The organism is Streptomyces sp. NRRL S-31 (assembly GCF_000718775.1).
GTDB lineage: Bacteria > Actinomycetota > Actinomycetes > Streptomycetales > Streptomycetaceae > Streptomyces.
The window spans coordinates 1-51,964 of record NZ_JOCB01000051.1 but is presented as its reverse complement, the minus strand read 5'-3'; the positions used below and the strand labels follow the sequence as shown (position 1 = coordinate 51,964).

Genomic DNA, 51,964 nt, shown 5'->3' with positions numbered 1-51,964 from the left:
CCCCCGGAGCCAGCCCCGCCCCCGGAGCCAGCCCCGCACGCGGAGCCGAACCCACTCCAGTACCCCTGCCCGGACCTGACGGCGGCGGGCAGCTTGGTGTCGGTCAGGGGCCCGGTGGTGGGCTGCGGGAGCGTTGGCGACTCGTGTTGCGGGCGTTGTCGCTGCGGGACACCGCGCCCGGTGTCATCCGTGGACGGGCCGTGCGGCTCCTGCTGGACGACGGCGCGCTGCGGCCCGAGGAGGCGGCCCGCCTGATGGGGCTGGCGCTCTCGCCGGGTACGCCGCCCGCCGCTGCCGCCGCCTGGGTCGAGGGGTTCGCGGGCGGCGGGGGCGGGCTGCTGCTGGTCCACGACGAGCGGCTGCTCGGCCTGCTCGACACCTGGCTGACCGGGGTGCCGGCGGACGCCTTCACGGACGTCCTGCCGCTGCTGCGGCGCACCTTCGCGGCGTACGAGCCGGGGGTCCGCAGAACCCTCGGCGAACTGGTCCGGCGCGGTCCCGGCGACCGTCCGGGCGCACCGTCCGCCCGCACCGCCGCCGTCCCCGGCTTCGCCGCCGAACCGGACACCGGGCGTGCGGACGCCGTGCTCCCGGTGCTACGGCTGCTGCTCGGCGCGGACCCGGTCGAGGGCGCCGCCGGTGGGAACGGGACGCACGGCATGGCACACGGCACGGCGCACGGAACGACGGAGGGTGCGGTGGAGCACGGGAGTCTCGCGGAGGCGGGCGTATGACGTACGGGGCGGTCGACGCGGTGGCGGGGCCGGGGGCGGAGAGCGACCCGGCGCGGGAGCGGTTGCGGCGGTGGCGGCTGGTGCTCGGCGGGGACCAGGCCGACGGCACCGGGTACGCGCTGTCCGGGCGGGACGCGGCGATGGACGGCACGCTCGCGGCGCTCTACGGCAGGAGCGACAAGGCGCCGTCGGGCCAGGGCCGGTCGGCGGGGCTCGGCGCCTCGGCGCCGTCCGTGGCGCGCTGGCTCGGGGACATCCGCCGCTACTTCCCGTCCTCGGTCGTCCAGGTCATGCAGCGCGACGCCATCGACCGGCTGGGTCTCGCCGCTCTGCTGCTGGAGCCGGAGATGCTGGCGGCGGTGGAGGCCGACGTGCACCTGGTCGGCACGCTGCTCTCGCTGCACAAGGCGATGCCGGAGACGACGAAGGAGACGGCCCGCGCGGTGGTGCGCAAGGTGGTCGAGGACCTGGAGAAGCGGCTCGCCACCCGCACCCGGGCCACCCTCACCGGTGCCCTGGACCGCAGCGCGCGCGTCCGGCGCCCGCGCCACCACGACATCGACTGGAACCGCACCATCGCGGCCAACCTCAAGCACTACCTGCCCGAGCACCGCACGGTCGTACCGGAACGGCTCGTCGGCTACGGGCGGGCCGCTCGGTCGGTGAGGAAGGAGGTCGTGCTCTGTGTCGACCAGTCCGGGTCGATGGCCGCGTCCGTGGTGTACGCGTCGGTGTTCGGGGCGGTCCTCGCCTCGATGCGGTCGATCAGCACCCGGCTGGTGGTCTTCGACACGGCCGTCGTCGACCTCACCGACCAGCTGGACGACCCCGTCGACGTGCTCTTCGGCACCCAGCTCGGCGGCGGCACGGACATCAACCGGGCGCTCGCCTACTGCCAGGCGCGGATCACCCGGCCGGCCGAGACCGTCGTGGTGCTCATCAGCGACCTCTACGAGGGAGGCATCCGCGACGAGATGCTCAAACGGGTCGCCGCGATGAAGGCGTCCGGGGTGCAGTTCGTGACGCTGCTCGCGCTGTCGGACGAGGGGGCGCCCGCGTACGACCGCGACCACGCGGCGGCGCTCGCCGCGCTCGGGGCGCCCGCCTTCGCGTGCACGCCCGACCTGTTCCCCGAGGTGATGGCGGCGGCGCTGGAGAAACGGCCACTGCCGATACCCGACCCGGCGTGAGGACGGCCGCGGCGGGAACCCGGCAGCGGGAGTGAGTGGTGAGGACGGTCCCGCGGACCGGTCGCACCCGGTGGCCGAAGCCGTCGGCCGGTCGGGGCGCCACGCGGGACCGTCCAGGGGCTCACCGGACCCGCCCCGGCCCGGTGAGACCTCGTACACCCCCGTCGAACACCCGGCACACCCCCGTCGGACACCCGACGCACCCCCGTCGAACACGCGACGGCACCCCCACGACGGCACCCCGTGCCAGAGAATCCGGCATCATGTGACAGGTATCACCGCTCGTGTGTGACCCTCGATTTAGGGAGCCCCCGTCAGCGGCGATAACCTGCGAGACGGACATGCCGCGCGCTCGGACACCGTGTGCGCCTCCCTTGTGACAAGCGGACGTCACGTTGCCCTTCGCGGCACGCCCACGCATCCAACGAACCGCGAGATCACTGATAGGGACGGAAGCGCGTGGACCTGTTCGAGTACCAGGCGAGGGACCTCTTCGCCAAGCACGATGTACCGGTGCTGGCCGGTGAAGTCATCGACACGCCTGAGGCGGCGCGCGAGATCACCGAGCGGCTCGGCGGCAAGTCCGTCGTCAAGGCGCAGGTGAAGGTCGGTGGTCGCGGCAAGGCCGGTGGCGTCAAGCTGGCCGCCTCCGCGGACGAGGCCGTCGCCCGTGCGACGGACATCCTCGGCATGGACATCAAGGGCCACACGGTCCACAAGGTCATGATCGCCGAGACCGCCCCGGAGATCGTCGAGGAGTACTACGTCTCCTTCCTCCTCGACCGTGCCAACCGCACCTTCCTCTCCATCGCCTCCGTCGAGGGCGGCATGGAGATCGAGGAGGTGGCGGCCACCCGTCCGGACGCCGTCGCCAAGACGCCGATCGACCCGATCGACGGTGTGGACGAGGCCAAGGCCCGGGAGATCGTCGCGGCCGCCAAGTTCCCGGCCGAGGTCGCGGACAAGGTCGCGAACGTCCTGGTCAGGCTCTGGGACACCTTCATCAAGTCGGACGCCCTCCTGGTCGAGGTCAACCCGCTCGCGAAGGTCGCCTCCGGTGAGGTCATCGCCCTCGACGGCAAGGTGTCGCTGGACGACAACGCCGAGTTCCGTCACGACTGGGACGAGCTCCACGACAAGGCCGCGGCCAACCCGCTCGAGGCCGCTGCCAAGGAGAAGGGCCTCAACTACGTCAAGCTCGACGGCGAGGTCGGCATCATCGGCAACGGCGCCGGTCTCGTGATGAGCACCCTGGACGTCGTCGCGTACGCCGGTGAGAAGCACGGCGACGTGAAGCCCGCGAACTTCCTGGACATCGGCGGTGGCGCCTCCGCCCAGGTCATGGCGAACGGCCTGGAGATCATCCTGGGCGACCCGGACGTCAAGTCCGTCTTCGTCAACGTCTTCGGCGGCATCACCGCCTGCGACGAGGTCGCCAACGGCATCGTGCAGGCCCTGAAGCTCCTGGAGGACCGCGGCGAGAAGGTCGAGAAGCCGCTCGTCGTCCGCCTCGACGGCAACAACGCCGAGCTGGGCCGGAAGATCCTCACGGACGCCAACCACCCGCTGGTGCAGCGCGTCGACACCATGGACGGCGCGGCCGACAAGGCCGCCGAGCTGGCCCACGCCGCCAAGTAAGCACTCAGGACGAGGACACCAACACACCATGGCTATCTGGCTCAACAAGGACAGCAAGGTCATCGTCCAGGGCATGACGGGCGCCACCGGCATGAAGCACACCAAGCTCATGCTGGGTGACGGCACCAACGTCGTGGGCGGCGTGAACCCGCGCAAGGCGGGTCAGACCGTGGACTTCGACGGCACCGAGGTACCCGTCTTCGGCACCGTCAAGGAGGCCATCGAGGCCACCGGCGCCAACGTCTCCGTCATCTTCGTACCGGAGAAGTTCACCAAGGACGCGGTCGTCGAGGCCATCGACGCCGAGATCCCGCTGGCCGTCGTGATCACCGAGGGCATCGCCGTGCACGACACGGCGTCCTTCTGGGCGTACGCCGGCAAGAAGGGCAACAAGACCCGGATCATCGGCCCGAACTGCCCCGGCATCATCACCCCGGGCCAGTCGAACGTCGGCATCATCCCGGGCGACATCACCAAGCCGGGCCGCATCGGCCTGGTGTCGAAGTCCGGCACGCTGACGTACCAGATGATGTACGAGCTGCGGGACATCGGCTTCTCCACCGCCGTCGGCATCGGTGGCGACCCGATCATCGGCACCACGCACATCGACGCCCTCGCCGCGTTCCAGGCCGACCCCGACACCGATCTGATCGTGATGATCGGTGAGATCGGTGGCGACGCCGAGGAGCGCGCGGCCGCGTTCATCAAGGAGAACGTGACCAAGCCGGTCGTCGGTTACGTCGCGGGCTTCACCGCGCCCGAGGGCAAGACCATGGGTCACGCCGGCGCCATCGTCTCCGGCTCCTCCGGCACCGCACAGGCCAAGAAGGAGGCCCTGGAGGCCGCGGGCGTCAAGGTCGGCAAGACCCCGACCGAGACGGCCAAGCTCGCGCGCGAGATCCTGAGCGCCTGAGCCTCCCGGCTCCCTTTCGGCAGGCCCGTTCCCCGGGGCGGGGGCGGGCCTGCCGGCGTTCGCAAGGGCCCGCCCCCCAGGTCACGGCCCGCATCCTGACGCGGAATCCCACGCCCCTCGCGGCCGCGCCCCTCACGGCGATCTCCGCGCCCCTCCCGGCCGGACCTCTCACGGCGATCTCCGCGCCCCTCACAGCGTTCGCCCCTCACCCCTCACAACGTCCCCCCACCCCTCACCGGAATACCGGTGCGAGTCTCTCCGGGCCGCTCGTCCCGGACCGGTGCAGCTTCGCCCGCAGCGCCCGCTCCTCCCGCGACAGCGGACCCATCGCCCCGGCCGGCGGCACGCCGCGCACCGCCTGCGCCGGAGCCACCGGTGCCTCGTACCGCGTCGGCGCCGTGCGCAGGGTGAGTGTCGTGGCGCCGACGATCGTCACCGTGAAGGCGATGGCCGCCCGGGTCCAGAAGACGTTCCGGCGTTCCCCGCAGGTCCGCACGGTCGTCGGCTTGACCGCGTGCAGCCGCTCGGCCGAGGCCAGCTCGAGCAGCCGGCGGTGCAGCGCGGCGGGATCGGCCAGCTCCGGCAGGAGCGCGGCCACCGCCTCGCGAGCGTGGGTCAGCCGGTGGGCGGCGGCCGGTGTGCTGGCCTCCGTCTCCGCCGCCGTCTCCGGCAGGTCGAGACCCACACCGTCGTACAGGACGAGCGTGCGCCGGTACGAGGGCGGCAGTCTGAGCAGGGCGTGCAGCAGTTCCCGGTCGGCGGGGTCGGCGGGCGGGGGCTCCGGGGACCGGTGGCGGGGGCGGAAGCGGTGCCAGGGGGAGAGGGCGCAGTCGTAGGCCACCGCCCGCACCCATCCCGCCGGGTCCCGGTCCCGGGCCACCTCCGGCCAGCGCTGCCAGGCCAGCTGGAAGGCCCGCTCCACGGCTTCGCGGGCCAGCTCCCGGCGCCCGGTGAGCAGGTAGGTCTGGCGTACGAGGGCCGGGGCGCAGAAGGCGTAGAGCGCGTCGAAGGCCTGATCGGGTGTCAGGGGCCGGGGGCGGTCGCCGGTGCCGGGCGCGGCGGCCCGTTGCTCCGGGTCGTCGGTCCCGGTGTCCGGACCCACCCGACGGGACTTGCGCTGAGCCGCCGTCAGCGGCCGGAACCGGCCCGGACGTCGGCGTTCGCCCGGTGGTGGCGGCTGGCCGGCAGGATTCTGCTTCGTCGTCACCATGCGCCCTTTCGTGCGAAAAAGAACATAAACATATATTGGGCGACACAGCGGGAGTTCGCCTGTTACGCCGGGAAAGCGCGTGTCGTTGGGAGCATGGCGTGCGTGATCCAGATGACCGCTCGCCGCTCGTCTCCGTCGCCCCTGCGGTCCCGGCTGCGCGACCGGCCGCCCGGACTCGCCGCGAGCCTGCTGGGCGGAGCCGTCGCCGCCGGGCTGGGCCTCGGCTCGCTGGCCGTGCTCGTCATGGTGCTGTGGGTCAGCTCGCCGTACCCGGACAGCGGACCGGACGGGGCGCTGCACATCGCCGCGGCCCTGTGGCTGCTGGGGCACGGCGTCGAACTCGTCCGCACCGGCACGCTCTCCGGGGCGCCCATGCCCGTCGGCGTCAGCCCGCTGCTGCTGCTCGTCCTGCCGGTGTGGCTGCTGTACCGGGCGGCCCGGGACGCCACCGACGCCTCCGTCGAGCCGGACGGACCTCCGCCGGTGCCGGCGCGCACCGCCTGGACGGGTGTGGTCCTCGGCTATCTGGGGGTCGGTGTCGCCGCCGGGCTGTACTGCTCGGGCGGCGAACTGCGCCCGCACTGGGGCTGGATGACGGTGTGTCTGCCGGCCATGGCGGCGAGCGTGGCCGGCGCCGGGGTGTGGTCGGCGTACGGCCATCCGCCCCAGCCCGTGCTGAGGGTGCTGGCGGTGCTGCCGGGGCCGGTGCGCCGGCTGGTGTCCGGCCCGGACGAGCCGGCCCGGCTGGGCGCGGCGGTACGCGCCGCCGGAGCCGCGACGGCCGTGCTCCTCGGCGGCGGGGCGCTCCTGGTCGGGGTGTCCCTGGTGGGACACGGCGAGTCGGCGCGGGCGTCCTTCCTCCAGCTGACGGAGGGCTGGACGGGACGGTTCGCCGTGCTGCTGCTCGGTGCCGCGCTGATCCCCAACGCGGCGGTGTGGGCCGCGTCCTACGCCCTCGGACCCGGCTTCGTCCTCGGCCCCGGCCATCTGGTCAGCCCGCTCGGCTCCGCTCCCGCCCCGCCGCTGCCGCCGTTCCCGCTGCTGGCGGCGGTGCCGGATCCGGGCGCCGGTACGCCGCAGCACTGGATGGTGGGGCTGGTGCCGGCGGTGGCCGGGATGACGGCGGGGTGGTTCGTGGCGCGGGCGGCCGTACGGCGGCCGGAGCCCGGGGAGCCGGTGCGGGCCCGCTGGTCGGCCCTTCAGACCGTACGGGTGGTGTTGCTGACGGCGATGGTCTGCGCGGTGGCCGTCGCCCTGCTCGCGGTGCTGGCGGGCGGCTCCCTCGGGGTGGCGGCGCTGTCCCGCCTCGGCCCGCCGTGGTGGCGGACCGGGGGAGCGGCCGGGGTCTGGACACCGGTGTTCGCACTGCCGGTGGCGTTGATCGCGCGAGCGTGGCGGCTGTACCGTCACCGGCCGCGGGGCGGCATCCCGGCGCAGGGCGCCGGGGCGGGAGCGGGGAGTACGGCCGTGCCGGGGGCGAAAGGCGGCGAGGCGGCCCTCGCGCCGACCGCCGGGGCGAAGCCGGGGACGCCCGGGGCGGCCGGACCCGGTGCGAACACCGGGGGAGCGGCGGTGACGGCGGAGCCGGGCAAGGGCGCGGCGCCCCCGGACCCGGCCGGTGCGGGGCGCGCACCCCTGGACCCGGCCGGTGCCGGGCGCACGGCGGGCGGCGACGGGGCACCGGCGCCGGGCGGCGGCAGGAGTGCCCAGGCCGCCGCCGATGCCGACGGCGCGTCCGGGAGCAAGGGGTGGGGGAGGGGCAAGGGGCGGACCGGAACCGGGGGTGCGGGCAGGCGCGGGACGCCGTCCGGCGACACCGACACCGACGCCGAGGCGGACCTGTACGACTTCGTTCCCGCGGCGGACCCGTTCCCGACGCCGTTCACCGAGCCCCTCGCCCCGGACCGGCACGCCGACGAAGCCCGCGCCTCCCGCCGGGCGGCCTTGAGGGAGGCCGGGATCCTGGACGTGCCCGGCCCGGCCGCCCGGCCGCGCAGCGGCCGGCCGCCCGTGGAGCCCCAGCCGGAGCCCCGCCCCGACCACCGGCCGGCCGCCCATCCGGACCCCGGTCCCGGCTCCCGGCCGGACCCCCGCCCGGGCGCCTGACCGGACCTCTTCGGGCGGGTGCGCGCCGGATCAGTCGTTCTGCGTGCCCAGCACGCCCCGGAGTTCGCGCGGGAGCATGGTGTCGCAGGACTGCTTCGCCTCGTGGGTGAGGGCGTCGCTGACACAGGTGTAGTAGTCGCGGTAGACCAGCTGGACGGTGAACGTCGACGCCACCAGGACCAGCGCCAGCGCCGCCGTGACCAGGCCGCCCACGGCCGCCGTCGTCTGGGGACGGCCGGGGGACGCCGCCGGGGCCGGAGGTGCCGCCTGGGTGCCGGTGGTGCCGGTGGTGCCGGTGGTGCCGGTGGTGTCAGGGGAGTCCGGGGCCGGGCGGCGCGGCTTGGCGCGCAGGGCGCTGATGCCCCAGTACAGAGAGAGGGCGCCCAGCAGCAGCGCCACGTACGGCCAGCTGAACAGGGCGAAGAAGACCGCCCACATACCGGAGAGCAGGGCGTACCGCGCGCGGCGCTGGGCCGGGTCCGTCGGGTCCCAGCGCATGCCGGGCCCGGCCGGTCCGCCGGGTCCCTGCGGTCTGCCGCCCGGCCGCTCGCCGAAGCCGCCGGGGGAGCGGCCGGGCTGCCGGTCGCTCCACTGGCCGCCCCAGCGCGGGCCGCCCCCGGTCCCGGAGTCCTGCCCCTGACCGTGGTCCTGTCCCGGACCGTGTCCGGCGCCGCCCGGTCCCTCGGAGTGCCGGGGCCGCCACGGCCGGTCCGGAGTCCCCTCCGGCGGCGGCGCGAACGGATTGTCGTCCTGCCGTGCCCCGCCCTGCCCGGAGCCGTCCCGCCCCGGACCGCCGGTCCCGGAACCGCCCTGCCCCGGGCCGCCGTTCCCCGCACCACCTTGGCCGGAACCGCCCTCACCGGAACCGCCCTGACCGGACCCGCCGCTCCCGGTGCCGCCCTGTCCCGCGCCGTCGGGGCCGCCGGGGGTGCGGGCCGGGGGCCAGGTCGGGCGCTCCCGCAGCAGCGCGGCGCCACGCTCGCCCCCCTGGGCCGGGCGCGGCGAGAACGTGAGGAGTCGCAGGCTGCGATCGGGCATCAAAAGAGCGTCTTCCCCTAGGTGACTACGGCAGTCCGACGTGAGCTTCCACCCCGTGAACGGTCCGCACGGCGACCGCGTTCCCGGGGTTGCTCTTTCGTGATTCCTTGCGAACGCTACCTGCCGCCCGGCCACCCGTCCCGAGGGGCCCGTCCGGAGTGCCGGTATCGTTGCTGACGGCCGGCCGCTTCGTAGACTTCCCCGTATACGGGGGCGTGAAGCATTCGTACGACTGTACAAACCGGCCGTACCCGGATCGCAAACCCGAGAAAGGGCCCCATGGTGGCCGCCACCTCCGCCGGCCCGGCAGTCAGGCGCCTCGTCGTGCTGGTCTCCGGCTCCGGCACCAACCTCCAGGCGCTGCTGGACGAGATCGAGCGCACCGGAGCCGAGTCGTACGGCGCGCGGATCGTCGCCGTGGGTGCGGACCGCGCCGGTATCGAGGGGCTCGCCCGGGCCGAGCGGGCCGGGCTGCCGACGTTCGTGTGCAGGGTGAAGGACCACGCCTCCCGCGAGGAGTGGGACGCGGCCCTCGCCGAGGCCGTCGCCGCGTACGAGCCCGACCTCGTCGTCTCCGCCGGCTTCATGAAGATCGTGGGCAAGCGGTTCCTGGCCCGCTTCGGCGGACGCCTCGTCAACACCCACCCCGCCCTGCTGCCGAGTTTTCCCGGCGCCCACGGTGTCCGGGACGCGCTCGCGTACGGCGCCAAGGTCACCGGCTGCACCGTCCACTTCGTCGACGACGGCGTCGACACCGGCCCGATCATCGCCCAGGGCGTGGTCGAGGTCCGGGACGAGGACGACGAGAGCGCGCTGCACGAGCGCATCAAGGAAGTCGAGCGAAGGCTGCTCGTCGAGGTCGTGGGGCGGCTCGCCCGCAACGGCTATCGCATCGAGGGACGAAAGGTAGTTATCCAGTGACCGCCGAGAACAAGCGGGCCATCCGTCGCGCGCTCGTCAGCGTCTATGACAAGACCGGGCTGGAGGAGCTGGCCCGCGGACTGCACGAGGCCGGTGTGGAGCTGGTCTCCACCGGGTCCACGGCCGGCCGGATCGCCGCCGCGGGAGTTCCCGTCACCAAGGTCGAGGAGCTGACCGGATTCCCCGAGTGCCTGGACGGCCGGGTGAAGACCCTGCACCCCCGGGTGCACGCGGGCATCCTCGCCGACCTGCGCCTGGACAGCCACCGCGAGCAGCTCGCCGAGCTGGAGGTGGAGCCGTTCGACCTGGTCGTCGTCAACCTCTACCCGTTCCGGGAGACCGTCGCCTCCGGCGCCTCGCCCGACGAGTGCGTGGAGCAGATCGACATCGGCGGCCCCTCGATGGTCCGCGCCGCCGCCAAGAACCACCCGTCCGTGGCCGTGGTCACCAGCCCCGAGCGGTACGCCGACGTCCTCGCCGCGGTCAAGGACGGCGGCTTCGACCTCACCGCCCGCAAGCGGCTGGCCGCGGAGGCCTTCCGGCACACGGCGGAGTACGACATCGCCGTCTCCTCCTGGTTCGCCTCCTCCTACGCGCCCGTCGACGAGTCCCGCTTCCCGGACCTCACGGCCGCCGCCTACGCCCGCAAGAACACCCTGCGCTACGGCGAGAACCCGCACCAGGACGCCGCCCTCTACGTCGACGGCACCGGCGGCCTCGCCGAGGCGGAGCAGCTGCACGGCAAGGAGATGTCGTACAACAACTACACGGACACGGACGCCGCCCGCCGTGCCGCGTACGACCACGCCGAGCCCTGCGTCGCGATCATCAAGCACGCCAACCCCTGCGGCATCGCGATCGGCGCGGACGTCGCCGAGGCGCACCGCAAGGCGCACGCCAGCGACCCGGTCTCCGCGTACGGCGGTGTGATCGCCGTGAACCGGCCGGTCAGCAAGGAGATGGCGGAGCAGGTCGCCGAGATCTTCACCGAGGTCATCGTGGCCCCGGACTACGAGGAGGGCGCGCTGGAGATCCTCACCAAGAAGAAGAACATCCGGGTGCTGCGCTGCCCCGAGGGCCCGGCGAACACGATCGAGGTCAAGCCGATCGACGGCGGCGCGCTGCTCCAGGTCGCCGACCGGCTCCAGGCCGAGGGCGACGACCCGGCCGACTGGACGCTGGCCAGCGGCGAGGCGCTGTCCGCCGAGGAGCTGGCGGAGCTGGCCTTCGCCTGGAAGGCGTGCCGGGCCGTGAAGTCCAACGCGATCCTGCTCGCCAAGGACGGCGCGTCGGTCGGCGTCGGCATGGGCCAGGTCAACCGCGTCGACTCCTGCAAGCTGGCCGTCGAGCGGGCCGGCGAGGAGCGGGCCCGCGGCTCCTACGCGGCCTCCGACGCCTTCTTCCCCTTCCCCGACGGCCCCGAGATCCTGATCGACGCCGGTGTCCGGGCGATCGTCCAGCCGGGCGGCTCGATCCGTGACGAGCAGGTCGTGGAGGCCGCCCGGAAGGCGGGCGTGACCATGTACTTCACGGGCACGCGCCACTTCTTCCACTGAGCGGCCCCCGACGCCCGTGCGGCCCCGCCCGTCCCGCGACGGGCGGGGCCGCACGCGTTCCGGGCGGCCGGAGTCCGTGCCCGCCGGACCGGGGAGGCGGGTTTCCGGAGAGGGGAGTTTTTCCCACCGACACCGCCACCTCCGCACCACCACAATGAGGTCGTACGACACAGCGGGGTACGGGGCCGGGTCCTGTCGTTCGACGACCGGACCCGAGGGGGGGGAGGAACGGGATGGACGAGCGCGCGGCGCGGTCCGGCGGGGTGCGTCCGCCGGAACCGGTGACGGGATTCTCGGTGACCGCGGGGCTGACGGGCCTGCGGCGGGCGATGACGCTGTACCGGATGTCGGTGGCGGCCTTGGGTCGTGCGCTCGCCGTGTCCGGCGCGCTCGGGCTGGCCGGTCCGGGCCTCGGCCTGGTGCCGCGGGCCATGCGGGGGGTGCGCGGGCTGGCCGGGCGGCAGCGGGAACTCGCCCGGCGCTGGGCGGGCGTGGAGATCCCGGGCCCGCCCGGACCGCTGCCGCCCGTACCCGCGGGTGCCTCCGGGGTGATCGCCCGCTACCGCTGGATCACCGGCGACCCGCAGACCCGGCGGGAGTACGTCTGGGCGCTCACGGACCCGATCGCGGGCGGCTTCCTGGCCTCGGTCCCGTCCGTGCTGGTCCTGAGCGGGCTCTGGGGCGTCTTCCTCGCCTTCTTCGGGGTGCGGCTGTCCGGCGCCTGGGACGGCCTGTGGTACTGGTTCGTCCCGGTCGGGGGCCCGTCCACGGCGGCGCTCGCCGGTGTCCTGGGCCTGCTCCAGCTGCCGCTGGCCCTGTGGGCGGCCCCGCGCCTGGTGCGCCGGCACGCCCTGTACACCAGGGCGATGCTGGCGCCCGGCGAGAGCGAGCTGATGGCCGGCCGGATCCGGCACCTGGCCGCCACCCGCTCCGCCGCGGTGGACACGCAGATGGCCGAGATCCGCCGGATCGAACGCGACCTGCACGACGGCGCCCAGGCCCGGCTGGTCGCGATGGGCATGACCCTGAACACGGCGGAGACCCTGCTGGAGACCGACCCCGAGGCCGTGCGCGCCCTGCTGGTCGAGGCCCGGCAGTCCTCCTCGGCGGCGCTGACGGAACTGCGCGACCTGGTCCGCGGCATCCACCCGCCGGTCCTCGCCGACCGCGGTCTGGCCGACGCCGTACGGTCGCTGGCCCTGACCTGCCCGGTGCGTACCGAGGTCCGGGCCGACCTGCCGGGCCGCCCCGCGGCGCCCGTGGAGTCCGCCGCCTACTTCGCCGTCTCCGAGATCCTCACCAACGTGGTCAAGCACGCGGGCGCCGAGCGGGCGCGGATCGGGCTCGGTCACGCTCACGGGGTGCTGCGCGTCACCGTGGCCGACGACGGGCACGGGGGCGCCGACGCCGCCCGCGGCACCGGCCTGCGGGGCGTCGAACGCCGGCTCGCCACCTTCGACGGGGTGCTGGCCGTGAGCAGCCCGGTGGGCGGGCCGACGATGGTGACGATGGAGATCCCGTGCGCGTTGTCCTCGCCGAAGACCACTTCCTGCTGAGGGACGGGCTGATCCGCCTGCTCGGGGCCCACGGCCTTGACGTGGTGGCCGCCGTGGACAACGGCGCCGAACTGCTGCGGGCGCTCGGCCGGGAGCGGCCGGACGTGGCGGTCGTCGACGTCCGGCTTCCGCCGGACTTCACCGACGAGGGCCTGCGCGCCGTCCTGGCCGCCCGCGAGGAGAACCCGGACCTGCCGGTGCTGCTGCTCTCCCAGTACGTCGAACCCCTCTACGCCCGCGAACTGCTCGCCGGCGGCGGCCGGAGCGTCGGCTACCTGCTCAAGGACCGTGTCACCGACGGCGTCCGGTTCCTGGACTCCATCCGGCGGGTGGCGGCCGGCGGCACCGCCATGGACCCCGAGGTCGTCTCCCGGCTGCTGGCCCGCAAGGAGCGCGACGCGTCCGTGGGCAGTCTGACCGGACGGGAGCGCGAGGTCCTCGAACTGCTCGCCCAGGGCCGCTCCAACGCGGGCATCGCCCAGGCCCTGTTCATCACCGAGAAGGCCGTCGCCAAGCACATCGGCAACATCTTCACCAAGCTCGGTCTCCTCCCGGCGGACGCCGACAACCGCCGGGTGCTGGCCGTGCTCGCCTACCTGGGCCGGTGAGGGGCGGGCGGGCCACGAGAAAAGCCGTGCGCCCGCCCGGGCGCACGGCTCTCGTCGGGTACGGCGAGGTCAGTTCTGGATGACCATGGTGCTCGCCGCCTTGTCGTGCCAGCCCTGCTGACGGCCGGACTTGTCCCAGAACGGGGACAGGTAGACGATCAGCTGGCCTATCCCGCAGGCGAAGCTGCCCACGATGGGGATGATCCAGCGGATGAACGACTTGCCGAGACCGGGCTTCCGGCCGTCCTCGACCTTCACCACCCGGATGCCGACGGCCAGCTTGCCGAGGGTCGCGCCGATCAGACCGGTCATCAGCCACTCGTAGACCAGGCCGATCACCGCCATGACGCCGATGGCCGCGAAGATCCCCGCACTGATGTTGTTGCCCGCGTTGTTGATGCAGGTCTCGTAGTCGGCCCCCGACGGGTCGCACTTCTTGGCCTCGCCGACGACACCGGCGACACCGGCGACGGCGAGGATCGCGTAGATCACGCCGAAGACGACGCCGTCGATCAGGCGGGCGCCGAAGCGGCGGCCCATCGAGGCCAGGCGCGGGCCCGTGCCGCCCGGGACACCGGGCGCCTGCGGGTAGCCGTAGCCGCCCTGCGGGGGGACGCCGGGCGCCTGCGGGTACCCGTAGCCGGGCTGCCCCTGCTGCGGGTAGCCGTAGGGCTGCTGGGGGTCGTGGGGCTGACCGTGGCCAGGATTGGGCGAGCCGTAACTCATGGCGGATTTCCTCCGTCGGCACTTCTGGGGACGGCGCGGAAGGCACGGAGGAACGTCAGCATCTGAGCGGTTTGCCCCCCAACCGGACCGCGGTACTGCGCCGATCATCGTCATGGCAACGGCTGAAATTTGTCCAGCCGGAACGGTCAGGCGTTGTGCAAGCGCAACATCACCGATCAAGCTGTGACACCCGGATTGGAACCGGGACCGCATCATCCGCGAGGATGGGGACATGACCGCCCAGATTCTCGATGGCAAGGCCACCGCAGCCGCGATCAAGTCCGATCTGACCGCCCGCGTGGCGGCGCTGAAGGAGAAGGGCGTCACGCCCGGCCTCGGCACGATCCTGGTCGGGGACGACCCCGGCAGCCAGAAGTACGTCGCGGGCAAGCACCGCGACTGCGCCCAGGTGGGCCTCGCCTCCATCCAGCGTGAACTGCCCGCCACCGCCACCCAGGAGGAGATCGAGGCGGTTGTCCGCGAGCTGAACGAGGACCCGGCCTGCACCGGCTACATCGTCCAGCTGCCGCTGCCCAAGGGCATCGACGAGAACCGCATCCTGGAACTGATGGACCCGGCCAAGGACGCCGACGGCCTGCACCCGATGAACCTCGGCCGCCTGGTGCTGAACGAGCCGGCCCCGCTGCCCTGCACCCCCAACGGCATCATCACCCTGCTGCGCGCCCACGGCGTGGAGATCAAGGGCGCCGAGGTCGTGGTCGTCGGCCGCGGTGTCACCATCGGCCGCCCGATGCCGCTGCTGCTCACCCGGCGCAGCGAGAACGCCACCGTCACCCAGTGCCACACCGGCACCCGTGACCTCCCTGCCCACCTGAAGCGCGCCGACATCATCATCGCGGCGGCCGGCTCCCCGCACCTGATCCGCGCCGAGGACGTCAAGCCGGGCGCGGCCGTGCTGGACGTCGGCGTCTCCCGCAACGCCGAGGGCAAGATCGTCGGCGACGTCCACCCGGACGTGACCGAGGTGGCGGGCTGGATCTCCCCGAACCCCGGCGGTGTCGGCCCGATGACCCGGGCGCAGCTGCTGGTCAACGTGGTCGAGGCGGCGGAGCGCAGTGCCGGCTGAGGACGCCCGCGGGCACGCGGAGCCCATCGTGCGCGACCCGGTCAGCGCCCCTGACGCCCAGGGGCGCGCGCGTCGCGTCACCCGTCGCTTCCCGCTGTTCACCCGGGACACCGCGCGGCCCGAGGGCGGCGGCCGGGCCGCGGCCGGCGACGCCCCGGCGCCCGCCCGGCAGTGGCCGCTGCTCACCGTCGTCGGCCTGGTGGCGGTCGGCCTGCTGGTGACCGCGCTGGACGCGTTCCGCGCGGGCACCGTGCTCATCGGCCTCGCGCTGCTGGCCGGAGCGGTGCTGCGCTGGCTGCTGCCGGACGTCGGCATGCTCGCCGTACGCTCCCGCTTCACGGACATCGTCACCTACGGCGTCCTGGGTCTGGTGATCCTGCTGCTGGCGCTGATGATCCAGCCCGACCCACTGCTGAAGCTGCCGTTCCTGAAGGACATCCTGCACTTCACGCTGACCAAGTAGCGCTCGCCGTACGGCAGGTGGCCCGCCTCTCCGCCCGGGGACGCGGGCCACCGTCGTACTCCGCCCGGCCCGACGGTACGACCGCCCCGCCCCGCGGCCCGGCCTCCCGGGCCGAACCGTCGTACCGCACCCGGGGGTTGGCGCCCCCTCGGCGGCCGGCCCCGTCCGGCCCGTGCCGCCCCCGCTCGGGTGCGCCGCGCTTCCGGAACTGGGATGATCCTTGGTCAGCGCACCCCCGTGGGTTACCGGGGGAGTGGCGCGCGATCGACAGCACGACCGGGGGAAGAGGGGGAAACCCATGCCTCGATGGAAAGCCTTGCCGGAGGATCTGGACCCGCAGATCAGGGAGTTCACCGGCCGGCTGCGGCAGCTCGTGGACCGCAGCGGTCTCGGCGTCGCGGCACTGGCCGACCGGACGGGCTACAGCACGACGTCCTGGGAGCGGTACCTCGGCGGGGGGCTGCTCGCGCCCAAGGGCGCGGTCATCGCCCTGGCCGAGGCCACCGGCTCCCCTCCCGGGCAGCTGACGACCCTGTGGGAGCTGGCCGAACGCGCCTGGAGCCGGGCGGAGAGGCGGCAGGGCGGCACCGGGGACGCGCTCCGCGTAGCCGAGGCCCGCGTGGCGCTCGGGGGCGGCGGGGCGGCGGCGGCACCGGTGGACCGGACGGAGGGCCGGCCCGCCGACCGCGCGGACACCGACAAGCGCGCGGGGAAGGGCGCCCCGGAGGGTTCCCCGGGAGGCGCCGGAGCGGGCGGCGGCCGGGGAACCGGACAGGACGGCGCTGCCACCGCCGTGCCGGGGACCGCCGGTCCCGCCGGCGTCTCGCCGACCCTGCCGGTCCGGCCGACGGCCCCTGACGTCGACGTCCGCGACGGCCGTTCCCTCGACGACCGGCTCCTCGACCGCCTGCCGGAGGGCACGGGCACCGTGGCCGCCGCCGACGGCGCGGACACCTCGGCCGGGAACTCCTGGGGGCTGGCCGGTTACCGGGGCCCGTCCCCGGCGAGCGCCCGCCCGGGCGCCCGGCCCCCCGCCCGCCCGAACGGCCCCGCCGACGACACCCCGTCCGGCCCCGCCGACACCCCGGCCCGCGCCTTCGGTGCCGCCCCGGGCCCGGGCACCGCGGACCCGGGCACCGCGGACCCGGACGACGGGCGGTCCCCGGCGCCGGAGGACGAGGGCCGGTGGTCCGCGCGCCGCCAGCAGGTGACGATGTTCCTCGCGGGTCTGATCGGTGTACTCGCGCTCATCGGCGGCGTCCTCTTCCTCACCCACCGGGACGGCGGGGGCCACGACGACCGGGACACGGCCGTGTCGCCCGCCCCGTCTGCCCCCGCCCGGACCAGCCCGCCACCCGGCGTCAAGTGCGCCGGTACCGCCTGCGCCGGCCGGGACGCCGAGGCGATGGGGTGCAGCGGCGACCTGGTGACCACCGCCAAGACCGCCACCGTCGGCGCCACCACCCTGGAGGTCCGCTACAGCAGGACCTGCGGCACGGCCTGGGGCCGGATCACCAGCGGGGCACCGGGCGACACCGTACGGGTGACCGTGGGCAAGGAGCGGCAGACGGGGGACATCACCGACGTCGGGGACACCATCGGCTACACCCCGATGGTCGTCGTACGGAACCCGGCGCAGGCCAGGGCCTGTGCCACGCTCGCCTCGGGCCTGACCGGGTGCACGGAGTGAGCCGCGCGGACGGGCGGCCCGGCGGGGAGGGGGACCCGGAGGAGGAATTTCCGGAACGGGGCGCATGACGGGCCGGATTCCGGGAACGCGAACCGTACCCCCACGGGAGTCCGGTCTTCCGGCACCCCCCTCGGCGGCCGTCCAGTCTCTCCTCTCCCGGACGACGGACGGCCGCCGCCGTGCGCCGGACCGCCCCGCCGAAACGCCCCACGCCTTGTGGGGTGGGCCACAGGGCCCCGTACGTCTCGCATGCCGGATGCGCGATAGCCTGACCGCTGGATCTCTCTTGATACCAAGAGATCGATCATCCGCCCGGGGCAGGGACGCCCCACCGCCAGCTGTCATACGGAGAACGCCATGACCCGCACTCCCGTGAACGTCACCGTCACCGGCGCGGCCGGCCAGATCGGTTACGCCCTGCTCTTCCGCATCGCCTCCGGCCAGCTGCTCGGCGCGGACGTGCCGGTCAAGCTGCGGCTCCTGGAGATCACCCCCGCGCTGAAGGCCGCCGAGGGCACCGCGATGGAGCTGGACGACTGCGCCTTCCCGCTGCTCCAGGGCATCGACATCACCGACGACCCCAACGTCGCGTTCGACGGCGCCAACGTGGCCCTGCTGGTGGGCGCCCGTCCGCGCACCAAGGGCATGGAGCGCGGTGACCTGCTGGAGGCCAACGGCGGCATCTTCAAGCCGCAGGGCAAGGCCATCAACGACCACGCCGCGGACGACATCAAGGTGCTCGTCGTCGGCAACCCGGCCAACACCAACGCGCTCATCGCGCAGGCCGCCGCGCCGGACGTCCCGGCCGAGCGCTTCACCGCGATGACCCGTCTGGACCACAACCGCGCGCTGACCCAGCTCGCGAAGAAGACGGGCTCCACGGTCGCCGACATCAAGCGCCTGACCATCTGGGGCAACCACTCCGCCACCCAGTACCCGGACATCTTCCACGCCACGGTCGCCGGCAAGAACGCCGCCGAGGTCGTGAACGACGAGAAGTGGCTGGCCGAGGACTTCATCCCGACCGTCGCCAAGCGCGGTGCGGCGATCATCGAGGCCCGTGGCGCGTCCTCCGCCGCCTCCGCCGCCAACGCCGCCATCGACCACGTGCACACCTGGGTCAACGGCACCGCCGAGGGCGACTGGACCTCCATGGGCATCCCGTCGGACGGCTCCTACGGCGTCCCCGAGGGCCTGATCTCCTCCTTCCCGGTCACCACCAAGGACGGCAAGTACGAGATCGTCCAGGGCCTGGAGATCAACGAGTTCTCCCGCGCCCGCATCGACGCCTCCGTCAAGGAGCTGGCGGAGGAGCGCGAGGCGGTCCGCGGCCTCGGCCTCATCTGACATCCGCGTGGTGCGGCCCCGGCGGCCGGTGCGCTATAGTTGATCACGCACCGGCCGCCGGGAAACCGGCACCAGGTGATGCGTTGGTGGTCCAAGGAAAGACGCCCCGCTTCCTGCGGGGAAATGCAGGTGCAAGGCCTGCCCGGCGCTCCGCATACGAGGTCCCCTCCCGCACTCGCGGGAGGGGACCTCGTCGTTTCCGGAGCCGAACGGCTCCACGGCGGCCCGGCCCGGCCCCTCCGCCCGGCTGCCCGGCCGCCGTCCCGCCACCCTGCCGTCCCGTCGTCCCCGTCGGCAGCCGTTGCGACGGGCGTCCACGCCCTCCGCCCGCCCGTCCCGCCGTGAAGATCGGCCGGTTGCCGGTTTCCAGCCGTTATCCCCCCTGTTTTCCGTGACCCCGCGCACTTTCCGCCATCGATTGCGCATGCGAAGTCCGGGCCTGGGCAGGCGGTCGCGGTCCCGCACTGTGACACGACTGTGACACAGGGGCACGGAACAGGAACGGAAGGCGACACCGATCATGGCGGACAGAACGGAACGACACGCCCAGGCGACCATCCACGCGGGCGGCGAGTGGTGGACGGCGATCTCCGGCGCGACCCGGGAGATCCTCGACCCCGCGGACGCCCGCCCGTTCGCCGTGGTCGCGGAGGGCGCCGAGGAGGACGCCGAGCGCGCGGTGGCCGCCGCCCGGCACGCCTTCGACCACGGGCCGTGGCCGCGCACCCCGGTCGCCGAACGCGCCGCCCTGCTGCGCCGCGTCGCCGGGCTGCTGGCACGCGACCGCGAGGAACTCGGCCTGCTGGAGAGCCGGGACGCGGGCAAGACGCTCGAGGAGGGCCGCGTCGACATCGACTGCGTCGCCGACGCCTTCCGCTACTTCGCCGACCTGGTCGCCGCCGAGGCGCCCGGCCGGGTGGTCGACGCGGGCTCGCCGGACGTCCACAGCGTGGTCGTACACGAACCGGTCGGCGTCTGCGCGCTGATCACCCCCTGGAACTACCCCCTCCTCCAAGCCAGTTGGAAGATCGCCCCGGCGCTCGCCGCGGGCAACACCTTCGTCGTCAAGCCCAGCGAGATCACCCCGATGACGACCATCGCGCTGATCGGCCTGCTGACGGAGGCCGGCCTGCCCGCCGGCGTCGCCAACCTCGTCACCGGCCCCGGCCACACCGTCGGCGCCCGGCTCGCCGAGCACCCCGGCGTCGACCTGGTCTCCTTCACCGGCGGCCTGGCCAGCGGCACCAAGGTGGCCCAGGCCGCCGCGCCCACCGTCAAGAAGGTCGCCCTCGAACTCGGCGGCAAGAACCCCAACGTCGTCTTCGCCGACGCCTGCGCCACCGAGGAGGGCTTCGACACCGCCGTGGACCAGGCCCTCAACGCGGCCTTCATCCACAGCGGCCAGGTCTGCTCGGCCGGCGCCCGCCTCATCGTCGAGGAGTCCGTCCGGGACCGCTTCGTCACCGAACTCGCCCGCCGCGCCCGGCGGATCCGCCTCGGCCGCGGCACCGAGGACGGCGTCGAGTGCGGCCCGCTCGTCTCCGAGCAGCAGCGCGCCAAGGTCGAGGCGTACGTCGCCTCCGCGCTCGCCGATGGCGCGGTGCTGCGCTGCGGGGGCAAGCGGCCCGCCCCTGACGGCACCCGCCCGGAGTCCGGCTGGTTCTACGAGCCGACCGTCCTCGACGCCTGCCACCGCGGGATGAGGGTCGTCCGCGAGGAGGTCTTCGGCCCGGTCCTCACCGTCGAGACCTTCCGCACCGAGGAGGAGGCCGTCCTCCTCGCCAACGACACCGAGTACGGCCTCGCCGGCGCCGTCTGGAGCACCGACCCCGCGAAGGCCCGCAGGGTGGCGTCCCGGCTGCGCCACGGCACCGTCTGGATCAATGACTTCCACCCCTACCTGCCGCAGGCGGAGTGGGGCGGCTTCGGCAGGAGCGGCACCGGCCGCGAGCTGGGCCCCGCCGGGCTCGCCGAGTACCGCGAGACCAAGCACGTCTACCAGAACCTCGCGCCGAAGCCGGTGCGCTGGTTCGCCGGCTGAGCCCCACACCGCACCGGCGAACCAGTGGACGCAGCCCCTACGTCCTCCCACCCCCGAGGAGTAACCACCCCATGCCCGGTCACACCCACGAATTCGACTACGTCGTCATCGGCGGCGGCACGGCGGGCTCGGTCATCGCCTCCCGCCTCACCGAGGACCCCGGCGTCACCGTCGCCGTCATCGAGGGCGGCCCGAGCGACGTCGGCCGCGACGACGTCCTCACCCTGCGCCGCTGGATGGGCCTGCTCGGCGGCGAACTCGACTACGACTACCCGACGGTGGAGCAGCCCCGCGGCAACTCCCACATCCGGCACAGCCGCGCCCGCGTCCTCGGCGGCTGCTCCTCCCACAACACCCTCATCTCCTTCAAGCCCCTGCCCTCCGACTGGGACGAGTGGGAGCGGGCCGGTGCCGAGGGCTGGGGCGCGGCCTCCATGGAGCCCTACTTCGCCCGGCTGAAGAACAACATCGTCTCCGTCGACGAGAAGGACCGGAACGCCATCGCCCGCGACTTCGTCGACGCGGCCCGGTCGGCGCTCGGGGTGCCCCGGATCGAGGGCTTCAACCGCGAGCCGTTCACCGAGGGCGCCGGCTTCTTCGACCTCGCCTACCACCCCGAGGACAACAAGCGCTCCTCCGCCTCCGTGGCCTACCTGCACCCGGTGCTGGACGAGCGCCCCAACCTCCGCCTCTTCCTGGAGACCTGGGCGTACCGGCTGGAGCTGGACGGCACCCGCGCCGAGGGCGTCCACGTGCGCACCAAAGACGGCGAGGAGTTGCTGGTGAGGGCCCGGAACGAGGTCGTCCTGTGCGCCGGCGCCGTCGACTCCCCGCGCCTGCTGCTGCACTCCGGCATCGGCCCGCGCCGGGACCTCGAAGCGCTGGGCATCCCCGTCGTCCACGACCTGCCCGGCGTCGGCGAGAACCTGCTCGACCACCCCGAGTCGGTCATCGTCTGGGAGACCCACGGCCCGATCCCGGAGAACTCCGCGATGGACTCCGACGCCGGTCTGTTCGTGCGCCGCGACCCCGGGCACGCGGGCCCGGACCTGATGTTCCACTTCTACCAGATCCCGTTCACCGACAACCCCGAGCGCCTCGGCTACGAACGCCCGGCGTACGGCGTCTCGATGACCCCGAACATCCCCAAGCCGAGAAGCCGCGGCCGCCTCTACCTGACCAGCGCCGACCCGTCGGTGAAGCCCGCCCTCGACTTCCGGTACTTCACCGACGAGGACGACTACGACGCCCGGACCCTGGTCGACGGCATCCGCCTCGCCCGCGAGATAGCCGGGACCGAGCCGCTGGCCGGCTGGCTCAAGCGCGAGGTGTGCCCCGGACCGGAGATCGTCGGCGACGCCGAGCTGAGCGAGTACGCCCGCAAGGTGGCGCACACCGTCTACCACCCCGCCGGCACCTGCAAGATGGGCGCCGCCGACGACGGACTCGCCGTGGTCGACCCGGACTTGCGCGTCCGGGGTCTGTCCGGCATCCGCATCGCCGACGCGTCCGTCTTCCCCACCATGACCGCCGTGAACCCGATGATCGGGGTGCTCATGGTCGGGGAGAAGGCCGTCGACCTGATCGGAGGTGACCTGCGATGACTCTCACCGTCCCCACCCGCAAGCCCCCCACCGCGGCCGACCCCGTCTTCTCGGTGTCCGGCCTGTGGAAGGTCTTCGGCCGGAAGCCGGAACGCGTCCCCGCCGACCCCGCGCTCAGCGCGCTGGACCCCGCCGAGCTGCGCGCCCGCACCGGCTGCACGGCGGCCGTCCGGGACGTCTCCTTCGACGTCCGCAAGGGCGAGGTCTTCGTCGTGATGGGCCTGTCCGGCTCCGGCAAGTCCACCCTGGTGCGCTGTCTGACCCGGCTGATCGAGCCGACGGCGGGCACCATCGCCATCGACGGCGAGGACGTCCGCGCGATGGACAAGGGCCGGCTGCGCGAACTGCGCCGGCACCGGGCCGCGATGGTCTTCCAGCACTTCGGCCTGCTCCCGCACCGCACGGTCCTCGACAACGTCGCCTACGGCCTGGAGATCCAGGGCGTCGGCCGCTCCGAACGCCGGGAGCGCGCCGCCGAGTTCGTCGCCAAGGTCGGTCTGGAGGGCATGGAGCGGCGCCGCCCCGGCCAGCTCTCCGGCGGCCAGCGCCAGCGCGTCGGCCTGGCCCGCGCCCTGGCCGTCGACCCCGAGGTGCTGCTCTTCGACGAGCCGTTCAGCGCCCTGGACCCGCTCATCCGCCGGGACATGCAGGACGAGGTGACCCGGCTGCACCGCGAGGAGGGCCGCACCATGGTCTTCATCACCCACGACCTGAGCGAGGCCCTGAAGCTCGGCGACCGCATCGCCCTGATGCGCGACGGCCGCGTGGTCCAGCTGGGCACCCCCGAGGAGATCGTCGGCGCCCCGGCCGACGACTACGTCCGCGCGTTCGTCCGGGACGTCCCGCGCGAGCAGGTGCTGACCTGCCGTACGGCCATGCGCCCGGCGTCCCCCGGGGACGCGGAGAACGGCCCGGCCGTCCGCCCGGAGGCCACGGTCGCGGAGGCGATCGAGGCGGTGGCGAGAGCGGGCTCCCCGGCCCGGGTGATGGACCGGGGCCGCTGCCTCGGGGTGGTCGACCACGAGCGCCTGATCGGCGTCGTGGCCGGCGTGACCGCCCCGGTCACCGGCACCGCCCCGGTCACCGGCACCGCCACCGGCGCCGCCGGGATCACCGGCACCGCAGCGGCCGCCGACACCACCGGCCCGGAGGTCGTCTGATGGCCACACTCACCGTCTCCGCCCTTCGCACCGGCAAGCCCCGCGTCCTGCGCAGCCGGGCCGCGGGCAAGCTCCTGCTGCTCGCGCTCTTCGCCGCCGTACTGGTCCCCTTCCTCAGCCGCTGGGGCGGCGGAAGCTGGCCGCACGCCCTGACCGTCAGCCTCGACCGGCCCCTCACCACGGCCAGCGACTGGGTGATCGACAACCGGGACAGCCACCCGCTCTTCCTCTACTTCCTCGGCCACGTCAGCAACGCCGTCGTGCTCGCCGTCCGCGCCGTCTACCTCACCCTCCTGGCCGCGGGCTGGGCCGGCGTCACGGCGTTCGGAACCCTGCTCGCCTGGCGCGTCGCCGGTCCCCGCCTGGCGGCCGGAACGGCGGTCGCCCTGCTGGCCTGCGGGGCGCTCGGCATGTGGGTCCCCACCATGCAGACGCTCGCCCTGATGGTCGTGGCGGTCCTCGCCTCCGTCCTCGTCGGCGTGCTCCTCGGCCTCGGCGCGGGCCTGTCCGACCGGCTCGACCGCGCCCTGCGCCCGGTGCTGGACACCATGCAGGTGCTCCCCGCCTTCGCCTACCTCCTCCCCGTCGTCCTGGTCTTCGGCATCGGCGTCCCCGCGGCCGTCCTCGCCACCGTCGTCTACGCCGCCCCGCCGATGGCCCGCCTCACCGCGCTCGGTCTGCGCGGCGCCGACCCCGAGGTCCTGGAGGCCGTGGAGTCGCTCGGCGCCACCCGCCGCCAGCGGCTGCTGACCGCCCGGATCCCGCTGGCCCGCGAGGAACTCCTGCTGGGCCTCAACCAGACGATCATGATGGCGCTGTCCATGGCCGTCATCGCCGCCGTCATCGGCGCCGGCGGTCTCGGCGACCGCGTCTACCAGGCACTCGCCTCGGTCGACGTCGGCGCCGCGCTCGCCGCGGGCATCCCGCTGGTGCTGCTCGCCATCGTGCTGGACCGGGTGACCGCTGCGGCAGGCGCCGGCGGCACCCGCCCGAGGACCATCGGCCGGTCCTACGCCCTCGCCGTCACCGTGGCCGTCGCGCTCGCCGCCCGCCTCCTCGGCGCGCTCGACTGGCCCGCCGGCTGGACGCTCGGCATCGCCGCGCCGGTCAACCGCGCCGTCGACTGGATGACCGGCCACCTCTACTCCGGCGTCCCGGTCGTCGGCGGCACGGCCGACTGGGCGGGCCACTTCACCACCTGGGTCCTGGACCCGGTCCGCGACGGCCTCCAGTGGCTGCCCTGGTGGGCGGTGCTGCTCCTGGTCGCCGCCCTGGCCTGGCCGATCGGCACCTGGCGCACCGCGCTGACCGCCGTCCTCGCGATGGCCGCGATCGGTGTGCTCGGGGTGTGGGAGCCGTCGCTGGACACCCTCTCGCAGGTGCTGGCCGCCGTCGCCGTCACCCTGGTGCTGGGCTTCGCCACCGGTGTGGCCGCGGCCCGCAGCGACCGTGTCGACCGCGCCCTGCGCCCGGTCCTGGACGTCTTCCAGACCATGCCGCAGTTCGTGTACCTGATCCCGGTCGTCGCCCTGTTCGGCGTCGGCCGGGCCCCCGCCGTCGCCGCGGCCGTCGTCTACGCCCTCCCGGCCGTCGTGCGGATCACCGCGCAGGGCCTCGGCCAGGTCGACCAGGCGGCGCTGGAGTCCGCGCGCTCGCTCGGCGCGACCGGACGGCAGCAGCTCTGGCAGGTGCAGCTCCCGCTCGCCCGGCGCGCGCTGCTGCTCGCCGTCAACCAGGGCGTGGTCCTGGTCCTCGCCGTCGTCATCATCGGCGGTCTGGTCGGCGGCGGCGCGCTCGGCTACGACGTCGCCTTCGGCCTCGCCCAGGGCGACCTGGCGACCGGCCTGGTGGCCGGCGCGGCCATCGTCTGCCTGGGCCTGATGCTCGACCGGGTGACCCAGCCGACCGGGCGGCGCGCGAAGAAGGGAGCGTGACATGCGATTCCGTACGACCCTCACGGTGGCCGCGGGAGCGTCCGCCCTCGCGCTGCTGACCGGCTGCGGCGCCGCCGACATGACCAAGCAGGCCAGCCCGTTCGCGAACGCCCGGGGCGCGCGGACGGTCACCCTGTCCGTGCAGTCCTGGGTGGGCGCGCAGTCCGACGCGGCCGTCGCCCAGTACATCCTGGAGCACAAGCTCGGCTACCGCGTCGACACCGTCCAGGTCGACGAGGTGCCCGCCTGGGACGCGCTCAGCCAGGGCCGGGTCGACGCCCTCCTGGAGGACTGGGGCCACCCGGAGCAGGAGAAGCGGTACGTCGAGGACAAGAAGACGGTCACGCGCGGCGGCGGTCTCGGGGTCACCGGTCACATCGGCTGGTTCGTGCCGACGTACCTGGCGAAGCGGCACCCCGACATCACGGACTGGCGGAACCTGGACAAGTACGCCCCGCTGTTCCGCACCGCGGAGAGCGGTGGCAAGGGCCAGCTGATGGACGGCTCCCCGTCCTACGTCACCAACGACAAGGCGCTGGTGAAGAACCTGGGCCTGGACTACCAGGTCGTCTTCGCCGGCTCCGAGGCGGCGCAGATCACCCAGATCAAGCAGTTCGCCAAGGAGAGGAAGCCCTTCCTGACGTACTGGTACTCCCCCCAGTGGCTGTTCGAGAAGGTGCCCATGACGGAGGTGAGGCTGCCCCCGTACAAGGAGGGTTGCGACGCGGACGCGGCGAAGGTCGCCTGCGCCTACCCGCACACCCCGCTCCGCAAGTACCTCAACGCCGACTTCGCGAAGTCCGGCGGCGAGGCGGCGGCCTTCCTGAAGAGGTTCCGGTGGACGACCGAGGACCAGAACGAGGTCTCGCTGCTGATCGCCGAGCGGAAGCTCAGCCCGCAGGAGGCGGCGGAGAAGTGGGTGGACAGCCACCCCGAGGTGTGGAAGCGGTGGCTGTCCTGACCGGGCTCAGCCCCGCAGATGGGCGGCGATCTCCCGCAGCGCGGCGGCGGACCGCCGCTGGAGGCCCGGTCCGAAGGTGACACGGGTGGCCCCGAGTCCGCCGAGCGCGGCGGGCGAGGGGCCCTCGCCGTCCAGCCGGGCCAGCGCGTTCAGCGGGCCCTGGATACCGGACCGCAGCAGCGGCAGCACGTCCGCGGGGGCGAGGATCGGGTACACGCAGTCCGCGCCCGCCGCCACGTAGAGCGCGGCCCGCTCGATGGCCCGTTCGGGATTCCCGTCGCCGTGGACGAAGACGTCGACGCGGGCGTTGACGAACAGCCGGCCGGCCGCGGCGGCCCGCACCTCGGCGAGGAACTCGGCCTGCTCGCGCGGGTCCCTGAGGACGCCCCCGGCGGAGTCCTCCAGGTTGCAGCCGACGGCGCCGGCCTCCAGCAGCCGCTCCACCAGCTCCTTCGGCGCGAGCCCGTACCCGCCCTCGACGTCCGCCGACACCGGCACCTTGACGGCCCGGGCGATCCGGGCGACGGCGGCGAACATCTCGTCGGCCGGGGTCTCGCCGTCCGCGTACCCGAGGGACGCGGCGATCCCGGCGCTCGGTGTGGCCAGCGCCGGGAACCCGGCGGCCTCCAACACCCGGGCGCTCGCCGCGTCCCAGGGGCCGGGCAGCACCAACGGCTCGCCGTGGACGCGCCCCCGGTGCAGGGCGCGGAACTCGTCGACTCGGCTCACGGCCGGTAACCCCCCGGTGCGACGCGGCGGCTGACCATCAGGCGGTTCCAGCCGTTGATGACGGTGATCAATCCGATGAGATGGGCGAGTTCGGCCTCGGTGAAGTGACCGGCGGCCCGTTCGTACACCGCGTCGGGCACGAAGCCGTCGGTGAGGACGGTGACCGCCTCGGTCAGCGCCAGCGCGGCCCGCTCCCGCTCGCTGTAGAGGTCCTCGGTCTCCTCCCAGGCGGCGAGGAGCCCGAGGCGGTCCTCCGACTCTCCGTTCTCGCGGGCCACGCGCAGATGCATGTCGAGGCAGAACGCGCAGTGGTTGAGCTGCGAGGCGCGGACCATGACCAGCTCGGCCAGGACCGGGTCGCCGAGGCCCTTCTTCGCCGCCGCGCTCAGCGCGGACATCGCCCGGCCGACCGCCGGGTCCAGCAGCTGGGTACGGCTCACTTGTGCTGCCCCGGCCGGTAGTGGCCCGGCGTCATCCGGGTCGTCACGCCGAACCGGTTCCAGGCGTTGATCACCGTGATCGCGGCGATCAGCTGGGCCAGCTCGGCCTCCTCGAACTGCCCGGCGGCCCGCTCGTACACCTCGTCCGGCACGAAGCCGTCCGTCAGCACGGTGATCGCCTCGGTCAGCTCGATCGCCGCCAGTTCCTTCGCGGTGTAGAAGTGCCGGGACTCCTGCCACGCGCTGAGCTGCACGATCCGCTCGACGCTCTCACCGGCCGCGAGGGCGTCCTTGCTGTGCATGTCGAGGCAGAACGCGCAGTGGTTGAGCTGCGAGGCGCGGATCTTCACCAGCTCGTACAGCTTCGGGTCCAGCCCCCGCCGGGCGGCGGTGTCCAGGCGGATCATCGCCTTGTAGACCTCGGGGGCGTGCTCGGCCCAGCGCAGGCGCGGGGCTTCTTCGGCGGCGTACGCGACGGTTTCCTGTGCGGTGCTCATGCCTCGACCCTAGGAGCCGGGCAGCCCAGGGGTATGGTCCATTTCCATGGTGAGTTCCCGGGCCACTTCAGGCGTCGACCTGCACCTCGAACCGAGCGGTTCCGGCGGTCTGCGCCGGGGCCTGACCGACGCGCTGCGGGACGCGGTGCGCTCCGGCCGGCTCGCCCCCGGCACCCGGCTGCCGTCCTCCCGGTCCCTCGCCGCCGACCTCGGCATCGCCCGCAACACCGTCGCCGAGACCTACGCCGACCTGGTGGCGGAGGGCTGGCTCAGCGCCCGGCAGGGCTCCGGCACCCGGGTGGCCACCGGCGTGCCCACCGGCACCCCGCCCTCCGCCGGCACCCGCCCGGCACCCCGCCGGGCCCCCGCCCGCCCCGCCCACGACCTCGTCCCCGGCACCCCCGACCTCGCCGCCTTCCCGCGCGCCGAGTGGCTCAAGGCCGCCCGCCGCGCCCTGGCCACCGCCCCCTTCGACGCCCTCGGCTACGGCGACCCGCGGGGCCGCCCCGAACTGCGCACCGCCCTCGCCGGCTACCTCGCCCGTGCCCGGGGCGTCCGCGCCGACCCGGACACGATCGTGATCACCGCGGGCTTCTCGCACGCCCTGTCCCTCCTCGGCCGGGTGCTGCGGGCCCGCGGGGTGCGCACGGTGGCGGTGGAGTCGTACGGGCTGGACGCCCACCGGGCCCTGCTGCGGGCCGAGGGCTGCGCCACGCCCGCCCTGCCGTACGACGGCCTCGGGACCGATCCCCGCGCGACGGGCGAGGCGGGCGCGGTGCTGCTCACACCCGCCCACCAGTTCCCCATGGGCACGCCGCTGCACCCGGACCGGCGGGCCGCCGTCGTGGACTGGGCGCGGCGGACCGGCGGACTGGTCCTGGAGGACGACTACGACGGCGAGTTCCGCTACGACCGCCAGCCGGTCGGCGCGTTGCAGGGCCTGGACCCCGACCGCGTGGTCTACCTGGGCACCGCCAGCAAGTCGCTCGCTCCCGGTCTGCGGCTGGGCTGGATGGTGCTGCCTCCGCCGCTGGCGGAGGAGGCGGCGGCGGCCAAGGGCCGCTTCGACACCGTCGGGGCGCTGGAGCAGCTGACGCTGGCGGAGTTCCTCACGTCCGGGGCGTACGACCGGCACGTCCGCTCCGCCCGGCTGCGCTACCGGCGTCGCCGCGACGCCCTCGCCGCCGCCGTGGCCGAACGCGCGCCCGGGGTCCGGGTCACCGGGATCGCCGCCGGACTGCACGCACTGCTGCGGCTGCCGCCCGGCACGGAGCAGTCGGTGGTGCGGGCCGCCGTCTGGCAGGGCCTGGCCCTGCACGGTCTGGCCTTCCACCGGCACCCGGAGGCCGTCACCGAGCCCGTGGACGCGCTGGTCGTCGGCTACGGCACCCCGCCGGACAGCGCCTGGGCGGGTGCGCTCGAGGCGCTGTGCCGGGTGCTGCCCTGAGGGGCTCCGGCAACGGGGGACAGTCACCGACCGCGGCGGCACACCACCGTCGAGGCGGGCCGTGCCGTACCGTCAGCCCTCCTCGGCCGCCGGTGCCTCCCCGAACCGCGCCAGCGCCAGGGCCCCCGCCACCGCCACCGCGAATCCCAGCGCCGCCACCCAGGCCATCCCCTCCTTCGTCCGGTCGCCGAGCCAGATCACGCCCACCGCGGCCGGGCCGACCGTCTCGCCGATCACCATGCCGGCCGTGGCGGTCGTCACCGAGCCCCGCTGGAGGGCCGAGGTGAGCAGCAGGAACGCGGCGCCGCCGCCGAGCAGCAGGGCATAGGCCGCCGGGTCGGCCAGCAGCTCGGCCGGCCGCAGCGAGTCGACGAGCCGTACCGACACCTCCACCACCCCGAACCCGAACCCGGCGCCGAGGCCGAGCAGCAGCGCCCGGGCCCGGCCGGACAGCCGCCCGCCGGCCGCGCCGAGCAGCAGCACACCGGCCGCCGCCACCACCGTCGCGTACCGCAGCCAGCCCGGCCCCTCCCGGTCGCCCTCGGTGCCCGAGGCCAGGCCCAGCAGGGCGAGCCCCGCGCACACCACCCCCACGGCGCCCCACTCCGGCCCGGTCAGCCGGACTCGCAGCAGCCGCGCCGCGACCACCGCCGTCACGGCCAGGCTCGCCGCCAGCGCGGCGCCCACCGCGTAGATCGGCACCGAGCGCAGGGCCGCGACCTGGAGCAGGAAGCCCATTCCGTCCAGCGCCAGACCGGCGAGGTAGCGCCACTGCCGCACCGCGCGCAGCAGCAGCGCCGCGTCCCCGCCACCCCCGTCGGCGCCCGCCGCCCGCGCGGCCATGGCCTGGAGCACCGTCGCCGTACCGAAGCAGACCGCCGCGCCGAGGGCGCACACCATTCCAAACAACACGAAGTGACTCTAGAGGAGCGGAAGATCGTGGGGGCACCCTGTGCAGTGGCCGGATCCGGTCTCTAGGCTGACCGCCGAAACGCACATCCGACGGGGGGAACACACCATGGCGCACACCCGGAGGCGGCTCCGCTCCGGCACGGTCGTCCTCGGCGGGATGGGGGTGCTGGCCGCCGCGCTCACCGCCTGCTCGTCCGAACCGGACAAGCGCTGCGTCGACCGCGACAGCTACGACCTCTCCAAGGGCTACAAGGTCGTCTCCGACAAGGACTGCAAGGCGGCCGCCTCGTCCACGTCCGCGACCGGCCGGAAGAAGCCCGTCAAGAAGGGCGCCAAGAGGAAGGCCGACGCCGCCTGGTACTACAAGGGCGACGAGGAGGACGGCTGGGTCGACGGCGGCTCCTTCACCAAGCCCGGCGGCGGCTCGGGCGGCGGTTCGAGCGGCGGTTCGTCGTACGGCGACGGCAACGGCGGCGGAAGCCACGGCGGCGGGGTCCACCGGGGCGGCTTCGGCGGCGGCAAGGGCAGCTCCGGCGGCTGACGGGGCACGCACATGGAACGCCGTACCATCACCCCCCGCCCCGGCTGGCAGCGGACCGTCGAGGCCCAGGGCCTGGTCTACCCGCTCACCCGCCACCCCGACGGCTCGCTGCGGCCCTACTGGGACGAGAGCGCTTACTACGCCTTCACCCTGGAGGAGGTCGAGGCGCTGGAGGAGACCGTCGGGGAGCTGCACCGGATGTGCCTCGAGGCGGCCGGGCACATCGTGGCCGAGGACCGGCTCGCCGACCTCGGCATCACCGACCCGCGGGTGGCCGCCGCGGTCACCGAGGCATGGCACCGCCGTGCCGAACTGCCGTCCGTGTACGGCCGTTTCGACCTGCGCTACGACGGCACGGGACCGGCGAAACTCCTGGAGTACAACGCCGACACGCCCACCTCGCTGGTGGAGGCGGCCTCCCCGCAGTGGTTCTGGATGGAGGATCGTTTCCCCGGCGCCGACCAGTGGAACTCCCTGCACGAACGGCTGGTCGACGCCTGGCGCTCCCAGGCCGCGCTGCTGCCTCCGGGGAGCCCGCTGCACTTCGCGCACTCCGCCGTCGACGAACTCGGCGAGGACCTGATGACGGTCGCCTATCTGAAGGAGACCGCCGAACAGGCCGGCCTGGCCACCGACTGGCTCGCCATGGAGGAGATCGGCTGGGACGGCCTCTCCGGCCGCTTCGTCGACAACCGGCTCCGGTTCATCCGCGGCATCTTCAAGCTCTACCCCTGGGAGTGGCTCACCACCGACGCCTTCGGCGGGCACGTGCTGGACACCCTGGACAACGGCGGCGGCACCGGCAGCACCCTGTGGATCGAACCGGCCTGGAAGATGCTGCTGAGCAACAAGGCCCTCCTGGCGGTCCTCTGGGAGCTGTACCCCGGCCACCCCAACCTCCTCCCCGCCTACCTGGACGGCCCCCGCGAGCTGGCCGGCCCGGCCGGCTACGTCTCCAAGCCGCTCCTGGGCCGCGAGGGCGAGGGCGTCACCGTGCACGAGCCGGGGACGCCCGCCGTCCTGCGCGACGAACCCTGCTGCTACCAGCGGTTGGCCCCGCTGCCCGCCTTCGACGGCAACCACGTCGTCCTGGGCGCCTGGGTCGTCCAGGACGAACCGGCCGGCCTCGGCATCCGGGAGTCCACCGGGCTGATCACGGACGAGTACGCCCGGTTCCTGCCCCACGTGATCCTGTGACCGCCGTCGGGGCACCGCTCGGCGGCCGGCCGTGACGACGGCCGACGACGTGCCGGGCGACGAGATCGGCCGGCGTGTCCCCGGCCCGCCGGTGAGCACGGCACCGGCATCCCGCCGCGCTGATCAGTCCCCGGACAGCGCCTCCGCCAGCCGCTCCAGTCCCCAGTCCAGGTCCCGCTCGCCGATCACCAGCGGGGGAGCGATCCGGACGGTCGACCCGTGGGTGTCCTTGACCAGGACCCCGCGGGCCAGCAGCCGCTCGGAGACCTCCCGCCCGGTGCCCACCGCCCGGGGGACGTCCACCCCGGCCCACAGCCCGCGCCCGCGCACCGCCGTCACCCGGCCCGCGCCGCGCAGCTCGCCCAGCCGCCGGTGCAGCCGCTCGCCCAGCCGGGCCGCCCGTTCCTGGTACTCGCCGGTCCGCAGCATCGCGATCACCTCCAGCGCCACCGCGCACGCCAGCGGATTCCCGCCGAACGTCGACCCGTGCTCGCCCGGCCGGAACACCCCGAGCACCGCCGCGCTCGACACCACCGCCGACACCGGCACGATCCCGCCGCCCAGCGCCTTGCCCAGCACGTACACGTCCGGCACCACGCCCTCGTGCTCGCAGGCGAAGGTCCGCCCGGTGCGGCCGAGGCCCGACTGGACCTCGTCGGCGACGAACAGCACGTTCCGCTCCCGCGTCAGCTCCCGCACCCCCGCCAGGTAGCCGGCCGGCGGCACGATCACCCCGGACTCGCCCTGCACCGGCTCCAGCAGCACGGCGACCGTGTTCTCCGTCAGCGCCGCCCGCATCGCGGTCAGATCGCCGTACGGCACGATCTGGAAGCCGGGCGTGTACGGCCCGAAGTCCGCCCGCGCCTCCGGGTCCGTCGAGAAGCTGATCAGCGTGGTCGTACGGCCGTGGAAGTTGCCGCCCGCCACCACGATCTTCGCCATCTCCGCGGGCACCCCCTTCACCCGGTAGCCCCACTTCCGGGCGGTCTTCACCGCGCCCTCCACCGCCTCCGCGCCCGTGTTCGCCGGCAGCACCATCTCCATCCCGCACAGCTCCGCCAGCTCGGCGCAGAACGCGGCGAAGCGGTCGTGGTGCACCGCGCGGGAGGTCAGCGTCACCCGGTCCAGCTGCCGCCGGGCCGCCTCGGCCAGCCGCCGGTTGCCGTGCCCGAAGTTGAGTGCCGAGTAACCGGCCAGCAGGTCCAGGTACCGCCGCCCCGCCACGTCCGTCAGCCAGGCCCCCTCCCCGGTGGCGATCACCACCGGCAGCGGGTCGTAGGTGGGCGCGCAGTGCGCGCCGGCGGCGGCGATGAGCTCTTCGGCAGCGGTCACGGACCCTCCCGGGGACGACGGTGACCTTCTTCTTAACCCCGCCCGGATGCCGGACGCGGGATCTCCCCGCCCGGCGCGCCCGGTAGGCTGACAGGCGGGCCGTGACTGGCGCGCTGGGATGGGACGGACCATCAGGGAGCGGCCCGAGCGGTACGAGTGCCGTGCGCCTGGGCCGAACGTGAATGCTGTTACGCACACCGTCCGGAGGTCCCCGATGCCCGAGAACGCCGCCCCCCTCTCCCCCGAGTCCACCGCGTTCCGCGCCGCCCTCGACGTGATCCGCGCCGTCGAGCCGCGCGTCGCCGACGCCATCGGCCAGGAGGTCACCGACCAGCGCGAGATGCTCAAGCTGATCGCCTCGGAGAACTACGCCTCCCCGGCGACCCTGCTCGCGATGGGCAACTGGTTCAGCGACAAGTACGCCGAGGGCACCGTCGGCCGCCGCTTCTACGCCGGCTGCCGCAACGTCGACACCGTCGAGGCGCTCGCCGCCGAGCACGCCCGCGAGCTGTTCGGCGCCCGCCACGCCTACGTCCAGCCGCACTCCGGCATCGACGCCAACCTCGTCGCCTTCTGGGCCGTCCTCGCCGACCGCGTGGAGGTGCCCTTCCTGGAGAAGGCCGGCGCCCGCCAGGTCAACGACCTGACCGACGCCGACTGGGCCGAACTGCGCCAGGCCTTCGGCAACCAGCGGATGCTCGGCATGTCCCTGGACGCCGGCGGCCACCTCACCCACGGCTTCCGCCCGAACATCTCCGGCAAGATGTTCGACCAGCGCTCCTACGGCACCGACCCGGCCACCGGCCTGATCGACTACGAGGCCCTGCGCGCCCAGGCCCGCGAGTTCAAGCCGCTGATCATCGTCGCCGGCTACTCCGCCTACCCCCGGCTGGTGAACTTCCGGATCATGCGGGAGATCGCCGACGAGGTCGGCGCCACCCTCATGGTCGACATGGCCCACTTCGCCGGCCTGGTCGCGGGCAAGGTCCTGACCGGCGACTTCGACCCGGTCCCGCACGCCCAGATCGTCACCACCACCACCCACAAGTCGCTGCGCGGCCCGCGCGGCGGCATGGTCCTGTGCGACGACTCCCTGAAGGACCAGGTCGACCGCGGCTGCCCGATGGTCCTCGGCGGCCCCCTCCCGCACGTGATGGCCGCCAAGGCCGTCGCCCTGGCCGAGGCCCGTCGGCCCGACTTCCAGGACTACGCCCAGCGCGTCGTCGACAACTCCCGCGCGCTGGCCGAGGGCCTGATGCGGCGCGGCGCGACGCTCGTCACCGGCGGCACGGACAACCACCTGAACCTGATCGACGTCGCCACCTCCTACGGCCTCACCGGCCGCCAGGCCGAGGCGGCCCTGCTCGACTCGGGCATCGTCACCAACCGCAACGCCATCCCGGCCGACCCGAACGGCGCCTGGTACACCTCCGGCATCCGCGTCGGCACCCCCGCGCTCACCACCCGCGGGCTCGGCACCGCGGAGCTGGACGAGGTCGCCGGCCTCATCGACCGCGTCCTGACCGGCACCGAGCCGGGCACCACCAAGTCCGGGGCGCCCTCCAAGGCGGCCCACGTCCTGGACGAGAAGGTCGCGCGGGAGATCGCCGGGCGGGCGGCGGACCTGGTGGCGGGCTTCCCGCTCTATCCGCAGGTCGACCTCGGCTGAAACACCCCGCCCAGGAGCGGGGGGAACCGCGTGCCCGGTCACCACGGGCCCGGGGTTCCCCCCGCACGGAACCCCCCGCTCTCTCTGCGACAATGAAAAGCATGGCCTCTGCTGACCGACCCCGCGTGCTCTCCGGTATCCAGCCCACCGCCGGCTCGTTCCACCTCGGCAACTACCTCGGCGCCGTCCGCCAGTGGGTGGCCCTCCAGGAGTCCCACGACGCGTTCTACATGGTCGTCGACCTGCACGCGATCACGGTCCCGCAGGACCCGCGGGAGCTGCGGGCCAACACCCGGCTCGCCGCCGCGCAGCTGCTGGCCGCCGGCCTCGACCCGGACCGCTGCACGCTCTTCGTGCAGAGCCACGTCTCCGAGCACGCCCAACTGGCCTGGGTCATGAACTGCCTCACCGGCTTCGGCGAGGCCAGCCGCATGACCCAGTTCAAGGACAAGTCCGCCAAGCAGGGCGCCGAGCGGGCCTCCGTCGGCCTGTTCACCTACCCGGTCCTCCAGGTCGCGGACATCCTGCTGTACCAGGCCAACGAGGTGCCGGTCGGTGAGGACCAGCGCCAGCACATCGAGCTGACCCGCGACCTCGCCGAGCGCTTCAACGGCCGCTTCGGCGACACCTTCACCGTCCCGGAGGCGTACATCCTCAAGGAGACGGCGAAGATCTACGACCTCCAGGACCCGTCGGTCAAGATGAGCAAGTCGGCGTCCACGCCGAAGGGCCTCATCAACCTCCTCGACGAGCCGAAGGCCACCGCCAAGAAGGTCAAGAGCGCGGTCACCGACACCGACACGGTGATCCGCTACGACGCCGAGAACAAGCCGGGCGTCTCCAACCTGCTCACCATCTACTCCACGCTCACCGGCAAGACGATCGCCGAGCTGGAGCGGGAGTACGAGGGCAAGATGTACGGCGCGCTCAAGACGGACCTCGCCGACGTCATGGTCGAGTTCGTCACGCCGTTCCGCGAGCGCACCCAGCACTACCTCGACGACGCCGAGACGCTCGACGCGATCCTCGCCAAGGGCGCCGAGAAGGCCCGCGCCGTCGCCGCCGAGACCCTCGCGCAGGCGTACGACCGCGTGGGCTTCCTCCCGGCCAAGCACTGAGGCGTACGACCGCACGGGTCCTTGAGGGCAGAGCGCTGCACATCACTTCCGCTGCGCCTGCCCCGAGGACATCCGTGGCCGTACAGTCGATATCCGACGGCCGGTGCGACACGGCCGACATGACGACAGACGCGACGACAGGAGACGACGTGGGGACCGTAACGATCGGCGTGTCGATCGCGGTCCCGGAGCCTCACGGCAGCCTGCTCCAGGAGCTGCGCGCGGGCTTCGGCGACGCCGCGGCCCACGGCATCCCCACACACGTCACGCTGCTGCCGCCGACCGAGGTGGACGAGGCCGACCTGACGGCGGTCGACGCGCACCTCGGCGAGGTCGCCGCGGCGGGCCGGCCGTTCCCGATGCGGCTGTCCGGCACCGGCACCTTCCGGCCGCTGTCACCGGTGGTCTACGTGCGGGTCGTCGAGGGGGCCGAGGCGTGCACCCGGCTCCAGCAGCGGGTCCGGGACGCCTCCGGGCCGGTGCCGCGCGAGCTCCAGTTCCCGTACCACCCGCACGTCACCGTCGCGCACGGCATCGACGAGGCGGCGATGGACCGCGCCTTCGATGAACTGGCGGACTACGACGCCGAGTGGCCCTGCACCGGCTTCGCGCTGTACGAGCAGGGCGCCGACGGCGTCTGGCGCAAGCTGCGCGAGTACACCTTCGGCGGACCCGTCGTACCGACCCAGCCCGACCACGCCGGCGCGTACGCCCCGCGGCTCCTGCCGTAACCGGGCGTCAGACGGGCAGCCGCCGGTACAGCGCCCTCGGCGTGTGCCGCAGCGCCGACAGCACCGGCCGCAGGGAGCCCGGCACCCACACCGTCTCCGAGCCGCGACGCAGCCCCAGTTCGACGGCCTTGGCCACCGCCTCCGGTGTGGTGGTGAACGGCGCCGGGGGCCGTCCGGCCGTGCCGCTCGTCCGGACGGACCCGGGGCGGACCACCATGACGTGCACACCGGTGCCGTACAGGGCGTCGCCGAGACCCTGGGCGAAGGCGTCGAGGCCGGCTTTGCTGGAGCCGTAGATGAAGTCGGCGCGGCGGGCGCGTTCGGCCGCGGCGGCGGACAGGACGACGAACGAGCCGTGTCCCTGGGTCTGGAGGGCGCGGCCGGCGACCAGCCCCGCCGAGACGGCTCCCGTGTAGTTGGTCCCGGCGACCCGGGCCGCGCGGACCGGGTCGCGCTCGTCGTGCGCCTGGTCGCCCAGGACGCCGAAGGCGAGCAGCACCATGTCGACGGGGCCCTGGGCGAAGACCTTGCCGACGGCACTCTCGTGGGACTCGGGGTCGAGGGCGTCGAAGGCCGTCGTGTGGACGTCCGCGCCGAGCGCGCGCAGGCTCCCGGCGGCGTTCTCCAGCGCCACGGAGGGCCGTCCCGCCAGCCACACCGTACGGGTGCGGCGGGCGATCAGCCGGCGCGCGGTGGCCAGCGCGATCCCGGACGTGCCGCCGAGGACGAGCAGGGACTGGGGCAGAGCGGTGGCGTCCTTCATGACAGCTGACCGTATCGTCCCGGTACGGCCGTCCTGCCGGAGAAACGCGGTGTTGGCGCCCGTGCGCAGCGGGCACAGTCGGATCATGGACTGGCTGAAGAGGCTTCCCGGTATCGGGCCGATCGTCATCCGGCTGACCGCCACGCACGCGTGGCGCTGCTACGAACGGCTGGACCGGGTCAAGTGGACCCGGCTGGCCGCCGCCATGACGTTCGTGAGCTTCGTGGCCCTGTTCCCGCTGCTGACCGTCGCCGCCGCGATCACCGCCGCCACGCTCAGCCAGGGCAGCCAGAAGACCGTCGAGCGGCAGATCGGCGAGCAGTTCCCGGGCCTCTCCGACCAGTTGGACCTCAACTCCCTGGTGCAGAACGCCGGCACGGTCGGGGTCATCGCGGGCGCGGTGCTGCTCTTCACCGGCATCGGCTGGGTCGGCCAGGTGCGGGACTGTCTGCGCGCGGTGTGGGAGCTGCCGGACCGCGAGGAGAACCCGGTCGTCACCAAGGCCAAGGACGCCGGCATCCTGCTCGGCTTCGGCGGCGCCCTGCTGGTCACGCTCGCCGCGTCCACCCTCGCCTCCGCCGTCGTCGGCCGGCTGGCCGGGCAGATCGGCCTGGCCGAGCACGGCTGGGGGAGCGCGCTGCTACGGGTCGCCGCGTTCGCCGTCGCCGTGCTCGCCGACTTCCTGGTACTGCTCTACGTCCTGACCCTGCTCCCCGGGGTCGAACCGCCGCGCCGCCGGCTGCTGGTCGCCGCACTGCTCGGCGCGGTCGGCTTCGAACTGCTGAAGCTGCTGCTCAGCGGCTACATCCAGGGCGTCGCCGCGAAGAGCATGTACGGCGCCTTCGGGGTACCGGTGGCGCTGCTGCTGTGGATCAACTTCACCGCCAAACTCGTGCTGTTCTGCGCCTCCTGGACCGCGACCCCGAGCAAGGAGGCCGGGTTCACGGACGCGTCCGACGGCGCATCAGGTCGGGCAGCGGCCAGCGGCGGTTGACCAGGAACGCCCCGGCCCCGAGCAGCACCAGCAGTCCGGCCGCGACGGCCAGGGCGGTCCCGGCGCCGCCGGTGCCGGACCGGGTGGGCGCGCTCGCCGCCGGCTGCGTCCCCGCCCCGCCGACGGCGCCGGACGACGGCGGGGCGCCGTGCCCGGGGGACGCGGCGGAGTCCGGTCGCGCGGTGTTCGGCGCGGCGCTGCGCGGCGGTACCAGCTCGCCCACCGAGTTGACCTTGCCGGCCGCCCGGAAGCCCCAGTCGAAGAGCCGCGCGGCCTCCTTGTAGACCTCGTTGTGCTCCTGCTTCGCCGGGTTCATCACGGTGACCAGCAGCACCTTGCCGCCGCGCTCGGCGACCCCGGTGAAGGTGGCCCCCGCGTGGCTGGTGTTGCCGTTCTTCACGCCCGCGATGCCCGGGTAGACGGGGACGTCGCTGTCGCCGCTCAGCAGCCGGTTGGTGTTGCGGATCTCGGCGGAGCCGAACTTCGCGCTGACGGTCGAGCAGTAGTCGCGGAAGTCCTTCTTCTGGAGCCCGGACCGGGCGAACAGCGTCAGGTCGTACGCCGACGACAGCTGTCCCGGCGCGTCGTAGCCGTCGGGCGAGACCACGTCCGTGTCGAGCGCCTGGAGTTCGTCGGCGTGCTCCTGCATGTCCTTGACCGTCTGCCCGACACCGCCGTTCATCGCGGACAGCACGTGCACGGCGTCGTTGCCCGAGCGCAGGAAGACCCCGAGCCACAGGTCGCGCACGGAGTAGGTGCTGCCCGCCTTCACCCCGACCGTGCTGGAGCCGACGCCCATCCCCTTGAGGTCGTCCGGCACCACCTTGTACCGGGTGTCCTTGGGGAAGCGGGGCAGCACGGTGTCCGCGAACAGCATCTTCAGCGTACTGGCCGGGGGCAGCCGCCAGTGCGCGTTGTGCGCGGCGAGGACCTCGCCGGACTCCGCGTCGGAGACGATCCAGGAGCGGGCGGTCAGCTCCTTGGGCAGCACCGGGACGCCCGGGGCCAGGTTGACCTGGGTGCCCGGCATCCCGAGCCGGGCCCCGCCGAGGGTCGACATCCGGGCCGGCGGGGTGGCCGTCGGGCCGGTGGAGGGGGACGGCGCGGCGAGGGCGGCGGGCGCGGTGACGGACAGGGACACCAGGACGGCGGTGGCGACGGGCAGCAGCCGCCGGCCGGTCCGCCCGGGTGCGGGCACGGCCCGGGACGCGCCGGCGCCGCGCCGCGTCCCGCCGCCGGCCCCACCCCCGACGCGGAACCGGAGACGGGACGGCGATACTGGACGTATGAAGCTCAGCCGCCCGGTCTCCTGGTTCCTGCTCGTCTTCGGGGTGTGGAGTTGGGTCATCTGGGTCACTTTCGTGAAGAATCTGGTCAAGGACGGCAGCGGGCTCGCCTTCGACGACGGGCACCCGACCGCGTACTTCTGGGTACACCTGCTGCTGGCGGTCGTCTCCTTCGTATGGGGGACGGCCATCGGGGTCATCGGGTTGCGCGGCCTGCGCGCATTGCGCCGGACGTCATAGCGCGGCCGGCCCGTCCGCGGCGGTCGTCCGGCGGTCACCCGCCGTCGCGGCCCTTGCGCCCCGGGTCCGGCAGTGCCCTCGTCATCCCGGGCAGGAAGTCCGTGAACAGCTCGTGGACCTCCAGGACCAGCGGGCGCAGCACCCGGAAGCGGGCCAGGGAGACACCGCGCGCGGTCAGCCGGGCCCCGCGCCGCGCCAGCCGGTAGCTGCGCTCCCGCCCCTCCGTGCGGTCGAAGATCCAGTACAGCACCAGGCCCATCTGGGACAGCCACATCAACTCCGGCAGCACGTCCCGCAGTTCCGGCGCCACCTTGGACTTGGAGCCGGCCAGCACCTCCCGGTGCACGCTGATGGCCTGGTCGCGCGCGTGCTCGCTCTCCGGCGAGAAGGGGCTGAGCGGGCTGTCGGGGTCGGCGGCGTTCTTGAAGAACTGGACCGCGAACTCGTGGTACGGGCGGGCGATGTCCAGCCACGCGGTCAGCACGCCCGCGAGCCGCGCCTCGAAGTCGCTCTCCCGGTCCAGCACCGACCGGACCGCCGCCTGGTGTTCGGCGGCGATCCGGTCGTAGAAGCCCTGGATCAGGTGTTCCTTGCCCTCGAAGTAGTAATAGGCGTTCCCGACGGAGACCCCGGCCTCCTTGGCGATGGCCCGCATGGTCGTCTTGTCGTACCCGCGCTCCTGGAACAACCGCATCGCGGTCTGGAGGATCAGTGCGCGGGTCTGCTCGGACTTGCTGCTCTGGGGGCCGGCCGCTTCGGGGCCGTCGTTCTTCGCGGGCACGGTAGGAGAGCCTAACGAGTGGCGGGGGCCGTTCCCGGGGAGGTCGGCGGTTCATGGCTCCAGCCCGTCGCCGGGTGGTAGGACCAGCCGTCGGCCCGCCGGTACACCTGGCCGCCCCACCGCGGGTCCCGGCGCGGCGGCTCGTGCCACTTCGCCGCGTCGAGGACCGCCCGGCGGGCCGACTTCGCGCCGGACGGGGTGGCGAGCCGGTGGGCGAGCGGACGGTACTCGCGCAGGGCCCACAGGAGGACGATCCAGGCGCGCGGCCCCAGGTAGACCTGCCCGGAGTCGCCGATCACGATGATCTCGGCGCCGGTGGCGCGGGGGTCGAGCCCGGGGAAGCGGGCGCTCGCCTCGGCCGAGCCGGCCGGCAGCGGCTCCAGCGGCACCAGCCGGGGCCGGCGGGCCAGCCAGCCGCGCAGGTGCGCGCACGGGGCGCTCTCGGCGTCGTACAGCAGGGTCAGCCCGCGGACCGGGACGGCGGCTGCGTCCCGGCTCCGCGTCGCGGTCGCGGCGGTCATGCCGGTCACACGCCCTTCGTCGGCGCGATCCACTCCTGCGGGCGGACCGGGGGCAGCTGCTCGCGGTCCATGACGCCGCGCCGGCGGATGCGGTTGAGGACCCAGACGTTGGCGAGGTGCATCGCGCCGAGCACCAGCAGGACCACGCCCAGCTTGGTCGACAGGGCCTCGAAGATGCCGCGGGTGTCCTCGATCGTCTCGTCGCCGCTCAGGTACAGGGCCACGAAGCCGAGGTTGACGAGGTAGAAGCCGACCACGAGCAGGTGGTTGACGGCGTCCGCGAGCTTGTCGTCGCCGTGCAGGACGTCGGCCAGGAAGATCCGGCCGTTGCGGCTGAGCGTGCGGGCCACCCAGATGGTCAGCCCGATGCTGACGGCCAGGTAGATGACGTAGGCGATGACGGTGCGGTCCATGCCCCACCCCTTCTTGAACGCGTTCAAAACGCTGACAGGGAAGACTGTAGACCTGTTTTTGAACGCGTTCAACCGGAGGGTGGGGACGGGGCCGGGATCAGGCCCGGCGGCCCAGCGCCGGGCGCTTGGTGTAGTCCGTGAGGCCCAGCACGTTGCCCCAGGGGTCGGCGATCTCCACCGTCCAGCCGGTGGCCCCCGGGAAGGCCTCGTCCAGGGGCGCGATGCCGGCTGCGGCCAGCTCCCGCGCCGCCGCCCGGGCGTCCGGCACCTCCAGCCAGACCCGGGGCGAGGGCCAGGGCGGCGTCCGGTGCCGCAGCTCCTCCTCCGCGCGCAGCAGGATGCCGGGCGTCTCCGCGCCGACCTTCAGCAGCGCGATCCCGGCCTCGTCGAACCGGAACCCCACGGCGAACCCGGCCCGCTCGTAGAAGGCGACCGCCTCGCCGAGGTCGCCGACGGGGAGCAGCACGTTGTCGAAGCCGAGCAGTTCGTACGACTCTTCGTCTGACATGTCGTCACATTAGGAGCCCGGCTCCCCGGAAGCGAGGAGCCCCACCGGAGCGGACCTCCGGTGGGGCTCGGGTGCCGGACGAGGAACCGGCCGGGGGGGGTACGGCGCGGGCCCCGCCCCCGGTACGAGACCGAGGGGCGGGGCCCGGTGTGCCGTTGGCGTACGGCGGGTCAGTAGCGACGCGTGATCAGCGCGCGCTTGACCTCCTGGATCGCCTTCGTGACCTCGATACCGCGCGGGCAGGCGTCCGTGCAGTTGAAGGTCGTGCGGCAGCGCCACACGCCGTCGCGGTCGTTGAGGATCTCCAGGCGCTGCTCGCCCGCCTCGTCACGGCTGTCGAAGATGAAGCGGTGCGCGTTGACGATCGCGGCCGGGCCGAAGTACTGGCCGTCGTTCCAGAACACCGGGCAGGACGACGTGCACGCGGCGCACAGGATGCACTTGGTGGTGTCGTCGAAGCGCTCGCGGTCCTCCGCGGACTGGAGGCGCTCCCGGGTCGGCTCGTTGGTGTCCTTGGTGACCAGGAACGGCATGACGTCCCGGTACGCCTGGAAGAACGGCTCCATGTCGACGACCAGGTCCTTCAGGACCGTCAGGCCCTTGATGGGCTCGACCGTGATCGGCTTCTCGGGGTTGATGTCCTTGATCAGCGTCTTGCAGGCAAGGCGGTTCTTGCCGTTGATCCGCATCGCGTCCGAGCCGCAGATGCCGTGCGCGCACGAGCGGCGGAAGGTGAGGGTGCCGTCGACGTCCCACTTGATCTTGTGGAGGCCGTCGAGGACCCGCTCCTTGGGGTCGATCTCCAGCTGGAAGTCTTCCCAGGTGGCCTCCGCCGAGACCTCCGGGTTGAACCGGCGGATCCGGAAGGTGACCGTGATGTAGGGGGAGTCGGCGAAGCCGGGCTCGGGCTGGCCGGCCGCGTCCGCCTTGTCCAGAACAGGGGTAGCCATCAGTACTTACGCTCCATCGGCTGGTAGCGGGTCTGGACGACCGGCTTGTAGTCGAGACGGACGGTTTCCGAGCCGTCGGCGCCGACCTCGCGGTACGCCATGGTGTGGCGCATGAAGTTGACGTCGTCGCGGTTCGGGTAGTCCTCGCGGTAGTGACCACCGCGGGACTCCTTGCGGGCCAGCGCCGAGACGGCCATGACCTCGGCCAGGTCCAGCAGGTTGCCCAGCTCGATGGCCTCCAGCAGGTCCGTGTTGAACCGCTTGCCCTTGTCCTGGATCGCCACGTTCCGGTAGCGCTCGCGCAGCTCGGCGATCTTCTCGACGGCCGTCTTGATCGTCTGCTCGGTGCGGAACACCATGACGTTGGCGTCCATGGTCTCCTGGAGCTCGCGGCGCAGGGTCGCCACCCGCTCGTTGCCGGTGGAGGTGCGCAGCCGTTCGATCTGCTCGACGACCTGGGCCTCCGGGTTCTCCGGCAGCTCCACGAAGTCCGCCGTGTGGGCGTACTCGGCGGCGGCGATGCCCGCGCGGCGGCCGAAGACGTTGATGTCCAGCAGCGAGTTGGTGCCGAGGCGGTTGGCGCCGTGCACGGAGACACAGGCGACCTCGCCGGCCGCGTACAGGCCCGGGACCACGGTGGTGTTGTCCGCCAGGACCTCACCCTCGACGTTGGTCGGGATGCCGCCCATCGCGTAGTGCGCGGTCGGCTGGATCGGGATCGGGTCCGTGTACGGCTCGATGCCCAGGTAGGTCCGCGCGAACTCGGTGATGTCCGGGAGCTTGGCGTCGAGCTGCTCCGGCGGCAGGTGGGTGAGGTCCAGGTAGACGTGGTCGCCCTCGGGACCGCAGCCCCGGCCCTCGCGGATCTCGGTGTAGATGGAGCGGGACACGACGTCACGGGACGCCAGGTCCTTCATGACGGGAGCGTACTTCTCCATGAAGCGCTCGCCGTCCTTGTTGCGCAGGATGCCGCCCTCGCCGCGGGCGCCCTCGGTGAGCAGGATGCCCATGCGCCAGATGCCGGTCGGGTGGAACTGGAAGAACTCCATGTCCTCCAGCGGCAGGCCCCGGCGGTAGACGGCGGCCTGGCCGTCACCGGTGAGGGTGTGCGCGTTGGAGGTCACCTTGAAGAACTTGCCCGTGCCGCCGGAGGCGTAGATCACGGACTTCGCCTGGAAGATGTGGATCTCGCCGGTGGCCAGCTCGTACGCGACCACACCGGCCGACTTCCTGACGCCGTCGACCTCGGCCATCAGCTGGTCCAGGACGTAGAACTCGTTGAAGAACTCCACGCCCTCCTTGACGCAGTTCTGGTACAGCGTCTGGAGGATCATGTGACCGGTGCGGTCCGCGGCGTAGCAGGACCGGCGGACCGGGGCCTCGCCGTGGTTGCGCGAGTGGCCGCCGAAGCGGCGCTGGTCGATGGTGCCGTTCGGGGTCCGGTTGAACGGCAGGCCCATCTTCTCCAGGTCGAGGACGGCGTCGATGGCCTCCTTCGCCAGGATCTCGGCGGCGTCCTGGTCGACCAGGTAGTCACCGCCCTTGACCGTGTCGAAGGTGTGCCACTCCCAGTTGTCCTCCTCCACGTTGGCGAGCGCGGCGGCCATGCCGCCCTGCGCGGCGCCCGTGTGGGAGCGGGTGGGGTAGAGCTTGGTCAGGACCGCGGTGCGGCTGCGCTTCGTCGCCTCGATGGCGGCGCGCATGCCCGCGCCGCCGGCGCCGACGATGACGGTGTCGTACTTGTGGATCTTCATGATTCTCGCAGCCCCGTGCCTAGCGGATGTTCGGGTCGAAGGTGAAGATCACCAGCGTGCCCAGCAGGATGGTGAACACCGTGGCGGTGTAGAGCAGAGCCTTCAGCCACATGCGGCCGGCCGGCCGCTCGGCGTAGTCGTTGATGACCGTACGCAGGCCGTTGGCACCGTGCAGCATCGCCAGCCAGAGCATCACCAGGTCCCACACCTGCCAGAACGGGGACGCCCAGCGGCCGGCCACGAAGGCGAAGCCGATCTTGGAGACGCCGCCGTCCAGCACGAGCTGGATCAGCAGGTGGCCGATGACGAGGACGACCAGCACGACGCCGGACAGGCGCATGAACAGCCAGGCGGCCATCTCGAAGTTGCCGCGGGTGGACCGCGGGGTCTTCTTGGTGCGCTTGCGCGGCGCCTCGATCAGCGGGGCCGGGTTGTCGACGGTGTAGACGGGAGCGCCTTCGACGGGGCCGATCCCGGACGCGGGGGTGTCGGTGGTGACTGAGTTGTTCGACATCGGCGGCGTCAGCTCCCAAAGAGGACACGGGCGGCGTGGCCGAGGACCGGATAGATCGCCCCGGCCATCAGGACGATCCAGACACCCATCACGGTCCAGAACATCTGCTTCTGGTAGCGCGGGCCCTTCGACCAGAAGTCGACGGCGATGACGCGCAGGCCGTTGAGCGCGTGGAAGAGGATGGCGGCGACGAGGCCGTACTCCAGCAGCGCGACGATCGGCGTCTTGTACGTGGCTACGACCTTGTCGTAGTCCTCGGGGGAGACACGCACGAGAGCGGTGTCCAGCACGTGAACGAACAGGAAGAAGAAGATGAGGACGCCGGTGACTCGGTGAGCCACCCAGGACCACATTCCTTCCCGGCCGCGGTACAGCGTTCCAGCCGGCACGGAAGAACCCTCCGGGAGCGGGGACTAGGGCCGCGCCGGCTTCACTGTCGGTCGGGCCCGGCCGGGTACGGTCCACCGGCCCTCTGCATCGTAGCGAGGCGTCGCGTCCGTGCTTTACGGGGGGCCTACCGGTGTGATCAAAGTGGCACCGGACGGGTGAGGAGCGCGGGCATCCGGCGGCGGCTCGCCGCTCGGATGCCCCTTACGGGTGCGTTTGGGCTGGTCGCATGGTCCTCTGACCGCCGAGCAGGTCCAGCAATCGCCCTCGCGCCAGGCGCCTCAGTTCCTCCGCCGCTATGACCCGTTCCTCCTCCGGATCGTTGGTCAATCGTGACCGGATGGCTTCGAGAATGCGGTCGATGACCTCGGCGGGCGGGGAATCGCCCAGGTAGATGACGAACGCGTGTCCGAAACGGGCCTCGTAGGCCGCGTGGGCCGCGCCCAGCGCCAGGTGGGCCGCCGAGTAGGTGTCCGGGGGCAGCTCGGGGAGCGACTCGCCCGCCAGGGCCTCGGCGAGGTCGGCCGGCGCCAGGTCGTACGCCGCCTCGTCCGCCGCCGCGAGCAGGGCGCCCGGATCGGGGTAGGGACGGTGGTCGGCGATCCGCCGTGACCAGCGCGGACTGTGCAGGCAGTACAGGAGAAGGGTGTGTGCCTCGGCGGCGGGTGCGGTGTTGAAGGCGTCGAGGGGCTTCGGGAGATACGGCAGGTGGTGGGCGGACAGCGTGGGTCCTCGCGTCACTTGTGGTGTGGCAGGGGATGCTGTGAGGGGTGTGTCCGCAGGTTATCGAGAGTGGTCACGCTGTGTCCGAGGGATATCCGAATTTCACCCGAACGGGAGAGTTTCGGCTCGCTCAGGTGACCGAGGGAGCGCTGGAGGGCCGTACGTTGGCTGGGTGACTCAGCACAGCCACAGGCGCCGGAGCCCGGCGCGGCAGCTCATATCGAGGCGGGCGGCCGTGGCCGCCGCCGTCGTCGGCACGATCGCGCTCGGCACCGGCGTCGCCGTGTGGGCCTCTTCGGACGGCGGGGGACAGCCGGGCGCCGGCCCGTCCTCGTCCGGCCGGGCGGCCGGCACCGGCGCGGAGCCCGCCGCACCGGCCGCCCCGTCGGCCAGCCCCAGCCCCAGCCGGTCGTACCCGCTGTCGCAGGCGCCGCGCACCATACCCGCGGTGCGCTCGCACACCCCGGAACGCGGGCCCGGCTGGCAGCCGCGCCCCGGCGGTCGGGTGGTGGTGGGCGACGCCCGGCTGGCCGACGAGGGCAAGCTCATCGCCGGGGAGCTGGGGCTCGGCTACGCCGGACAGCGCGACGACGCGCGGGCGGGCGACGTGCGGCTCGCGCTCGGCGGCGGCGGTGGCCAGGAGTCGTACACCATGACCGTCCGGGGCGGGCGGGTCGACATCAGCGGGCCCGGCGAGGCGGGCGTCTTCTACGGCACCCGCACCCTGAAGCAGGAGGTCCACGGCGGTGGCACGGCCCCCGAGGGTGTCGTGCGGGACACCCCCGCGAAACCGGTGCGCGGGTTCACGGTGGACCTCGCGCGCAAGCCGTTCGGCGTCTCCTGGATCGAGGACCGGATACGCGAGCTGGGCGACCTGAAGTACAACGAGCTGGGCCTGCACTTCTCCGACGACCAGGCCTTCCGCATCCAGTCCGACAGCCACCCCGAGATCGTCTCGCCGGTCCATCTGACCAAGGCGCAGGTCAGGGAGATAGTCGCCCTGGCGAACAGCCGGCACATCACCGTCGTGCCCGAGATCGACTCGCCGGGGCACCTGGGCGCCGTCCTCGCCGCCCACCCGGAGTTGCAGCTGCGCAACGCGAGCGGGGTGCCCACGCGGGGCGCGATCGACATCTCCGCGGACGGCTCCGCCAAGCTCGTCGACGACCTGCTGAACGAGTACGCGGACCTCTTCCCCGGCGGCCGGTGGAACCTGGGCGGGGACGAGTACCAGGCGCTGACCGTGCGCGACCCGCAGACCTCGTACCCGCAGCTGGCCGCCGCCGCACGGCGGAAGTACGGCTCCGGCGGAAACGTCGCGGACCTCACCACCGGCTGGCTCAATGACCGCGCGGCCACCGTCCGCGCCCACGGCAAGTCCGTCCGGGCGTGGAACGACGGCTTCTTCCGCAGCGCCTCCGTGCAGCCCGACAAGGACCTCCGGGTCGCCTACTGGACCGGCAAGGAGATCGGCGCCCGGCAGCCGGCGGAGTACCTGGGCGCCGGCCGCGAGGTGATCAACTACAACGACGAGTTCCTCTACTACGTGCTCGGACAGCCGCAGACCTTCGTCTACCCGACCGGACAGCGGATCTACGAGCAGTGGACCCCGCGGGTGCTGCGCGGCACGACCGCCGTCCCGGCGCGCTACGACGGGCAGATCGCCGGCGGGTCGTTCGCGGTGTGGGGCGACTTCCCGAACGCGCAGACCGAGGCCCAGGTCGCGGCCGGGATCAGGATGCCGCTGCGGGCCACCGCGCAGAAGCTGTGGGACCCGGGCCGGCCCGCCCTGCCCTGGGCCGCCTTCCGGGGGCTGGCGGACCGGCTGGGCTGAGAAACCGAATGGACGTACGACGGCGTCCCCCGTATGTTCCGGTGTTCGCGCGTCCGGCTCGGGGAGAGCCGCACGCCCGCTCAGCACTCACGTTCCCGGGGGGACCCGTCATGACCTCGCCCATGCCCGCACCCGTGCCGCCGCCGTACGCCGCCCCGACCGGGCCCCGGCTGCGCTCGCCTGCCGGGCTGTCCCGGGCCGCCGCCGTCCTGCTCGGGCTGGTGATCGCCACCGACCTGTTCGCCTGCTTCGCCGACCTGCTGGAGGTGGACGTCGCCGGTGACATGGCGGGCGACATCGCCGCCGGCCGTGCCCTCGGCGACGACGTGGTGGACCGGGCCGACCACGCCGACGCGCTCTACGGCGCGTCCGGCATCGCGCAGGGGACCGCCCTGGTGGCCACCGCCGTCGTGTACCTGTGCTGGCTGTGGCGGGTGCGGGTGAACGCCGAGGTGTTCGACGCCGCCCGGCACCGCATGCGGCGCGGCTGGACGATCGGCGGCTGGTTCTGCCCGATCGTGAACCTGTGGTTCCCGCGCCGGATCGTCGCGGACATCTGGGACGCCAGCGCTCCCTGGGGCGCGCGGAACGGGCACGCGTTGATCAACGCCTGGTGGACGGCGTGGCTCGTCGGCCTGCTCGTCGGCCGGTTCGCGGACAGCAGCTCCCGGCAGGCGGAGAGGGCGGACGAACTGCGCGAGGCCGCGAAGGCGATGCTGATCTCCGACGCGCTCGACGTCGTGGCCGCCGTCCTGGCGATCGTGGTGGTCGTCCGGCTGACCCGCAGGCAGGAGCACAAGGTCCTCTCGGGCCGGCTGCCGGCTCCTGCCTTTGGCTGAGAAACCATCGCTGTGACACTCCCGCGCCCTCGCACGCAGTAAGGGGAAGTGCGGGCTCCGGACCGGTCGGTGCCCTGGCGAGGGAGGCTTTTCATGGGCCTGGTGGAACTGATCGCACAGGCTGACGCACGCGGACTCGCCGCCAGCGGATTGGCTTGTTTGGATCGGTGCCTGCCCCTGCTCGACGGTGACGACGAGCTGGTGCGCCCGCTGTGGGGGAGCCTCGCCGACGACTCCGACTGGGGCGGGAGCCTCGCGCGGGCCCGCGACACGCTCGGGTCCGCCGAATCCGTCGAATCCCGCGAATCCGCCGGGTCCGCTGACGGCGAGGCCGCGCTGCTCACCCGCCGGATGCTGGAGACGGCTCCGGACGCGCGTACCGCCGATGCGCTGCGGCCCTGGGCCGACGCCTGCTCGGCCGCCTCGCTGCGGGTCCACCGGCTGCTCGACCCGGCGGTGGACGGCGGCCCGGGACCGGACGGCGGCCGGGCACCGGACGGTGGCCCGGACGCCGGGCGCGCGGGCGGGGCCGCGGATCTGCCCCCGCTCGTCGCCGCGGAGCTGCGCCGCCAGACCGCGGTCCTGGAACTCCTCGCGGAACACGGCGCCCAGGGGCTGCGCCGGGCGCTGGACATCTCGGTGGAGGGCCGCCGGGTGCTGCGCGCGGTGGTCTCCCGCCGGGCACGCGGCACCGTCGGGCCGGGAATGTGAGGGGGTCCTGTGACCGTCTCGCGGTCGCCGTGGGGCGGTCTCGCGGTGGTTGGCGGAACGTCGGAGAAACGTTTCGAAACGCGGTGACGGAACCGCGCCCCGGCTCGCTCTTCCCTATGTGACGACCCATGCGACAGCTCAGGTGACAGCCCGGAACGGGACAGCGCGCACCGCACGGCCGGCCCCCGGGGACACCCGGCCGAACGCCGCGGCGAAGCCCGTGCGGTGGGCGGCGGACACGGTGGCGACCATCCGCGAGGGTGCGCGGGTGCGGCTCGACTACTCGGCGCAGAGCCTGTGGCGGGTGGACCGGATGATCGAGGAGATACGCCGGGAGGGAGCGCCCTACGCGGCCGTCGAACTCGTGCTGCGCGGCTTCGGCGCCTACGCCGGAGAGGTCGTCGCCCGCCAGACCGGCGCGGAGTGGTGGGCGACCGGCGGCGAGCACTGGCTGCGCACCCCCGACGGCCGGCTGTGGGACCCGATCGACGAGGCCCGCCGCTGCTACGGCGGCCATGGCTCGCTGCGCCTGCTGTGCCGGGACGCTACCGCCGCGGACCGGCCGGCGGGCCCCGCCCGGCTGTGACACTTCCGTCGGGGCCGACGCTGATGATCGTGAAGGGCGACTGACACGGCCGGAGCGTGTCGCGTGAGGGAAGCGCCACGCAGTGGCCAGGAACTCGGCACGAACGAGGACGGTCTTGGGCCAGGCAGGGGCACGCCGGGCAGGGGAACCCCGCCGCCCGCAGCGGCAGGACGCGGAGCTGGGCGCGGCCGTCGCGCGGGCCCAGGACGGTGACGAGGCCGCCTTCGCGGTGGCGTACCGGATCGTGCAGCCCGGTCTGCTCGGCTATCTGCGCGGTCTGGTCGGCGAGGAGGCGGAGGACGTCGCCTCCGACGCCTGGCTGGAGATCGCCCGGGACCTCGGCCGGTTCCGGGGCGACGGCGCGGGCTTCCGCGGCTGGACCGCGACCATCGCCCGGCACCGCGCCCTGGACCACCTGCGCCGGCAGCGGGTACGGCCCCGGCCCGCGCAGCTGGAGCAGGACGCCCTGGAGCTGCCCGGCCGGTACAGCACCCACGAACAGGTGCTGGAGTCGCTGTCCACCGCACGCGCGCTGGAACTGGTGCGCGCGCTGCCCCGGGACCAGGCCGAGGCGGTGCTGCTGCGGGTGGTCGTCGGCCTCGACGGCCCGGCCGCCGCCCGCGTCCTCGGCAAACGCCCCGGCGCGGTCCGCACGGCCGCGTACCGGGGTCTGCGCCGGCTGGCCCGCCGGCTCGGCGCCGACGGTGTGACGGACGGGGAGCCCCCGACGCTGGGGGAGTCGAGGTGAACGGCGCCGGACGCGGCACGGGCACGAGGGCGTGAGGCGGGCCCGGCCGGCGGGACGGGGCGGCGGGCCGGGGCCCGCACCCGGCGCGTCGCCCGCCGCCCGTACACCGGGCGCGGGGCGCGATGGCGCGGGCGCGGGGCTCAACGGGCGGGACCGGCGTACGGCACTCCGGGCGGACCGGACGAGGACGGGAACGGACATGGGTGAACGGCACAGCGGCGACCGGCCGTCCGGCCGTCGGCGCGCGCACCCTGGCGGCACCGTCGCCGCGCCCGGGCGGGCCGGCCCCCCGGGCGGGGTCCGCGGACTGGAGCGG

At 73.4% G+C, this 51,964-nt stretch carries 49 protein-coding genes, 1 pseudogene and 1 riboswitch; of the genes and pseudogenes, 31 read left to right on the top strand and 19 right to left on the bottom strand.

All coding sequences use genetic code 11. The features are described 5' to 3' along the window. Nucleotides 1-113: 113 nt before the first annotated feature. The 4 genes and pseudogenes from IF37_RS0120675 to sucD all read left to right on the top strand — a co-directional run. Nucleotides 114-734: pseudogene (locus IF37_RS0120675) on the top strand (DUF5682 family protein); the annotation flags it as partial. Further along, nucleotides 731-1,924 carry a VWA domain-containing protein gene (locus IF37_RS0120670; RefSeq protein ID WP_052845287.1) on the top strand — a complete coding sequence of 398 codons (1,194 nt, stop codon included), beginning with the start codon at nt 731-733 and terminating at the stop codon, nt 1,922-1,924. The pseudogene IF37_RS0120675 and the gene IF37_RS0120670, both read left to right, overlap by 4 nt. Before the next feature lie 459 nt (nt 1,925-2,383). Continuing rightward, the gene (gene sucC / locus IF37_RS0120665) at nt 2,384-3,562 is read left to right on the top strand and encodes an ADP-forming succinate--CoA ligase subunit beta (RefSeq protein ID WP_030744589.1); all 1,179 of its coding nucleotides are present in this window, start codon (nt 2,384-2,386) and stop codon (nt 3,560-3,562) included. Nucleotides 3,563-3,590: 28 nt separating this feature from the next. Continuing rightward, entirely contained in the window at nt 3,591-4,475 is an 885-nt protein-coding gene (sucD, locus tag IF37_RS0120660; RefSeq protein WP_030744586.1) for a succinate--CoA ligase subunit alpha, read from the top strand. A 232-nt stretch (nt 4,476-4,707) separates the two neighbouring features. On the opposite strand, the gene IF37_RS0120655 is transcribed toward sucD, so the two are convergent. Further along, on the bottom strand, nt 4,708-5,685 hold the full coding sequence (locus IF37_RS0120655) for an RNA polymerase sigma factor (RefSeq protein ID WP_367647103.1): 978 nt from the start codon (nt 5,683-5,685) through the stop codon (nt 4,708-4,710). Between the two features lie 93 nt (nt 5,686-5,778). Between IF37_RS0120655 and IF37_RS0120650 the strand changes: the two genes are divergently transcribed. Then, nucleotides 5,779-7,791 (top strand): DUF6350 family protein, encoded by a 2,013-nt coding sequence (locus tag IF37_RS0120650; protein WP_173456933.1) that lies wholly within the window; start codon nt 5,779-5,781, stop codon nt 7,789-7,791. Between the two features lie 30 nt (nt 7,792-7,821). Here the strand turns inward: IF37_RS0120650 and IF37_RS0120645 are convergent, their stop codons facing one another. After that, nucleotides 7,822-8,829, bottom strand: a complete 1,008-nt coding sequence (locus IF37_RS0120645) for a hypothetical protein (protein WP_030744582.1) — start codon at nt 8,827-8,829, stop codon at nt 7,822-7,824. 279 nt (nt 8,830-9,108) lie between these two features. Here IF37_RS0120645 and purN point away from each other — a divergent pair, with 279 nt between their 5' ends. The 4 genes from purN to IF37_RS0120625 all read left to right on the top strand — a co-directional run bounded on the left by purN (nt 9,109) and on the right by IF37_RS0120625 (nt 13,470). After that, the gene (gene purN / locus IF37_RS0120640) at nt 9,109-9,750 is read left to right on the top strand and encodes a phosphoribosylglycinamide formyltransferase (protein WP_030744580.1); all 642 of its coding nucleotides are present in this window, start codon (nt 9,109-9,111) and stop codon (nt 9,748-9,750) included. Next, entirely contained in the window at nt 9,747-11,306 is a 1,560-nt protein-coding gene (gene purH / locus IF37_RS0120635; RefSeq protein WP_030744578.1) for a bifunctional phosphoribosylaminoimidazolecarboxamide formyltransferase/IMP cyclohydrolase, read from the top strand. Before purN ends, purH begins: the two co-directional genes overlap by 4 nt. Before the next feature lie 233 nt (nt 11,307-11,539). Continuing rightward, nucleotides 11,540-12,862 carry a histidine kinase gene (locus tag IF37_RS0120630; protein ID WP_030744576.1) on the top strand — a complete coding sequence of 441 codons (1,323 nt, stop codon included), beginning with the start codon at nt 11,540-11,542 and terminating at the stop codon, nt 12,860-12,862. Next, nucleotides 12,826-13,470, top strand: coding sequence for a response regulator transcription factor (locus IF37_RS0120625; protein ID WP_030744574.1), 645 nt, complete (start codon nt 12,826-12,828; stop codon nt 13,468-13,470). Before IF37_RS0120630 ends, IF37_RS0120625 begins: the two co-directional genes overlap by 37 nt. Nucleotides 13,471-13,539: 69 nt before the next feature. Here IF37_RS0120625 and IF37_RS0120620 read toward each other — a convergent pair whose 3' ends face one another. Then, nucleotides 13,540-14,196, bottom strand: coding sequence for an RDD family protein (locus IF37_RS0120620; RefSeq protein WP_030744571.1), 657 nt, complete (start codon nt 14,194-14,196; stop codon nt 13,540-13,542). Between the two features lie 232 nt (nt 14,197-14,428). Between IF37_RS0120620 and IF37_RS0120615 the strand changes: the two genes are divergently transcribed. From IF37_RS0120615 to IF37_RS0120575, 9 genes are all read left to right on the top strand, one after another. Continuing rightward, the gene (locus IF37_RS0120615) at nt 14,429-15,283 is read left to right on the top strand and encodes a bifunctional methylenetetrahydrofolate dehydrogenase/methenyltetrahydrofolate cyclohydrolase (protein WP_030744569.1); all 855 of its coding nucleotides are present in this window, start codon (nt 14,429-14,431) and stop codon (nt 15,281-15,283) included. Continuing rightward, nucleotides 15,273-15,746 (top strand): DUF3017 domain-containing protein, encoded by a 474-nt coding sequence (locus tag IF37_RS0120610; RefSeq protein WP_030744566.1) that lies wholly within the window; start codon nt 15,273-15,275, stop codon nt 15,744-15,746. Before IF37_RS0120615 ends, IF37_RS0120610 begins: the two co-directional genes overlap by 11 nt. Before the next feature lie 316 nt (nt 15,747-16,062). After that, nucleotides 16,063-17,436: a DUF2690 domain-containing protein gene (locus IF37_RS0120605; RefSeq protein WP_367647101.1), complete on the top strand. Its 1,374-nt coding sequence runs from the start codon at nt 16,063-16,065 to the stop codon at nt 17,434-17,436. Between the two features lie 357 nt (nt 17,437-17,793). Then, complete coding sequence (locus IF37_RS0120600; protein ID WP_030744562.1) at nt 17,794-18,783, top strand: malate dehydrogenase; 990 nt, start codon at nt 17,794-17,796, stop codon at nt 18,781-18,783. A 520-nt stretch (nt 18,784-19,303) separates the two neighbouring features. Then, nucleotides 19,304-20,824 (top strand): aldehyde dehydrogenase family protein, encoded by a 1,521-nt coding sequence (locus IF37_RS0120595; protein WP_030744560.1) that lies wholly within the window; start codon nt 19,304-19,306, stop codon nt 20,822-20,824. Between the two features lie 71 nt (nt 20,825-20,895). Then, nucleotides 20,896-22,428, top strand: a complete 1,533-nt coding sequence (locus IF37_RS0120590) for a GMC family oxidoreductase (protein ID WP_030744558.1) — start codon at nt 20,896-20,898, stop codon at nt 22,426-22,428. After that, nucleotides 22,425-23,588, top strand: coding sequence for a glycine betaine/L-proline ABC transporter ATP-binding protein (locus IF37_RS0120585; protein ID WP_052845284.1), 1,164 nt, complete (start codon nt 22,425-22,427; stop codon nt 23,586-23,588). Before IF37_RS0120590 ends, IF37_RS0120585 begins: the two co-directional genes overlap by 4 nt. Continuing rightward, nucleotides 23,588-25,522 carry an ABC transporter permease subunit gene (locus tag IF37_RS0120580; protein WP_030744554.1) on the top strand — a complete coding sequence of 645 codons (1,935 nt, stop codon included), beginning with the start codon at nt 23,588-23,590 and terminating at the stop codon, nt 25,520-25,522. Before IF37_RS0120585 ends, IF37_RS0120580 begins: the two co-directional genes overlap by 1 nt. Before the next feature lies 1 nt (nt 25,523). Beyond that, complete coding sequence (locus tag IF37_RS0120575; protein WP_030744552.1) at nt 25,524-26,483, top strand: ABC transporter substrate-binding protein; 960 nt, start codon at nt 25,524-25,526, stop codon at nt 26,481-26,483. A gap of 6 nt (nt 26,484-26,489) precedes the next feature. On the opposite strand, the gene IF37_RS0120570 is transcribed toward IF37_RS0120575, so the two are convergent. Genes IF37_RS0120570 through IF37_RS0120560 form a run of 3 tightly spaced genes read right to left on the bottom strand, consistent with a single transcriptional unit; the run spans nt 26,490 to nt 28,149 of the window. Next, nucleotides 26,490-27,212, bottom strand: coding sequence for an isocitrate lyase/phosphoenolpyruvate mutase family protein (locus IF37_RS0120570; RefSeq protein ID WP_030744550.1), 723 nt, complete (start codon nt 27,210-27,212; stop codon nt 26,490-26,492). Further along, complete coding sequence (locus tag IF37_RS0120565) at nt 27,209-27,652, bottom strand: carboxymuconolactone decarboxylase family protein (RefSeq protein ID WP_030744548.1); 444 nt, start codon at nt 27,650-27,652, stop codon at nt 27,209-27,211. Before IF37_RS0120565 ends, IF37_RS0120570 begins: the two co-directional genes overlap by 4 nt. Then, nucleotides 27,649-28,149, bottom strand: a complete 501-nt coding sequence (locus tag IF37_RS0120560; protein WP_030744545.1) for a carboxymuconolactone decarboxylase family protein — start codon at nt 28,147-28,149, stop codon at nt 27,649-27,651. Before IF37_RS0120560 ends, IF37_RS0120565 begins: the two co-directional genes overlap by 4 nt. Before the next feature lie 46 nt (nt 28,150-28,195). On the opposite strand from IF37_RS0120560, the gene IF37_RS0120555 reads away from it, so the two are divergent. Continuing rightward, entirely contained in the window at nt 28,196-29,596 is a 1,401-nt protein-coding gene (locus IF37_RS0120555; protein ID WP_030744543.1) for a PLP-dependent aminotransferase family protein, read from the top strand. Between the two features lie 72 nt (nt 29,597-29,668). Here IF37_RS0120555 and IF37_RS0120550 read toward each other — a convergent pair whose 3' ends face one another. Then, nucleotides 29,669-30,496: a hypothetical protein gene (locus tag IF37_RS0120550; RefSeq protein ID WP_030744540.1), complete on the bottom strand. Its 828-nt coding sequence runs from the start codon at nt 30,494-30,496 to the stop codon at nt 29,669-29,671. Between the two features lie 118 nt (nt 30,497-30,614). Between IF37_RS0120550 and IF37_RS0120545 the strand changes: the two genes are divergently transcribed. Beyond that, nucleotides 30,615-31,049, top strand: a complete 435-nt coding sequence (locus IF37_RS0120545; protein ID WP_030744538.1) for a hypothetical protein — start codon at nt 30,615-30,617, stop codon at nt 31,047-31,049. Between the two features lie 12 nt (nt 31,050-31,061). Then, entirely contained in the window at nt 31,062-32,246 is a 1,185-nt protein-coding gene (locus tag IF37_RS0120540) for a glutathionylspermidine synthase family protein (RefSeq protein WP_030744536.1), read from the top strand. 123 nt (nt 32,247-32,369) lie between these two features. Here IF37_RS0120540 and rocD read toward each other — a convergent pair whose 3' ends face one another. Next, nucleotides 32,370-33,578, bottom strand: a complete 1,209-nt coding sequence (rocD, locus tag IF37_RS0120535; protein WP_030744533.1) for an ornithine--oxo-acid transaminase — start codon at nt 33,576-33,578, stop codon at nt 32,370-32,372. Between the two features lie 91 nt (nt 33,579-33,669). After that, a riboswitch (ZMP/ZTP riboswitch) is annotated at nt 33,670-33,758 on the top strand. A gap of 34 nt (nt 33,759-33,792) precedes the next feature. Here rocD and IF37_RS0120530 point away from each other — a divergent pair. From IF37_RS0120530 to IF37_RS0120520, 3 genes are all read left to right on the top strand, one after another. After that, nucleotides 33,793-35,247, top strand: a complete 1,455-nt coding sequence (locus tag IF37_RS0120530; RefSeq protein ID WP_030744531.1) for a glycine hydroxymethyltransferase — start codon at nt 33,793-33,795, stop codon at nt 35,245-35,247. A 101-nt stretch (nt 35,248-35,348) separates the two neighbouring features. Further along, nucleotides 35,349-36,365, top strand: a complete 1,017-nt coding sequence (gene trpS, locus IF37_RS0120525; protein WP_030744529.1) for a tryptophan--tRNA ligase — start codon at nt 35,349-35,351, stop codon at nt 36,363-36,365. Nucleotides 36,366-36,514: 149 nt separating this feature from the next. Next, nucleotides 36,515-37,096 (top strand): 2'-5' RNA ligase family protein, encoded by a 582-nt coding sequence (locus tag IF37_RS0120520; protein WP_030744527.1) that lies wholly within the window; start codon nt 36,515-36,517, stop codon nt 37,094-37,096. Nucleotides 37,097-37,103: 7 nt separating this feature from the next. Here IF37_RS0120520 and IF37_RS0120515 read toward each other — a convergent pair whose 3' ends face one another. Continuing rightward, entirely contained in the window at nt 37,104-37,859 is a 756-nt protein-coding gene (locus IF37_RS0120515) for an SDR family NAD(P)-dependent oxidoreductase (RefSeq protein ID WP_030744524.1), read from the bottom strand. Nucleotides 37,860-37,944: 85 nt separating this feature from the next. Between IF37_RS0120515 and IF37_RS0120510 the strand changes: the two genes are divergently transcribed. Continuing rightward, nucleotides 37,945-38,853, top strand: a complete 909-nt coding sequence (locus tag IF37_RS0120510; protein WP_030744522.1) for a YihY/virulence factor BrkB family protein — start codon at nt 37,945-37,947, stop codon at nt 38,851-38,853. On the opposite strand, the gene IF37_RS0120505 is transcribed toward IF37_RS0120510, so the two are convergent. Continuing rightward, nucleotides 38,801-40,051, bottom strand: a complete 1,251-nt coding sequence (locus IF37_RS0120505) for a D-alanyl-D-alanine carboxypeptidase family protein (RefSeq protein ID WP_030744521.1) — start codon at nt 40,049-40,051, stop codon at nt 38,801-38,803. The two genes, IF37_RS0120510 and IF37_RS0120505, sit on opposite strands and share 53 nt — an antisense overlap. Before the next feature lie 88 nt (nt 40,052-40,139). Here IF37_RS0120505 and IF37_RS0120500 point away from each other — a divergent pair, with 88 nt between their 5' ends. Next, on the top strand, nt 40,140-40,379 hold the full coding sequence (locus tag IF37_RS0120500) for an SCO4848 family membrane protein (RefSeq protein ID WP_030744519.1): 240 nt from the start codon (nt 40,140-40,142) through the stop codon (nt 40,377-40,379). Between the two features lie 34 nt (nt 40,380-40,413). On the opposite strand, the gene IF37_RS0120495 is transcribed toward IF37_RS0120500, so the two are convergent. From IF37_RS0120495 to IF37_RS0120455, 9 genes are all read right to left on the bottom strand, one after another. After that, nucleotides 40,414-41,160, bottom strand: coding sequence for a TetR/AcrR family transcriptional regulator (locus tag IF37_RS0120495; RefSeq protein ID WP_030744517.1), 747 nt, complete (start codon nt 41,158-41,160; stop codon nt 40,414-40,416). 11 nt (nt 41,161-41,171) lie between these two features. Then, on the bottom strand, nt 41,172-41,681 hold the full coding sequence (locus IF37_RS0120490; RefSeq protein ID WP_037856826.1) for a hypothetical protein: 510 nt from the start codon (nt 41,679-41,681) through the stop codon (nt 41,172-41,174). Nucleotides 41,682-41,686: 5 nt separating this feature from the next. Next, nucleotides 41,687-42,094 (bottom strand): hypothetical protein, encoded by a 408-nt coding sequence (locus IF37_RS0120485; protein WP_030744512.1) that lies wholly within the window; start codon nt 42,092-42,094, stop codon nt 41,687-41,689. Between the two features lie 97 nt (nt 42,095-42,191). After that, a complete protein-coding gene (locus IF37_RS0120480; RefSeq protein WP_030744510.1) occupies nt 42,192-42,602 on the bottom strand; it encodes a VOC family protein in 411 nt (136 codons plus the stop codon). Nucleotides 42,603-42,772: 170 nt separating this feature from the next. Beyond that, the gene (locus IF37_RS0120475) at nt 42,773-43,552 is read right to left on the bottom strand and encodes a succinate dehydrogenase iron-sulfur subunit (protein ID WP_030744507.1); all 780 of its coding nucleotides are present in this window, start codon (nt 43,550-43,552) and stop codon (nt 42,773-42,775) included. Then, nucleotides 43,552-45,306, bottom strand: coding sequence for a succinate dehydrogenase flavoprotein subunit (gene sdhA / locus IF37_RS0120470; RefSeq protein ID WP_030744501.1), 1,755 nt, complete (start codon nt 45,304-45,306; stop codon nt 43,552-43,554). The genes IF37_RS0120475 and sdhA overlap by 1 nt, the downstream gene beginning before the upstream one ends. Before the next feature lie 19 nt (nt 45,307-45,325). After that, nucleotides 45,326-45,820, bottom strand: a complete 495-nt coding sequence (locus IF37_RS0120465) for a succinate dehydrogenase hydrophobic membrane anchor subunit (protein WP_030744500.1) — start codon at nt 45,818-45,820, stop codon at nt 45,326-45,328. Between the two features lie 8 nt (nt 45,821-45,828). Beyond that, the gene (sdhC, locus tag IF37_RS0120460; RefSeq protein ID WP_037856824.1) at nt 45,829-46,209 is read right to left on the bottom strand and encodes a succinate dehydrogenase, cytochrome b556 subunit; all 381 of its coding nucleotides are present in this window, start codon (nt 46,207-46,209) and stop codon (nt 45,829-45,831) included. 202 nt (nt 46,210-46,411) lie between these two features. Next, nucleotides 46,412-46,948, bottom strand: coding sequence for a 2-oxo-4-hydroxy-4-carboxy-5-ureidoimidazoline decarboxylase (locus IF37_RS0120455; RefSeq protein WP_052845282.1), 537 nt, complete (start codon nt 46,946-46,948; stop codon nt 46,412-46,414). A 199-nt stretch (nt 46,949-47,147) separates the two neighbouring features. Here IF37_RS0120455 and IF37_RS0120450 point away from each other — a divergent pair, with 199 nt between their 5' ends. The 5 genes from IF37_RS0120450 to IF37_RS0120430 all read left to right on the top strand — a co-directional run bounded on the left by IF37_RS0120450 (nt 47,148) and on the right by IF37_RS0120430 (nt 51,648). Continuing rightward, the gene (locus IF37_RS0120450; RefSeq protein WP_253915813.1) at nt 47,148-48,764 is read left to right on the top strand and encodes a glycoside hydrolase family 20 protein; all 1,617 of its coding nucleotides are present in this window, start codon (nt 47,148-47,150) and stop codon (nt 48,762-48,764) included. A gap of 110 nt (nt 48,765-48,874) precedes the next feature. Next, complete coding sequence (locus tag IF37_RS0120445; protein WP_030744491.1) at nt 48,875-49,603, top strand: DUF4328 domain-containing protein; 729 nt, start codon at nt 48,875-48,877, stop codon at nt 49,601-49,603. Between the two features lie 93 nt (nt 49,604-49,696). Beyond that, nucleotides 49,697-50,314, top strand: coding sequence for a hypothetical protein (locus IF37_RS0120440; RefSeq protein WP_030744489.1), 618 nt, complete (start codon nt 49,697-49,699; stop codon nt 50,312-50,314). A 142-nt stretch (nt 50,315-50,456) separates the two neighbouring features. Further along, nucleotides 50,457-50,900 carry a hypothetical protein gene (locus IF37_RS0120435; RefSeq protein WP_253915812.1) on the top strand — a complete coding sequence of 148 codons (444 nt, stop codon included), beginning with the start codon at nt 50,457-50,459 and terminating at the stop codon, nt 50,898-50,900. Between the two features lie 115 nt (nt 50,901-51,015). Then, nucleotides 51,016-51,648 carry an RNA polymerase sigma factor gene (locus IF37_RS0120430; RefSeq protein ID WP_030744486.1) on the top strand — a complete coding sequence of 211 codons (633 nt, stop codon included), beginning with the start codon at nt 51,016-51,018 and terminating at the stop codon, nt 51,646-51,648. Nucleotides 51,649-51,964 lie beyond the last annotated feature (316 nt).

Bases quoted from the DNA above. Each gene is read 5' to 3' on its own strand.
- IF37_RS0120440 (WP_030744489.1), top strand. From the start codon at position 49,697: ATGGGCCTGGTGGAACTGATCGCACAGGCTGACGCACGCGGACTCGCC.
- IF37_RS0120490 (WP_037856826.1), bottom strand. From the start codon at position 41,681: ATGACCGCCGCGACCGCGACGCGGAGCCGGGACGCAGCCGCCGTCCCG.
- IF37_RS0120540 (WP_030744536.1), top strand. From the start codon at position 31,062: ATGGAACGCCGTACCATCACCCCCCGCCCCGGCTGGCAGCGGACCGTC.
- IF37_RS0120485 (WP_030744512.1), bottom strand. From the start codon at position 42,094: ATGGACCGCACCGTCATCGCCTACGTCATCTACCTGGCCGTCAGCATC.
- IF37_RS0120590 (WP_030744558.1), top strand. From the start codon at position 20,896: ATGCCCGGTCACACCCACGAATTCGACTACGTCGTCATCGGCGGCGGC.
- IF37_RS0120615 (WP_030744569.1), top strand. From the start codon at position 14,429: ATGACCGCCCAGATTCTCGATGGCAAGGCCACCGCAGCCGCGATCAAG.
- IF37_RS0120515 (WP_030744524.1), bottom strand. From the start codon at position 37,859: ATGAAGGACGCCACCGCTCTGCCCCAGTCCCTGCTCGTCCTCGGCGGC.
- IF37_RS0120655 (WP_367647103.1), bottom strand. From the start codon at position 5,685: ATGGTGACGACGAAGCAGAATCCTGCCGGCCAGCCGCCACCACCGGGC.
- IF37_RS0120560 (WP_030744545.1), bottom strand. From the start codon at position 28,149: ATGAGCACCGCACAGGAAACCGTCGCGTACGCCGCCGAAGAAGCCCCG.
- IF37_RS0120545 (WP_030744538.1), top strand. From the start codon at position 30,615: ATGGCGCACACCCGGAGGCGGCTCCGCTCCGGCACGGTCGTCCTCGGC.
- IF37_RS0120530 (WP_030744531.1), top strand. From the start codon at position 33,793: ATGCCCGAGAACGCCGCCCCCCTCTCCCCCGAGTCCACCGCGTTCCGC.
- IF37_RS0120595 (WP_030744560.1), top strand. From the start codon at position 19,304: ATGGCGGACAGAACGGAACGACACGCCCAGGCGACCATCCACGCGGGC.
- IF37_RS0120510 (WP_030744522.1), top strand. From the start codon at position 37,945: ATGGACTGGCTGAAGAGGCTTCCCGGTATCGGGCCGATCGTCATCCGG.
- IF37_RS0120670 (WP_052845287.1), top strand. From the start codon at position 731: ATGACGTACGGGGCGGTCGACGCGGTGGCGGGGCCGGGGGCGGAGAGC.
- purN (WP_030744580.1), top strand. From the start codon at position 9,109: ATGGTGGCCGCCACCTCCGCCGGCCCGGCAGTCAGGCGCCTCGTCGTG.
- IF37_RS0120555 (WP_030744543.1), top strand. From the start codon at position 28,196: ATGGTGAGTTCCCGGGCCACTTCAGGCGTCGACCTGCACCTCGAACCG.
- IF37_RS0120445 (WP_030744491.1), top strand. From the start codon at position 48,875: ATGACCTCGCCCATGCCCGCACCCGTGCCGCCGCCGTACGCCGCCCCG.
- sdhA (WP_030744501.1), bottom strand. From the start codon at position 45,306: ATGAAGATCCACAAGTACGACACCGTCATCGTCGGCGCCGGCGGCGCG.
- IF37_RS0120580 (WP_030744554.1), top strand. From the start codon at position 23,588: ATGGCCACACTCACCGTCTCCGCCCTTCGCACCGGCAAGCCCCGCGTC.
- IF37_RS0120585 (WP_052845284.1), top strand. From the start codon at position 22,425: ATGACTCTCACCGTCCCCACCCGCAAGCCCCCCACCGCGGCCGACCCC.
- IF37_RS0120575 (WP_030744552.1), top strand. From the start codon at position 25,524: ATGCGATTCCGTACGACCCTCACGGTGGCCGCGGGAGCGTCCGCCCTC.
- sucD (WP_030744586.1), top strand. From the start codon at position 3,591: ATGGCTATCTGGCTCAACAAGGACAGCAAGGTCATCGTCCAGGGCATG.
- IF37_RS0120620 (WP_030744571.1), bottom strand. From the start codon at position 14,196: ATGAGTTACGGCTCGCCCAATCCTGGCCACGGTCAGCCCCACGACCCC.
- IF37_RS0120480 (WP_030744510.1), bottom strand. From the start codon at position 42,602: ATGTCAGACGAAGAGTCGTACGAACTGCTCGGCTTCGACAACGTGCTG.
- trpS (WP_030744529.1), top strand. From the start codon at position 35,349: ATGGCCTCTGCTGACCGACCCCGCGTGCTCTCCGGTATCCAGCCCACC.
- IF37_RS0120650 (WP_173456933.1), top strand. From the start codon at position 5,779: ATGGCGTGCGTGATCCAGATGACCGCTCGCCGCTCGTCTCCGTCGCCC.
- IF37_RS0120630 (WP_030744576.1), top strand. From the start codon at position 11,540: ATGGACGAGCGCGCGGCGCGGTCCGGCGGGGTGCGTCCGCCGGAACCG.
- IF37_RS0120600 (WP_030744562.1), top strand. From the start codon at position 17,794: ATGACCCGCACTCCCGTGAACGTCACCGTCACCGGCGCGGCCGGCCAG.
- IF37_RS0120475 (WP_030744507.1), bottom strand. From the start codon at position 43,552: ATGGCTACCCCTGTTCTGGACAAGGCGGACGCGGCCGGCCAGCCCGAG.
- IF37_RS0120645 (WP_030744582.1), bottom strand. From the start codon at position 8,829: ATGCCCGATCGCAGCCTGCGACTCCTCACGTTCTCGCCGCGCCCGGCC.
- IF37_RS0120500 (WP_030744519.1), top strand. From the start codon at position 40,140: ATGAAGCTCAGCCGCCCGGTCTCCTGGTTCCTGCTCGTCTTCGGGGTG.
- IF37_RS0120550 (WP_030744540.1), bottom strand. From the start codon at position 30,496: ATGGTGTGCGCCCTCGGCGCGGCGGTCTGCTTCGGTACGGCGACGGTG.
- IF37_RS0120465 (WP_030744500.1), bottom strand. From the start codon at position 45,820: ATGTCGAACAACTCAGTCACCACCGACACCCCCGCGTCCGGGATCGGC.